At 38.1% G+C, this 48,426-nt stretch carries 44 protein-coding genes, 5 tRNA genes and 1 pseudogene; 43 read left to right on the forward strand and 7 right to left on the reverse strand.

Annotated features, from left to right (window positions below):
* Positions 1–82 precede the first annotated feature (82 nt).
* The 8 genes from FFM51_RS06760 to FFM51_RS06795 all read left to right on the forward strand — a co-directional run bounded on the left by FFM51_RS06760 (position 83) and on the right by FFM51_RS06795 (position 5,294).
* A tRNA-Asn gene (locus tag FFM51_RS06760) sits at positions 83–155 on the forward strand.
* 46 nt (positions 156–201) lie between these two features.
* Positions 202–274 (forward strand) — tRNA-Thr (locus FFM51_RS06765).
* Positions 275–627: 353 nt separating this feature from the next.
* On the forward strand, positions 628–2,127 hold the full coding sequence (locus tag FFM51_RS06770) for a peptide MFS transporter (protein ID WP_137597881.1): 1,500 nt from the start codon (positions 628–630) through the stop codon (positions 2,125–2,127).
* Positions 2,128–2,187: 60 nt separating this feature from the next.
* Positions 2,188–3,003 carry a metallophosphoesterase gene (locus FFM51_RS06775; RefSeq protein ID WP_137597882.1) on the forward strand — a complete coding sequence of 272 codons (816 nt, stop codon included), beginning with the start codon at positions 2,188–2,190 and terminating at the stop codon, positions 3,001–3,003.
* 69 nt (positions 3,004–3,072) lie between these two features.
* Positions 3,073–3,155, forward strand: a tRNA-Tyr gene (locus tag FFM51_RS06780).
* A gap of 9 nt (positions 3,156–3,164) precedes the next feature.
* A tRNA-Gln gene (locus FFM51_RS06785) sits at positions 3,165–3,236 on the forward strand.
* 146 nt (positions 3,237–3,382) lie between these two features.
* Positions 3,383–3,844 (forward strand): universal stress protein, encoded by a 462-nt coding sequence (locus FFM51_RS06790; RefSeq protein WP_137597883.1) that lies wholly within the window; start codon positions 3,383–3,385, stop codon positions 3,842–3,844.
* Between the two features lie 121 nt (positions 3,845–3,965).
* Entirely contained in the window at positions 3,966–5,294 is a 1,329-nt protein-coding gene (locus FFM51_RS06795; protein WP_414691957.1) for an Nramp family divalent metal transporter, read from the forward strand.
* A gap of 72 nt (positions 5,295–5,366) precedes the next feature.
* On the opposite strand, the gene FFM51_RS06800 is transcribed toward FFM51_RS06795, so the two are convergent.
* Positions 5,367–7,091 (reverse strand): lactate permease LctP family transporter, encoded by a 1,725-nt coding sequence (locus FFM51_RS06800; RefSeq protein WP_137597884.1) that lies wholly within the window; start codon positions 7,089–7,091, stop codon positions 5,367–5,369.
* Between the two features lie 289 nt (positions 7,092–7,380).
* On the opposite strand from FFM51_RS06800, the gene proC reads away from it, so the two are divergent.
* The 20 genes and pseudogenes from proC to FFM51_RS06900 all read left to right on the forward strand — a co-directional run bounded on the left by proC (position 7,381) and on the right by FFM51_RS06900 (position 29,311).
* Positions 7,381–8,175, forward strand: coding sequence for a pyrroline-5-carboxylate reductase (gene proC, locus FFM51_RS06805; RefSeq protein ID WP_137597885.1), 795 nt, complete (start codon positions 7,381–7,383; stop codon positions 8,173–8,175).
* A gap of 68 nt (positions 8,176–8,243) precedes the next feature.
* Positions 8,244–9,377, forward strand: a complete 1,134-nt coding sequence (gene nagA, locus FFM51_RS06810) for an N-acetylglucosamine-6-phosphate deacetylase (protein ID WP_137597886.1) — start codon at positions 8,244–8,246, stop codon at positions 9,375–9,377.
* Positions 9,378–9,430: 53 nt separating this feature from the next.
* The gene (locus tag FFM51_RS06815; RefSeq protein ID WP_137597887.1) at positions 9,431–10,132 is read left to right on the forward strand and encodes a GntR family transcriptional regulator; all 702 of its coding nucleotides are present in this window, start codon (positions 9,431–9,433) and stop codon (positions 10,130–10,132) included.
* A 364-nt stretch (positions 10,133–10,496) separates the two neighbouring features.
* Entirely contained in the window at positions 10,497–11,963 is a 1,467-nt protein-coding gene (locus FFM51_RS06820) for a nicotinate phosphoribosyltransferase (RefSeq protein WP_137597888.1), read from the forward strand.
* A 13-nt stretch (positions 11,964–11,976) separates the two neighbouring features.
* Positions 11,977–12,804 carry an ammonia-dependent NAD(+) synthetase gene (gene nadE / locus FFM51_RS06825; protein ID WP_137597889.1) on the forward strand — a complete coding sequence of 276 codons (828 nt, stop codon included), beginning with the start codon at positions 11,977–11,979 and terminating at the stop codon, positions 12,802–12,804.
* A 199-nt stretch (positions 12,805–13,003) separates the two neighbouring features.
* Positions 13,004–15,655, forward strand: a complete 2,652-nt coding sequence (locus tag FFM51_RS06830) for a calcium-translocating P-type ATPase, PMCA-type (RefSeq protein WP_137597890.1) — start codon at positions 13,004–13,006, stop codon at positions 15,653–15,655.
* A 121-nt stretch (positions 15,656–15,776) separates the two neighbouring features.
* Positions 15,777–17,961: pseudogene (locus FFM51_RS06835) on the forward strand (Tex family protein).
* 2 nt (positions 17,962–17,963) lie between these two features.
* Positions 17,964–18,425 carry a SprT family protein gene (locus FFM51_RS06840; protein ID WP_137597891.1) on the forward strand — a complete coding sequence of 154 codons (462 nt, stop codon included), beginning with the start codon at positions 17,964–17,966 and terminating at the stop codon, positions 18,423–18,425.
* Between the two features lie 88 nt (positions 18,426–18,513).
* A tRNA-Leu gene (locus FFM51_RS06845) sits at positions 18,514–18,599 on the forward strand.
* A 307-nt stretch (positions 18,600–18,906) separates the two neighbouring features.
* Positions 18,907–19,887, forward strand: a complete 981-nt coding sequence (locus tag FFM51_RS06850; protein WP_137597892.1) for a beta-ketoacyl-ACP synthase III — start codon at positions 18,907–18,909, stop codon at positions 19,885–19,887.
* Positions 19,888–19,895: 8 nt separating this feature from the next.
* Positions 19,896–20,273, forward strand: coding sequence for an acetyl-CoA carboxylase biotin carboxyl carrier protein (locus tag FFM51_RS06855; protein ID WP_137597893.1), 378 nt, complete (start codon positions 19,896–19,898; stop codon positions 20,271–20,273).
* Positions 20,273–21,619: an acetyl-CoA carboxylase biotin carboxylase subunit gene (locus FFM51_RS06860; RefSeq protein ID WP_137597894.1), complete on the forward strand. Its 1,347-nt coding sequence runs from the start codon at positions 20,273–20,275 to the stop codon at positions 21,617–21,619. The genes FFM51_RS06855 and FFM51_RS06860 overlap by 1 nt, the downstream gene beginning before the upstream one ends.
* Positions 21,585–22,376, forward strand: a complete 792-nt coding sequence (locus tag FFM51_RS06865; protein WP_137597895.1) for an acetyl-CoA carboxylase carboxyltransferase subunit beta — start codon at positions 21,585–21,587, stop codon at positions 22,374–22,376. Before FFM51_RS06860 ends, FFM51_RS06865 begins: the two co-directional genes overlap by 35 nt.
* The gene (accA, locus tag FFM51_RS06870) at positions 22,376–23,125 is read left to right on the forward strand and encodes a carboxyltransferase subunit alpha (RefSeq protein ID WP_223875908.1); all 750 of its coding nucleotides are present in this window, start codon (positions 22,376–22,378) and stop codon (positions 23,123–23,125) included. The genes FFM51_RS06865 and accA overlap by 1 nt, the downstream gene beginning before the upstream one ends.
* A 103-nt stretch (positions 23,126–23,228) precedes the next feature.
* Entirely contained in the window at positions 23,229–24,176 is a 948-nt protein-coding gene (locus FFM51_RS06875) for an AEC family transporter (protein WP_137597897.1), read from the forward strand.
* Between the two features lie 11 nt (positions 24,177–24,187).
* A complete protein-coding gene (locus tag FFM51_RS06880; protein WP_137597898.1) occupies positions 24,188–25,159 on the forward strand; it encodes a DMT family transporter in 972 nt (323 codons plus the stop codon).
* Positions 25,160–25,513: 354 nt separating this feature from the next.
* Entirely contained in the window at positions 25,514–26,344 is an 831-nt protein-coding gene (locus tag FFM51_RS06885) for a LysM peptidoglycan-binding domain-containing C40 family peptidase (RefSeq protein ID WP_137597899.1), read from the forward strand.
* A 141-nt stretch (positions 26,345–26,485) separates the two neighbouring features.
* Positions 26,486–27,427: a serine hydrolase gene (locus FFM51_RS06890; RefSeq protein ID WP_137597900.1), complete on the forward strand. Its 942-nt coding sequence runs from the start codon at positions 26,486–26,488 to the stop codon at positions 27,425–27,427.
* Positions 27,428–27,496: 69 nt separating this feature from the next.
* A complete protein-coding gene (locus FFM51_RS06895; RefSeq protein ID WP_137597901.1) occupies positions 27,497–28,168 on the forward strand; it encodes a 2,3-bisphosphoglycerate-dependent phosphoglycerate mutase in 672 nt (223 codons plus the stop codon).
* 165 nt (positions 28,169–28,333) lie between these two features.
* A complete protein-coding gene (locus FFM51_RS06900; protein ID WP_137597902.1) occupies positions 28,334–29,311 on the forward strand; it encodes a ketopantoate reductase family protein in 978 nt (325 codons plus the stop codon).
* A 94-nt stretch (positions 29,312–29,405) separates the two neighbouring features.
* Here the strand turns inward: FFM51_RS06900 and FFM51_RS06905 are convergent, their stop codons facing one another.
* From FFM51_RS06905 to FFM51_RS06915, 3 genes are all read right to left on the reverse strand, one after another.
* Complete coding sequence (locus FFM51_RS06905; RefSeq protein ID WP_137597903.1) at positions 29,406–30,737, reverse strand: C1 family peptidase; 1,332 nt, start codon at positions 30,735–30,737, stop codon at positions 29,406–29,408.
* A 141-nt stretch (positions 30,738–30,878) separates the two neighbouring features.
* Complete coding sequence (rpiA, locus tag FFM51_RS06910) at positions 30,879–31,562, reverse strand: ribose-5-phosphate isomerase RpiA (protein ID WP_137597904.1); 684 nt, start codon at positions 31,560–31,562, stop codon at positions 30,879–30,881.
* A gap of 93 nt (positions 31,563–31,655) precedes the next feature.
* The gene (locus FFM51_RS06915; RefSeq protein WP_137597905.1) at positions 31,656–31,949 is read right to left on the reverse strand and encodes a GNAT family N-acetyltransferase; all 294 of its coding nucleotides are present in this window, start codon (positions 31,947–31,949) and stop codon (positions 31,656–31,658) included.
* A 142-nt stretch (positions 31,950–32,091) separates the two neighbouring features.
* Here FFM51_RS06915 and FFM51_RS06920 point away from each other — a divergent pair, with 142 nt between their 5' ends.
* The 12 genes from FFM51_RS06920 (at position 32,092) to FFM51_RS06975 (ending at position 44,523) form a co-directional block, all read left to right on the forward strand.
* Complete coding sequence (locus FFM51_RS06920; RefSeq protein WP_137597906.1) at positions 32,092–32,628, forward strand: dCTP deaminase/dUTPase family protein; 537 nt, start codon at positions 32,092–32,094, stop codon at positions 32,626–32,628.
* A gap of 175 nt (positions 32,629–32,803) precedes the next feature.
* Complete coding sequence (radA, locus tag FFM51_RS06925) at positions 32,804–34,171, forward strand: DNA repair protein RadA (RefSeq protein ID WP_137597907.1); 1,368 nt, start codon at positions 32,804–32,806, stop codon at positions 34,169–34,171.
* Positions 34,172–34,192: 21 nt separating this feature from the next.
* Entirely contained in the window at positions 34,193–35,344 is a 1,152-nt protein-coding gene (locus FFM51_RS06930) for a PIN/TRAM domain-containing protein (protein WP_137597908.1), read from the forward strand.
* Positions 35,345–35,432: 88 nt separating this feature from the next.
* Positions 35,433–36,920 (forward strand): glutamate--tRNA ligase, encoded by a 1,488-nt coding sequence (gene gltX, locus FFM51_RS06935; RefSeq protein ID WP_137597909.1) that lies wholly within the window; start codon positions 35,433–35,435, stop codon positions 36,918–36,920.
* Between the two features lie 145 nt (positions 36,921–37,065).
* A complete protein-coding gene (gene cysS, locus FFM51_RS06940; protein WP_137597910.1) occupies positions 37,066–38,475 on the forward strand; it encodes a cysteine--tRNA ligase in 1,410 nt (469 codons plus the stop codon).
* 1 nt (position 38,476) lies between these two features.
* The gene (locus tag FFM51_RS06945; RefSeq protein ID WP_137597911.1) at positions 38,477–38,896 is read left to right on the forward strand and encodes a Mini-ribonuclease 3; all 420 of its coding nucleotides are present in this window, start codon (positions 38,477–38,479) and stop codon (positions 38,894–38,896) included.
* Positions 38,880–39,635: a 23S rRNA (guanosine(2251)-2'-O)-methyltransferase RlmB gene (gene rlmB, locus FFM51_RS06950; protein ID WP_137597912.1), complete on the forward strand. Its 756-nt coding sequence runs from the start codon at positions 38,880–38,882 to the stop codon at positions 39,633–39,635. The genes FFM51_RS06945 and rlmB overlap by 17 nt, the downstream gene beginning before the upstream one ends.
* 149 nt (positions 39,636–39,784) lie before the next feature.
* Positions 39,785–40,180, forward strand: a complete 396-nt coding sequence (gene rbsD, locus FFM51_RS06955; RefSeq protein ID WP_137597913.1) for a D-ribose pyranase — start codon at positions 39,785–39,787, stop codon at positions 40,178–40,180.
* Positions 40,181–40,204: 24 nt separating this feature from the next.
* A complete protein-coding gene (locus FFM51_RS06960) occupies positions 40,205–41,695 on the forward strand; it encodes a sugar ABC transporter ATP-binding protein (RefSeq protein ID WP_137597914.1) in 1,491 nt (496 codons plus the stop codon).
* Entirely contained in the window at positions 41,688–42,656 is a 969-nt protein-coding gene (locus tag FFM51_RS06965) for an ABC transporter permease subunit (RefSeq protein ID WP_137597915.1), read from the forward strand. The genes FFM51_RS06960 and FFM51_RS06965 overlap by 8 nt, the downstream gene beginning before the upstream one ends.
* 15 nt (positions 42,657–42,671) lie before the next feature.
* Positions 42,672–43,619 (forward strand): substrate-binding domain-containing protein, encoded by a 948-nt coding sequence (locus FFM51_RS06970; RefSeq protein WP_137597916.1) that lies wholly within the window; start codon positions 42,672–42,674, stop codon positions 43,617–43,619.
* A gap of 328 nt (positions 43,620–43,947) precedes the next feature.
* Positions 43,948–44,523, forward strand: coding sequence for an RNA polymerase sigma factor (locus FFM51_RS06975; protein ID WP_137597917.1), 576 nt, complete (start codon positions 43,948–43,950; stop codon positions 44,521–44,523).
* 82 nt (positions 44,524–44,605) lie between these two features.
* Here the strand turns inward: FFM51_RS06975 and FFM51_RS06980 are convergent, their stop codons facing one another.
* Both FFM51_RS06980 and FFM51_RS06985 read right to left on the reverse strand, forming a co-directional pair.
* Positions 44,606–44,968 (reverse strand): fluoride efflux transporter FluC, encoded by a 363-nt coding sequence (locus FFM51_RS06980; RefSeq protein ID WP_170999588.1) that lies wholly within the window; start codon positions 44,966–44,968, stop codon positions 44,606–44,608.
* Positions 44,968–45,357, reverse strand: coding sequence for a fluoride efflux transporter FluC (locus FFM51_RS06985; protein WP_137597919.1), 390 nt, complete (start codon positions 45,355–45,357; stop codon positions 44,968–44,970). The genes FFM51_RS06980 and FFM51_RS06985 overlap by 1 nt, the downstream gene beginning before the upstream one ends.
* A gap of 185 nt (positions 45,358–45,542) precedes the next feature.
* On the opposite strand from FFM51_RS06985, the gene FFM51_RS06990 reads away from it, so the two are divergent.
* Positions 45,543–46,064, forward strand: coding sequence for a dihydrofolate reductase family protein (locus tag FFM51_RS06990; protein WP_137597920.1), 522 nt, complete (start codon positions 45,543–45,545; stop codon positions 46,062–46,064).
* 15 nt (positions 46,065–46,079) lie between these two features.
* Positions 46,080–46,928, forward strand: coding sequence for a DUF3114 domain-containing protein (locus FFM51_RS06995; protein WP_137597921.1), 849 nt, complete (start codon positions 46,080–46,082; stop codon positions 46,926–46,928).
* Positions 46,929–46,981: 53 nt separating this feature from the next.
* Here the strand turns inward: FFM51_RS06995 and FFM51_RS07000 are convergent, their stop codons facing one another.
* Positions 46,982–47,332: an iron-sulfur cluster biosynthesis family protein gene (locus FFM51_RS07000; RefSeq protein WP_137597922.1), complete on the reverse strand. Its 351-nt coding sequence runs from the start codon at positions 47,330–47,332 to the stop codon at positions 46,982–46,984.
* Positions 47,333–47,473: 141 nt separating this feature from the next.
* Here FFM51_RS07000 and FFM51_RS07005 point away from each other — a divergent pair, with 141 nt between their 5' ends.
* Positions 47,474–48,322: an aldo/keto reductase gene (locus tag FFM51_RS07005; RefSeq protein ID WP_137597923.1), complete on the forward strand. Its 849-nt coding sequence runs from the start codon at positions 47,474–47,476 to the stop codon at positions 48,320–48,322.
* The last annotated feature ends 104 nt before the right edge of the window (positions 48,323–48,426 follow it).

Raw genomic sequence — 48,426 nt, forward strand, 5'->3', positions numbered from 1 at the left:
CGAACACAGAAGTTAAGCTTCTGAGCGCCGATAGTAGTTGGGGGATCGCTCCCTGCGAGGGTAGGACGTTGCCATGCAATATTCCGGCATAGCTCAGTTGGTAGAGCGTCTGACTGTTAATCAGAGTGTCGACGGTTCGAGCCCGCCTGCCGGAGTTGTGTTATTTGATGTTGACTGAATAGTTAACATCTTTTTATTTATGCCGACTTAGCTCAGTTGGTAGAGCATCGGTGTCGTAATCCGGGGGTCACAGGTTCGAATCCTGCAGTCGGCATTTCATGAATTTGGAATATAAAAAAGCTTGTAAAACTTTGTTTTTACAAGCTTTTTGTTTACTCAAAAATGACTAAAAACATATGTGTACTAAGCTAACTGTCACTTGATACTACTACCAACTTATTTTATGCCTGATTTCAGGCAGTATGTTACTAAATAATTCATTATAGTTTAATGAAAATTTGCGTTAATATAATTACAAAAAAATATTTGTTTTTAATCTATGATTGACGACTATAGAGCAGACGGGGTATAATAGTCGTCATACTTTCTTAATAAATGAAGATGCTTTAATTTAGCACAATGCAATTGTTGATAAATTAGTGGTTCATATGATTCGGAGGAAACATCTTGGAAAACAAAAGAAATGCTGACAAAGCCTTTTTAGGACAACCTAGAGGCTTATCCACATTGTTCTTTACTGAAATGTGGGAACGTTTTAGTTACTATGGTATGCGGGCAATCCTGCTTTTTTACATGTATTATGCTGTTTCAAAAGGTGGTTTAGGTTTCGACCAAGGAACCGCCGCATCGATTATGTCAATCTACGGTTCTCTTGTTTATATGTCTGGTGTCGTGGGAGGCTGGCTGAGTGACCGTGTTTGGGGAAGTCGTCGTACGGTATTTATTGGTGGAGTTTTGATCATGTTTGGTCATATTGCTCTTTCATTACCATTTGGTGCTCCAGCCCTATTTACTTCAATTGCATTAATCGTGGTTGGAACTGGGTTACTTAAGCCTAACGTTTCTGAAATGGTTGGTGGCTTATATTCTGAAACAGATAACCGGCGTGATGCTGGATTCAGTATGTTTGTTTTTGGAATTAACTTAGGAGCTGCAGTTTCTCCTTGGGCAGTGCCTTTTGCTGCTAACGGATTTGGCTTTCATGCATTTGGCAACGAAATGAATTTTCACGCTGGATTCTCACTTGCAGCAATTGGTATGTTTTTAGGCTTGTTGCAATATTACTTTGACGGTAAGAAATATTTATCAAAAGAAAGTCTATATCCACAAGACCCAATTGAAAAAGAAAACATGCGACCAATTATTATCTGGACAATTGTTGGAGTAGTCGCACTTGCAGTTATTATTGCATTGATGGGTGTAACTGGAAATCTTGATATCAACAATATTATTTGGATTATTACGATTGTTGCAATTGCACTACCGATTATCTACTTCATTATGATGTTAAGTAGTAAAAAGGTAAAAAAGGTTGAACGATCTCGTGTTTGGGCATATGTGCCGCTCTTTATTGCCGCTGCAATTTTTTGGGCAATTGAAGAATCAGGTTCAGTGGTGTTAGCGTTATTTGCTGCTAACCGAACTGTATTGCATATTGGTGGCTGGCAACTAGCTGCTGCTAACTTTCAGACTTTAAACCCAGTATTTATTATGATTTTAACGCCATTCTTCGTTTGGTTGTGGAGTTCATGGACTAAACAACCAAGTGCCCCTGGTAAATTCTCAGTTGGACTTGTCTTTGCAGGTGCATCATATTTATTTATGGCACTTCCCGGGATTATCAACGGAACGACATCAGGACGTGTTAGTCCTTGGTGGTTAATTGGTTCATGGTTTATTGTTGAAATTGCCGAAATGTTAATTTCACCAATTGGTTTGTCCGTTACTACTAAGTTAGCACCAAAAGCATTTCAATCTCAGATGATGAGTATGTGGTTCTTGGCTGATGCAGCAGGACAAGCAGTGAATGCTCAGATTGTTAAATTATATAGTGCTAATACAGAAGTGGCTTACTTCCTAATTGTCGGATTAGTCAGTGTAGCATTCGGAATATTATTACTATTTTTCGTTAAGCCTATTCATAAACTAATGGATGGCGTTGATTAAAAATAAAAGAGACTAAGCCATTAGGTTTAGTCTCTTTTATTTTATTAAGGAGGTAAGAACATGATTAAGGTTGCTATGTCTAGTGACAATCATTTTGATATTAATCACATCGATATTGCTGAAATGATGCAGCAGCAGGCTAAATTTTTAGAAGATAATAAAATTGACTATTATCTAATTGCTGGAGATTTATTTAATGATTTTCAACAAAGTCTAAATTATGTAGAACAATTAGATCAGTTAATTAATGGTAAAGTAAGGTTTATTGCTGGTAACCACGATATGCTGCGAAATGTGTCCTATGAGGCGCTAGAATCGACAAGGCAAACAAACTATCTTCATGATCAATCAGAGGACGTAAAGGGAACCAAGTGGCGTTTAATCGGCAATAACGGCTGGTATGATTATTCACTGTCCAAACAACAAGCAACTACACAACAGTTTGCAAGCTGGAAAAACGCGTATTGGGTTGACCAAACGATCAAACAGCCAGTAAGTGATATTGAACGTATGAAAATAGTCTTGCATCAAGTGGAAGCCCAATTGAAGCGGGCACAAGATGATCAGAAGAAAGTACTATTTATGACTCATTTTGTGCCAAAAAAAGACTTTATTATTGATTCACCAGACAATCGAATGTGGAATATGAGTAACGCAATGATGGGTAGTTATAAAATGGGAGAATTATTAGAAAAGTATCACGTCAACCATGTTTTATTTGGTCACTTGCATATTCATCCAAATCCTCTTCGAATTGGGCAGACAACCTATTATAATCAGGCGGTTGGATATCGTAATAACCATACTAATGAATGGTTAGAAGATAATTTTTATGATCAGTGGCGTAGGCGTCTAAAAATAATTTCATTAGAATAATGAATTTTTTTCAAAAATTGTCTTGCACTTTTTAATTGATTTAGGTATCATATAATAGTTGATTGTTACGGAGGGGTAGCGAAGTCTGGCTAAACGCGGTGGACTGTAAATCCACTCCTTCGGGTTCGGTGGTTCGAATCCACTCCCCTCCATTTATTTATTGGGCTATAGCCAAGCGGTAAGGCAACAGGTTTTGATCCTGTCATGCGCTGGTTCGATCCCAGCTAGCCCAATTATAGTTTTACCCCGCTGTTACCAATGGTGCATTGTGCATCCTGGTAGCAGTTTTTTTGTTAGTTTTTAATTATCCGGTGTTATAGTTATAAATTGATTATAATAGTAATTAGATGTGCAAACTATAATTTTAAGGAGGTTTATAATGGACAATGAAAAACTTAATCAACCCCTTATATTTAGGCGGGTTTTACTGACAGTCGATGAGGATGATCCCAATTCATCCATTCATGCGTTTCGTTATGCAGCTACGCTGGCCCATGATTACCAAGTAAAACTGTGTATTGTGTCAGTGCTAGAAAGTGATGACCTCAATATTTTTGATGTTATGACACCGGGAACAATTGATCAACGCGCTGACGACATCAGAAAAACTGTTGAGCATTACATAAAACTTGCTCAAGGTTTAGGCGTTAATGATGTGCAGGGATTAACTATTAGTGCCGGGGATGTTGATGATGTCATTTTAGATCGGGTTATCCCAGAGTTTAAACCAGATTTAATTGTGTGCGGATCAGATACTGATGACCCGAGTCATAGGGTTCCTGGAGCCGTTGGACTTAGAATTGCTAGGCGAGCCAATGTTTCTGTAATTGTAGTGCGCTGAACCTAATCGAATAAAAAAGTAGAAAAGGTGGTATGAATAATACATGGCAAAGAATATGAAACAAGGAGAAAAAGATAATTTAAAAAGACAGCAAGTAGATTCTAATCCTGAGCGTCATCATATGGTTTCTTCTACGAATGGCGCCAGTAAATCATTGGATGAAATTAATGGTAGTGTCCAAGTTCCACAAAACGCAGGCGTATTGAAAACGTTTCTAGCCTACTTAGGACCTGGGGTTCTAGTCTCAGTGGGATATATGGATCCTGGTAACTGGATTACGTCAATTGCCGGTGGTGCTCAATTCAAATATCGTTTAATCAGTGTTATTTTGTTATCTAGTTTGATTGCCATGTTGTTGCAATCAATGGCGGCACGGCTTGGAATTGTTACGGGACGTGATTTAGCCCAACTAACACGTGAAAAGACATCTAAAGCGGTTGGTATCTTTTTATTTATTATTACTGAATTGGCTATTATGGCGACTGATATTGCCGAAATTATCGGCTCTGGGATCGCGTTGGAGTTACTGTTTGGGTTTCCACTGGTCGTCGGAATTATTATAACTGCTTTCGATGTTTTACTTTTGTTATTTCTAATGAAATTAGGCTTCAGAAAAATTGAAGCGATTGTAGCAACTTTAGTTGCAGTGATTCTGTTTGTTTTCTTGTATGAAGTTATTTTAGCCCAACCCAATGTTCCCGATATTTTCAAAGGGTTTATTCCTGGTAAAGATTTGATCCAAAATCAATCAATGCTTTACCTTGGCCTAGGAATTGTCGGTGCGACCGTAATGCCGCATAATTTATATTTAGGATCTTCAATCTCACAAACTCGTAATTTTGATCGTGATGATCAAAAGAGTGTTCGTAGTGCTATTCGGTATACTGTTGCTGATTCCAATATGCAATTATCACTTGCTTTTGTAGTGAATTGCCTTCTATTAATTTTAGGTGCTGCTTTGTTTTTTGGCACACATTCGAGTTTAGGAAGGTTTGTGGATCTGTACAATGCACTTGATAATTCTAAAATTGTTGGAGCAATTGCGAGTCCTATTTTAAGTATGTTATTCGCGATTGCCTTACTATCATCCGGTCAAAGTTCGACGATTACCGGAACCCTTTCTGGTCAAATCATCATGGAGGGCTTTATCAGATTGAAAATGCCACTATGGGCGCAGCGACTGTTAACTCGGTTAATTGCAATTGCACCTGTATTAACGTTTGCGGTTTACTACCACGGTAATGAAGCAAAAATTGAAGAATTACTCACTTTTTCTCAAGTGTTTTTGAGTGTTGCGCTCCCATTTGCAATGGTGCCACTGATTATTTTTACAAGTAGTAAGAAAATTATGGGATCGTTTGCTAATAGAATGTGGGTTAATATGTGCGCATGGGTTTCAGCAATCGTGTTAATTATTTTAAATATTTGGCTGATTATTCAGACTCTTTAGTTTTTGCAAACAAATAAAATGCATGAAATCACTCGCTGATTTCATGCATTTTCTATTCTAATATTAGTTAACTTATGGAATCATCCAAGGAAAAACATATGCTTGCAACACCGTTATGATGCCGGCAAAAACTAGGAATAATAAACTACTCTTGACTGTAAACCGAAAAAGGTCAGACTCTTTACCAACTAGACCAACAGCTGCGGCTGCGATAGCAATTGATTGTGGTGAAATCATTTTTCCAGTTACACCACCAGTTGTGTTAGCTGCTACCATTAAAACATCAGGTACTCCAATTTGATGGGCTGTAATAGCCTGGAGGTTTGAGAATAAAGCATTGGCGGAGGTATCAGATCCGGTTAGAAATACTCCCATCCAGCCTAAAAATGGTGAGAAGAATGGGAAGGCGTTACCTGTTTTAGCAAGTGCTAATGCTAACGTTGAGGATAACCCCGAATAATTGGCAATAAAGGCGAAACTAAGTACGAAGCCAATTGATAAAATTGGGAGGGCTAGTTCTTTGACTGTCTCGTTAAATGTTTTTAAAGCAGCTTTCGGTTTCATTTTTAATAATATAATGGAAACTAGACCTGCTATGAAAATTGCCGTGCCAGTGGCCTGAATTAAATCAATTTTTAACACCGCCTCATATGGAGTTAAATGACTAACGATTGGAGTTGCTTTTAATACACGCTCATCAAGAAACGGGATATGAATTGAAATTGTGGTTTTTGCTAGTGCGCCACCTGGGAGAAATAATTTTTTAAATATATCTTGAGTCCAAACAACTACCATAATGGTTAAAATGATAAATGGTGACCACGCCTTCAATACTTTTTTGAAAGTTAAATGAGGTTGTTCTGGCAATGATGTTTTGTCTAATTGGGTATTAGTTTCGGGTTCAGTAATTGGAGCAACACCACTTTTTGCATTTAGTTCACTAGTTGTAATTGCGGGTCCAGTATTTGTTTGAAAGATTTCCTTAGGCTGCCAAACTTTTAAAAATCCAGCAACTAAAACCAAACTGACTAATGCTGAAGTAATATCAGGTAATTGTGGTCCTAGATATCTGGAAGTTAAAAACTGAGTCAAAGCGAACGAACCTCCAGCGATTGATAGAGCTGGCCAAGTTTGTCGAATACCTTTAAAACCGTCCATTAAGAAAACAATGAAAAAGGGAACAAAGACTGACATAAACGGTAATTGACGACCAGCCATTTCACCTATTAAATGTGCGGATATACCAGTTACTTGTCCAGATACGGTAATTGGAATTCCCATCGCACCAAAAGCCACTGGAGCCGTATTGGCGATTAAACACAAACCTGCTGCATAAAGTGGCTTTAAACCTAATCCTACCAGCAAGGACGCAGTGATGGCCACGGGAGCACCAAAACCTGCAGCACCTTCTAAAAAAGCTCCAAATGAAAATCCAACCAAAATTACTAAAAGTCGATGATCATTGGTGATTGACAGGATGGATGCACGAATCAAATCAAAATAACCAGTTTTAACGGTTACTTTGTAAAGAAAGACAGATGTAATGATAATCCACGATATTGGCCATAACCCATACAAAAAGCCATAAAACAAGGCCATGATTGCCATCATTAGTGGCATTTTGTATAAAAATAATGCCACTAATACGGCAAGAACAACTGTCCAAAAACCAGCAACATAGCCTTTCATTTTAAAGACAGTTAATGCTAAAAAGAAAAAAATTATTGGAATAAGAGCAATTGCAGCGGAAAGCCAAATATTGTTTAGTGGATTGTATGTCTGCGTCCAAGTTGTCATAAAAATCACTCCTTTTTAATATTAAATGGGGTAAACTATGCTTCTGCAACGCAACCATAACATATTTTCACACTGATTTGGAAGCGTTTACATTCAATGAGTAAAGGATTTTATGTGTATTAAGTAACAAATCTTTGCCTTTTGGCATGCTTAGTTAGAAGAATTAATTATTATAATCGTGGTAAAACACACAATCTCATTAAAATGTAATCATTTTTTGTACGATGATACTATCAAAGTAGTTAAATGTTAGAATAAAATAATACGTGATGTGAAAGGATGATTAAATATGAAAATTGGATTTATTGGCGTTGGTGCAATGGCCAAAGCCATCATTAAGGGATTGATTGCTAGTAAAAATGTAAGTGCAGCAGACATTAACATTCACAGTGCTCATCAAGCAAACTATGAGCCATTTGCTAAAGAAAATGGTGTTGTTTCTTTTGATTCAAATCAAGAGTTGGTTGCGCAAAGCGAGGTTGTGGTTTTGGCGGTTGCTCCGGAACAGGCGGAATCAGTATTACAAGAGGTTCGTCCGCAGTTAAAAGATAAAAAATTGGTATCGATTGTCGGCGGTATGAGTATTAACCGATTGGAAGAACTAAGTGATTATAATCTACCAATTTTACGGGCCTTGCCAAACATAAATGTTGAAATATTAGCGGGGATGACGGCGTTAGCGGCCAATGCACAGCTTAAAGAAACTGACAAAAAACAATTAGGAGAATTATTTCAGTCGCTGGGTGAAATTAGCTGGCAACCAGAGGAAGCATTTGGAATTTTTAGTGCATTGGCAGGCAGTTCGCCAGCCTATGTTGATTTTTTTATCGATTCTTTGAGTCGAGTGGGAGTTAAGTATGGGTTGAGCAAGAATGCAGCAACCAAAATTGCTGCGCAGGCAGTTCAAGGATCTGCTCAGATGGTATTAAAATCTAGTCAAACACCATTCGAACTGATTGATCAAGTTTCTTCTCCAGGCGGTAGTACAGTGGCTGGATTACTGGCAATGGAGGAAGCGGGATTTATGACTGCTGTGGTTAAAGGGATTGATGCTACAATCCAAAAAAACAATCAAGTTGATTAGGGTTTACTTTTTGGTATATACCAATTATAATAAAGTAAATATTAGTTTAAGTTAAGGGGAGTGTCATAGTGAGTATTGTGTTAAAGCATGCTGAAATTTTTACGGGTGACGGCAAAATCGATGATGGCTATATTAGGTTTGAAAAAACAATTGAAGCAATTGGTCCAATGAGTGAATATGTCGCCCAAGCTAATGATCAGGTGGAGTTCGTTAATGGAAAAAAGTTGGTTCCTGGTTTTATCGATGTGCATGCCCATGGTGGTTATGGTTTTGACACAATGGATGGAGACCCGGACCAGATTAATACAATGGTCAACAAGATGATTCATGAAGGCATTACAACTATTTTTCCGACAACCATGACCCAATCAAATGAAAATATTGCTCATGCTATGACTGGTATTGCCCAGGCTGCAAAAAAGAATCCAGTAATTCAGGGAACTCATCTGGAAGGACCATTTATTGCAGCCATCTATAAGGGTGCACAACCTGAAAAATATATTAAGGATCCAGATGCTGATTTGTTAGATCACTGGAATGAATTATCTGATAATCTGGTTAAACTGATTACGTATGCACCTGAAGATGCAGGCGCACGCGAATTTGAAGACTACTGTTTGGAACATGGTATCGTTCCATCTGTTGGGCATAGTAATGCCACTCGTGAACAGATGTTAGCTAGTCGTGCTACGCATGTTACACATTTATACAATGCACAGCGCGAATTTAAGCATCGTGAGCCCGGTGTAACTGGGCATGCAATGCTTGAAGATAATATGTATTGTGAATTAATTTGTGACGGTTTCCATATTGTGCCGGATATGATTAAACTAGCCTTTGAACAAAAAGGTCCTTATAAAATTGAATTAGTCACTGATTCAATGCGCGCTAAAGGAATGCCAGAAGGTGTTAGTGAATTGGGTGGGCAAAAGGTGATTGTTAAGGACAAACAGGCTCGCTTAGAGTCTGGTAACTTAGCAGGATCGGTTTTAACGTTTGAAGATGCTTTTAAAAATGCAATTTCGTTCACTGGCTGCAGTATTGAAGAAGCAGTGTTGATGTCTTCTGTAAATCAGGCGACGGAGTTTGGCTTAACACAAAAAGGATCACTTGAAGTGGGAAAAGATGCTGATATTAACGTTTTTGATGGTAACCTTACCTTGCAACGAGTTTATAGCTTTGGTCGCCGCTTTGACAATTAAACTAAATTGGTTTAGATTTGTTTAAACACGTAGTTCATGAAAGGGGCAGTGAAATGGCTTCACCGGTCTATATTCAAATTCATAATCAAATTAAACAGGAAATTGAAAATGGTAAGTGGCAAGTGGGGGCCAAAATACCTGCTGAACGTGAACTAGCATTGGACTTTAGTGTAAGTCGGATGACATTGCGTCAGGCCATTCAGACGTTGGTTGATGAAGGAATCTTGGAGCGCCATGTGGGTTCGGGGACGTTTGTTGCCAACCGAAAAGTGCAGGAAAAAATGTCAGGTGTAACTAGTTTTACTGACTTAATGACAGCAGCCGGAAAAGTTCCTTCCAGTAAGACGATTTCGTATCACATTACCACTCCGTCTGAAAGCGAAGTGGAGCAGCTAGAATTAAAGCCCGAGATGAAGGTATTACGCATGGAACGAATTCGATATGGTAGTGGTATCCCGATTTGTTTTGAAATTGCGACGGTACCGGCAGATTTAATTAGTGATTTTAGCAAAGAAGAAATTACTACTTCGCTATACCGTGTTCTTGAAAAAAAGGCCAACTTATTTCCTGGTCGGGCAATTCAAACAGTTTCAGCTATGTCTGCATCAGAAAGGATTGCTGAATATTTAGGAATTAAACGCGGAGCAGCCTTGTTACGCTTGCGTCAAATCTCATATCTCCAAGACGGCCGCCCATTTGAGTATGTTCATACTCAGTACGTTGGGGATCGGTTTGAGTTTATTTTAGAAAAATAAGAGTGCAACAGCCACGTTAAAAAGCTGTAGTTAAAAATAAACCAAACGGTATGATTCGATTTATGAATCATACCGTTTGGTTTATTTTTAGACGAAAGCTTTTGCGGCTGTTTGCACGTTTTATGAATAAAAAAACGGAGAAAGGGAGAATAATCGGTTTATGGATCATACCATTCGTTGTAGCTAATCTCAGATTTTGAATAGTAAAAATCGGCAAACTAAACAAAAGCAGTTAAGATTCATTACATTTGCCGTAGATTGCAACTGATATTGTATATGCCTAGGAATAGAGTAAAATTAATGCTAGAATGTTTGTGATTTAAACAAAATTTCAAAAAGATAGATGAGATGGAGGAGTAACCACATGAGTTACCGATTTCCAGATGATAGTCATACATTGCACACGGATGCTTATGAATTAAGCATGATGCAGACATATTGGCAAAAAGGAATGGCCGATCGCAGAGCAGTTTTTGAATTATATTTTAGAAATATGCCATTTGGCAATGGCTATGCAATTTTCGCAGGCCTTGAGCGAGTGGTCCAATACATCAAGCAGCTTAAATTTTCAGATAGTGATATTGATTACTTGAAAACCACTGGTCAATTTGATGATGGCTTTTTAGAATATCTACGAGATTTTAAGTTTACCGGATCAATTAATAGTGCTGTTGAGGGTGATTTGGTTTTTAATAATGAACCCATTTTGCAAGTTGATGGACCATTGATTGGTGGACAATTAATTGAAACGGCCTTACTTAACATTATTAATTATCAGACTTTAATTGCAACTAAGGCTGCGAGAATTAAATCAGTGGTTGGGACAGATCCGTTGCTAGAGTTTGGAACTCGTCGGGCGCAAGAAATGGATGCTGCAATTTGGGGAACTCGTGCAGCTTATATTGGTGGCTTTGATGCAACCAGTAATGTTCGTGCTGGTAAGTTGTTCGGTATTCCAATTAGTGGTACACATGCTCATGCCCTAGTTCAAACTTATATGAATGATTATGATGCTTTTAAAGCGTATGCTCAAACGCACCGGGATTGTGTTTTTTTAGTTGATACATTTGATACACTTAAAAGTGGGGTTCCTAATGCAATTCGAGTAGCTCAGGAAATGGGAGATCAAATTAATTTTCAAGGAGTTCGAATTGACAGTGGTGACATGGCGTATATTTCTAAACGTGTGCGCCAAATGCTAGATGAAGCTGGTTTTCCAGACGCTAAGATATACGCATCTAATGATCTCGATGAAAAGACAATTATGAATTTAAAGATGCAAAAGGCAAAAATCGATGTCTGGGGCATTGGCACTAAACTAATTACAGCTTTTGATCAACCAGCATTAGGAGCAGTATATAAATTAGTGTCATTTGAAGATGAACATGGTCAGATGATCGACACAATTAAGATATCTAGTAATGCGGCTAAGGTGTCAACCCCCGGTAAAAAGCAGATCTGGCGAATTACAGATCGTGCTGACGGAAAAACAGAGGGGGATTATATTGCTTTGTGGGATGAAGACCCCAGAACACAAGAATCTATCTATATGTTTAATCCCGATTACACATATATTAATAAAACGTTGAAAAATTTTGATGCGCGGCCGATTTTGCAGCCGATCTTTGCACAAGGTAAGTTAGTTTATCAGTTACCTGAATTAGATGAAATTAGACATTTTTCAAAGCTGCATCTAGATATGCTATGGGATGAGTATAAACGAGATTTAAATCCACAAGTCTATCCGGTTGATTTATCTAAAAAATGCTTCGATAATAAAATGGCCATTATTCAACAGGTCCGTGACTACGTAGATCAATTAAATTTTTAAAAAGGGTGATTAAATGAGACCATTGCAACGAGAAATTATTGATGCTTTAAAAGTTCAACCAACGATTGATGTCGATGAGGAAATCAACCGCAGTGTTGATTTCTTGCAATCATATCTACTGAAAACTGGATTGCAAACGCTTGTTTTAGGCATTTCAGGTGGGCAAGATTCCACCCTAGCTGGTAAGTTGGCTCAGATGGCAATTACAGCCTTACGGACAAAAAGTGAAGACCCACGGTATCAATTTGTGGCTGTTAGATTGCCATATGGTAATCAAGCTGATGAAGCTGACGCAATGGCAGCAATTGATTTTATGCAGGTCGATCAAGTAATGCGGGTAGATATTAAGCCAGCAACAGATGCTACCGTTAAGTCATTACAGGCCAATGAGGTTAGTGTAAGTGACTTTAACAAAGGAAATATTAAGGCGCGGCAACGAATGATTGCCCAATTTGGCATTGCCGGACAGTTGCACGGTGCGGTAGTGGGAACTGACCATGCTAGTGAAGCAGTCACTGGTTTTTACACTAAATTCGGTGATGGTGCAGCAGATATTACCCCGTTGTGGCGCTTAAACAAACGACAAGGTAAACAACTACTTCAAAAATTAGGCGCACCAGAACATCTTTACATCAAGGTACCAACTGCAGATTTAGAGGATGATCGGCCTGCCTTGCCTGATGAAGTGGCGTTAGGAGTCAGTTATGCACAAATTGACGACTATTTAGAGGGACGTAAGATTAACGATGATGCTGCGCAAAAAATTGAGAGTTGGTATTTAAAAACGCGGCATAAACGGCATCTACCAATTAATGTATATGATCAATGGTGGAAGGGTTAACGGTTTATTTTTAATTATTATTAAGGTATAATTAATCATATTCATAAGGGAGTAACTAGCAGAATAATCTGCGACAATTTCGTCAGCAAGAAGATCTTTCCGGGATTGTCATAATTAGTGAGACTTATGTATGCACACAATTATTTGCGACGCATGCGTAAGTCTTTTTCTATCGTATGATGCCGACAAGGAGGAAATTATGAAGCGATTATTTTATAATCAACCAATAGAACAGGTCTTTGAGGACGTCGAAACACGAGCCAGTGGACTAACCGATAAAGAAGTTCAAACTAAGCGAGAAAAGTTTGGTACTAACGAGTTAGAGCAAAAAAGACAGACTACATTACTTGAAAAATTTATTGATCAATTTAAAGATTTGATGATCATTGTGTTGATGGTAGCTGCATTAATTGCAGCGTTCTCTGGTGAATTAGTAGATGCCGTAATTATTATGTTAGTGGTTATTTTGAATGCCATTTTTGGGGTGTTTCAAGAAACTAAAGCTGAAAATGCGATCAATGCATTGAAAGAAATGTCAGCACCAGATGCACATGTTCGTCGTGGTGATCAAGTAGTGACGGTCAAAAGTGATGACTTAGTGCCAGGAGATATTGTACTACTTGAGGCAGGAGACATTGTACCAGCTGATTTGCGACTGATTGAAGGAGCTGCGTTAAAGATTGAAGAAGCGGCACTGACTGGAGAATCGGTGGCGACAGATAAACAATTTAATATTTTAGAAGATGAAACATTGGGCCTGGGAGATCGCTCCAATATGGCGTATATGAACACTAATGTGACTTATGGTCGTGCAACCGGGGTGGTGGTTGCCACTGGAATGCAAACCCAAATGGGACAAATTGCAGGAATGTTAAACAAGACCGCAGAAACACAAACGCCGTTGCAAGCTAATTTACAGCAGTTAGGTAAAGTATTAACCATCTTAATTTTGATCATTGCTGTGATTGTTTTTGTAATTGGTCTAGTTCGTGGTGAAGAAACACTACTCAATATGTTGTTAACAGCAATTTCCCTAGCGGTTGCGGCCATTCCAGAAGGATTACCTGCAATTGTGACAATTACGTTAGCACTGGGAACGCAACGGATGGTCAAACGCCACGCGCTAATTCGTAAATTACCAGCGGTAGAAACTTTAGGGAGTACAGATGTCATTGCATCGGATAAAACTGGTACTTTAACGCAGAATAAAATGACGGTTGAACGATTATATACTAATGGACAGCTTATTGATGCAGATGCTGAGGACAATGATAGTAACGATTTACTGGTTAAGGTCATGGTACTTGCTAACGATACAAAGCAAACCGCAGATGGGTTGCAAGGTGATCCAACGGAAACGGCACTGGTTCAATATGCGCTTAATCATGATGGACATGTCGATCAATTGATTGCAGATAACCCGCGAGTGGCTGAAATTCCCTTTGACTCTGAACGGAAGTTAATGACAACAATTCATCAAAATAGTGATGGTATTTTTGCTGCAAGTAAAGGTGCACCTGATGCATTGTTAAATCGAGTAACGCAGATTGAAATTAACGGTTCTGTGCAGCCGTTAGATGAGCAAGCTAGGGAACAAATTTTACAACAAAATCATGAGCTAGCAACACAAGCTTTAAGAGTACTGGCGTTTGCGTATAAACCGTTATCAGTTGTTCCTGAAGATCCAACCAGCGAAAGCGTTGAAAATGACCTAATTTTTGTTGGTTTAATTGGAATGATTGATCCTGAACGCCCTGAAGCGGCTGAATCAGTAACCAAGGCCCACCAAGCTGGCATTAAAACGATTATGATTACTGGTGATCATCGGGATACCGCTCAAGCTATTGCTATCCGATTAGGAATTGTGCAAGAAGGTGAAGATGATGCGGTCATCACAGGTGCACAATTGGATGGACAAGATGACGCTACTTTCGCCAAAAATGTTAAAAAATATCGTGTTTATGCACGGGTAGCTCCTGAGCATAAAGTTAGAATTGTGAAAGCATGGCAAAAACATGGTAAGGTGGTGGCAATGACTGGGGATGGTGTTAATGACGCCCCAGCACTGAAGACTGCTGACATCGGTGTTGGTATGGGAATCACTGGGACTGAAGTTTCCAAAGGTGCCAGCGAAATGGTATTGGCAGATGATAATTTTGCGACAATTGTGGTAGCGGTCGAAGAAGGACGAAAGGTCTTTGCTAATATTCAAAAGGCCATTCAGTATCTATTATCAGCCAACCTTGGTGAGGTGTTAACTCTATTTATGATGACTATTTTAGGATGGCAAATTCTAGCCCCGGTACAAATTCTATGGATTAATCTGGTGACGGATACTTTTCCGGCGATTGCTTTGGGAGTTGAGCCAACTGAAAAAAACATCATGAAACGACCACCTCGTGGCCGAACATCTAATTTCTTATCTGGCGGAGTGCTATCAAGTATTATCTACCAAGGAATATTGGAAGGACTCTTGACCCTTGGTGTTTATGCCTATGCATTGTGGATGCCGTTGCATACAAGTAGTGAGCAAATCCATGCGGACGCATTAACAATGGCGTTTGCGACGCTAGGGTTGATCCAGCTGTTCCATGCATTCAACTCCAAGTCAATTCACCAATCACTATTTACAATTGGTTTTTGGAAGAACAAATATTTTAACTTGGCGATTTTAGTTGCGTTTTTACTGTTAGCAATGACGATTTGGTTACCTGGATTTAACCAACTATTCCATGTTACTCATTTGGAATTGAGTCAATGGGCAGTGGTAGGATTTGCTGGTCTAATGATGATCGTAATTGTTGAATTAGTTAAACTCGTACAACGCAGATTTTGGTATCAAAAAAAATAAAAAGTTAATTTCACTTACAATCTAAGAGTTATTTAGTGGTAAAATTAGATTGTTAATGTAACGGATCAGGACGGCCAGTTATTAGCGTCCTGATCTATTTTTATGAGGAGTAAAACAATTTATGAGTGAACAAGCAACAAAGTTAGTTAAACAAAATATTCCAGATATTGCCGCTCACCAAATTGATGCGGTCTTAAGCTTATTAGAGCAGGGCAACACGATTCCGTTTATTGCCCGTTATCGAAAAGAAATGACAGGTAGTCTTGATGAAGTACAAATTTTATCAATTCAAGATGAGTTTAAGCGAGCAACAGCACTGCAAGATCGTAAGGAAGCGGTTGTTAAAAGCATTGCTGAACAAGGTAAACTATCGGATCAACTGGCTAAACAAATTAATCAGGCAGAAAAAATACAAGATGTTGAAGATTTGTATTTGCCATACAAACAAAAACGACAGACCAAAGCAATGATTGCAAAACAACGAGGCTTAGAACCATTGGCTAATTGGTTGTTATCATTTCCCACAGGTGATTTAACAAATGAGGCTCAAAAATATGTTAATGCTGACAAAGAATTACCCGACGCAGATACTGTTCTAGAAGGTGCTCAAGAAATTTTAGCCGAAGCATTCAGCGAAGTGGCAGCCATTAGAAATTGGATTAGAAATTTTACGACTCAACACGGCCAACTGGTAACAAAAGTAAAAACACACGGTCAAGAGCTAGATGAAATGGGTGTTTATCAGCAGTATTACGATTTTCAAGCACCAATTGCTAAGCTTAATTCATACCGTATTTTGGCGATTAATCGCGGTGAAAAAGAGAAGGTTATTAACGTCAAAGTTCTAGTGGAAAATGATCCAATTAATAATTATTTGCATTTTAGGTTAATAGGGCAGCATCGGGATGGTATGGCGGTAGAATTTATTCAAAATGCCTACGAAGATGCATACAAGCGGTTTATTGCCCCCGCCATTGAACGTGAAATGCGACATGAATTAACTCAATCGGCGCAAGAACAGGCCATCAAAGTATTTGGGCAAAATTTGTATAATCTACTAATGCAAGCACCTATGAAGGGAAAGGTTGTGTTGGGGTTTGATCCAGCCTATCGAACTGGTTGTAAGTTAGCTGTAATTGATGAGAATGGTAAATTTTTGACAAAAGCAGTGATTTATCCGCATAAGCCGGCAGCGGAAGCTAAGCGAGCCGCTGCTCAGCCAGAGTTGATAAAATTAATAGAACAATATCATGTCGAAATGATTGCAATCGGCAATGGAACCGCTAGCCGTGAGTCTGAACAGTTCGTAGCTGACACACTGACAAAAATCAAACGACCAGTATATTATGTAATTGTTAACGAGGCGGGAGCATCAGTTTATTCTGCGAGTCAAGAAGCTCGTGATGAATTTCCTGACCTGCATGTTGAACAACGCAGTGCTATTAGTATTGGTCGTCGGCTACAAGATCCACTGGCAGAACTGGTTAAAATTAATCCAGAATCTGTTGGTGTTGGCCAGTATCAACACGACTTACCAGACAAAGACCTAAGTGAAGAGCTTGATGCAGTCGTAGAACGAGCGGTAAACCGGGTTGGTGTTAACCTGAATACGGCTAGCTATCAGCTGCTAGCTCATATTTCTGGGTTATCAAAGACTATTGCGACAAATATCGTTAAATATCGTGATGAGAATGGCCGCTATGACAGTCGGACACAATTGAAGAAGGTTCCTCGTTTGGGACCGAAAGCGTTTGAACAAGCGGTGGGCTTTTTGCGGATTATTGACGGCAAAAATCCTCTGGATAACACGGATATTCATCCTGAAAGTTATCCCCTAGCAAAGCAAGTTTTACAGCAAGCTGGGATTAAACAAGATCAGTTAGGATCTGAGAATGCAAAAGCAAAAATTGCAACTGTTGATCCCAAACCTATTTTGGCTGATGAAAAAGTTGGTAGTGAAACACTTCAAGATGTGATTGCTAGTTTACAGGCCCCTGGACGAGATTTACGAGATGACATGCCAGCACCGTTATTGCGACAAGATGTTATTACAATTGAGGATCTTAAAACGGGGATGAAGCTACAAGGAACTGTCCGCAATGTAGTTGATTTTGGTGCATTTGTTGATATTGGGGTTAAACATGATGGACTTGTACATGTTTCAAAGTTAAGAAATAAATTTGTGAGCGACCCTAAAAAAAGTCGTTGCAGTTGGCGATATCGTGACAGTTTGGATTGACAGTGTTGATTTAGAGCGGCAACGAATTCAATTAACAATGATTGATCCACAGGAGAACAAAAATTAATCGTGACAAATGAACAGTTACAAAATCTAACCAAACAGTGGTCCGAAGAGTATTTTCACCAGCCATTTAAGCATGAAACTTACTTTAATGCTCGGTTAAAAACAACCGGTGGTCGTTATCATCTTAAAGATCATCACATTGATATTAATCCGAAAATGATTGATGACTTTGATTTAAAGAATTTGCGTCAAGTGGTACTTCATGAGCTGTGTCATTACCATCTCCATTTAAGCGGACAGGACTATCATCATCGTAGTCGTGAGTTTAAAGTGTTGTTGCAGCAAGTTGGTGGTGCTCGTTATGCTCCATTAGTACCTAATTCATTAGCTCCAAGACAAAATAAAAAAATAGTTTATCAATGTACAAATTGTTATTCTCGCATTATCAGAAAACGACATTTTAATACAACTCGTTTTGTGTGTGCTCGCTGTGGTGGCCATTTTGAATTAATTTCAGCAAGCTAAAAAGACGTAATATCACGGTGGACAGGTTACTAGTGAATATTTGATATTGTCATTAGTCCGATAATTTGCTATGATATTACTCGTTGATGCGGCCGTGGCGGAACTGGCAGACGCGCAAGATTAAGGATCTTGTGGTCAATTATGACCGTGGAGGTTCAAGTCCTCTCGGCCGCATAAAAAAAAGAGCGTGTTCAACCGCTCTTAGAAGCCAAAACACAATGGTAAAACAAAGCGTATGATTCGAACTGTGAATCATGCGCTTTGTTTTATTGTTGTATGTAGAACTCTGCGGTTGAAAACGTATCTCGGCAATAATAAAGCAATAACACGATTCAAACTGTGAATCATTTTTATTGTCTTAATTCAACAAACAAAATTCTTTGATGATTACACTTTAATTAATATCAAGTATAAGTACTAGTAATTTATGTGGGTCTGAATTAAAATGTAAAGGTTAAAAATATGAAGGCGGTCAATACTAATGACAACATTTGCAAAAATAACTGCTACTGCTGGCTATGTTCCTAAACGAGTAGTGACGAACAATGAGTTAGCAAAAATCATGCCTACTACTGATGAATGGATTGTGGCACATACTGGAATCGCAACTAGGCATTATGCCCTTGATGATGAAAATACTTCTGATTTAGCAACCACGGTGGGAAATAAATTGCTTCAGCGTGCTGGCTTGGCCGCTGATGAAATTGACTTAATCATTGTTACTACTATCACACCAGATTCACTAACACCGGCAACTGCTAGTATTGTTCAAGGAAAGCTGCACGCAAAAAATGCAGTTGCGTTTGATGTCAGTGCAGCCTGTGCCGGGTTTGTTTTTGGTTTAAGCGTGGCAGATAAAATGATGCGTAGTGGTATGTATCGCCATGCCATGGTTATCAGTGCCGAGGTTAATTCTAAAATGATGGATTTCACCGACCGGACATCGACAGTTTTTTTTGGTGATGGGGCAGGTGGAGCACTACTATCTCAGACCAGCTCTGAAGACGAAGAATTTTTAATAGCTGAGAAGTTACAAACTGATGGTACGGGTGCTCAAACTATTCACAGTGGTCGGATAGCACCAATCACCAAATTAGCTGCAAGTAATTACCCACAAACAGATGCTTTTTTTCAAGATGGACGTGCTGTTTTTGAATTTGCGACCAATACAGTTCCAGTTCAAATTAAACGGTTATTAATTGATGCTGGGATAACTACTAATGAGCTACAATTGGTAGTATGTCATCAAGCTAATTTGAGAATTATAGAAAAAATTGCTGCCAAACTAGAAATGCCGTTTGATAAATTTGCGCACACAGTAGAAAGTTACGGTAATATGTCGTCTGCGGGGATTCCAGTAACGCTCGATCAAAGTGTCTCAGTTGGCGAAAATTATCAGCCAATACTGTTAAGTGGCTTTGGAGCTGGACTTGATTATGGCAGCATGTTAATTAGAATGTAGGGATAACTATGAACGATAAACAAATTAGAGCTTTAATTGATCAATTAGCTAAATATGATTTTATCCATGCCCAGATTAAAATTGATGATTTTGAGTTGAGTTTAGATCGTGACCAACTGGCTAGTGGATCAAATCAAACCGTTGAACAAGCAGTAAAAACAATTAATAGCCCCATGATCGGAGTTTTTCATGCTAATGAACAACCAATGAAAGTTGGTACATTGGTGACTGATAATACGGTTGTTGGGCAAATAGAAAGCATGAAGTTATTCAATGATGTTACTGCTTCGATCACTGGGAAAGTGGTTGCAATTTTATGCGATGATGGTGAAGCAGTACAGTTTGACCAGCCATTGTTTAAAGTGGCTCAAGGAGTGGCTGATTAATGTTTAAAAAAGTACTGATTGCTAATCGTGGTGAAGTTGCTTGTCGCATTATTCGGGCTTGTAGACAGCTTAATATTGCAACTGTGGCAGTGTATTCCACTGCAGATCGTGATGCTCTGTTTGTCCATCAGGCGGATGAAGCGTACTGTATTGGTCCCGCGAATGCTAAAAAATCGTATCTAAACCGTGAAGCAGTGTTGATGGCTGGAATTATTGCTAATGTAGATGCAATCCACCCGGGATATGGGTTTTTATCCGAAGATGCTTTGTTTGCCAAAATGTGTGCACAATGTGACATTACATGGTTGGGACCAACTGCTGACTTGATTGAGCTAATGGGTAATAAAGCCGCCGCACGCAAATTTGCGGCCAGTCGAGGAATTGCAATTATTCCGGGGACTTTTGTTTTAAACGACCTTGATCATGCAAAACAAGCAGCCAAAAAAATTGGATATCCACTGTTAATTAAGGCTAGTCAAGGCGGCGGTGGTAAAGGAATCCGGTTGGTAAATAATGTAGCTCAGTTACAGGCTCAACTTGCAATTGCGAGACAAGAAGCGGGTTCTTCGTTTGCTAATAATGAAATCTACCTAGAGAAAGTTTTACAAAGTGCGCGCCATATTGAAGTGCAAGTAATTGGAGATCAGGCCGGCAATATTCAAGTTTTAGGCGATCGAGACTGTACCTTACAAACTAGGCGCCAAAAAGTAATTGAAGAAAGTCCAGCAACTTTTATTACTCAAGCACAACGGCGAGAGTTAGTCCAAATGGTGCATCAACTATTAGATAACTGTAATTATCAAGGATTAGGCACAATTGAGTTTTTGTTTAACCAAGACCGATTTTATTTTTTGGAAATGAACACGCGCCTGCAAGTGGAACATGGTGTAACTGAAACAACAACCGGGCTTGATATTGTGTTGTTACAGTTACAATTAGCGGCCAATGACGCGCGATTACCAGATTATATTCCTAGCAATGAAGGTGTTGCAATTGAGTGCCGCCTAACTCTAACAACACCAACACAAGTTAATCAGTTGAAGATGTTTAATTTTCCAGCCACTATGCGGGTCGATACTGGCTATCAAGCAGGTGATTTTATTCCGCCTTTTTATGATTCACTGCTAGCAAAAATGATTGTTAGTGCGCCTACTAGAAGTAAAGCAATTAATAAAATGAATTCTGCCTTGGCGCAAGTGCGTATTGATGGGGTTCAAAGTAACTTAAGCCAGCTACAAAGTATTATTGCTAGTGATTGGTATCAAAGTAATCAATTTCTTGTTACAACTTTAGATGCGAGGATAACTACTAATGAGTCAACAGCCAAAAAAGGGAACTTGGACTAAGTGTCCACAATGTGGCGCACATGTAAATCAACTAGAATGGGGCCAATATGAACAGTGCCCTCATTGTGGCTATTATTTACGGTTAAGTGCTGTCAAAAGAATTGAGATTGTGTGTGATGCAAATTCATTTGAACCTACAGTCAAAATTCCGACAAGTAAAAATGGATTGAATATTCCAGGTTACAGTGAAAAGTTAGTTGCTAGTCAGCAAAAAAGTGGCTTGAACGAAGCAATCTTGGCTGGACAGGCAGAAATTAATCAAATTCCAGTAATGATTGGTGTGATGGACAGCCATTTTATGATGGGAACTTTGAACACGATTGTTGGAAAAGTTATTCGAGAGATGTATCTGATAGCTGCTCGTAAACAGTTACCACTCGTTTTATTTATTGCTTCTGGTGGTGCCAGAATGCAAGAAGGAATCTTTTCATTGCTACAAATGAACACTGTTTTAGCTGCGAAACGAAAGTTTGATCAGACTGAACAAGTTGCAATTAGTGTCCTAACCGATCCAACGATGGGGGGAGTATCAGCTAGTTTTGCATTTAAAAATGATATTGTTGTGGCCGAGAAAAATGCTCAAATAGGATTTGCTGGACAGCGAGTAATCAAAGCCACTTCTACACAGCCATTACCAAAAGAGTTTCAAAAAGCAGAGGATTTACTTAGCCATGGATTGGTAGACGGTGTTTTAGATCGTCAAGACATGAAAACTTATTTAGGAACAATTTTGAAGTTACATCAGAGGAGTAAATGATGTTAAAACAGCAGTTACAACAAATTAGAAATCAGGATCGAATTAGTAGCCAAGCAGTACTTAGTTATTTATTTACTGATTTTATTGAATTACATGGTGATCGAGTACTCGGTGATGACGGTACTTTAACCGGTGGAATAGCCTTCTTGGAGGGCCTCCCTGTAACGGTTTTAGCAGTTAATAGAAGGACAATTACGCTTAGTAAAGAGATAGTTAATGGGGGCATGGTTACAGTCAGTGGGTACAAAAAAGCCCACCGTTTAATTCAGGCTGCGCAACGATTTGATCGCCCGGTTATCAGTTTGATTGATATGCCAGGTGCAGATGCGAGTGTTTATTCTGAGCAGCACGGCCAAAGTCAGGCTATTGCAGATGTGATCGCAGATATGGGCGAGTTGACTAGCCCTAATATAGCTATTTTCCTCGGAGAAGGTCATAGTGGTGGCGCATTAGCATTCGCAAATAGTAATCGAATTTTGATGTTGGAGCAGGCATTATTTTCAGTTGCGTCACCAGAAGCAGTAAGCGCCATTGTCACCGGTGATGATCTCAACCAATACTTGCCTATGACAGCGTCAGCACTGGCTGAAGTCGGGTTGGTTGATGATATAATCAAGGAAGATCAAAATGTGTTACAAAATATAAAGTCAGCATTATTACGTCAATTAACACCACTTCAAAAAGAAGCTGGTAGTGAACTTATTGAGTTACGACAACATAAATTTTTGAAAGTGCTTGATCTGTTTTAGTTTTTTTATTTAAAAAATGAAATCGCTATCATTAATTATTGCGTTATTGGCCGTGTATTGGTGTGCTATAATCGAATCATTACATATTTTGGAGGCCAGATTAATGGGTGTTTTTTTATCTAGTGTTTCCGGTGTTTTCATCATTTTGGTTATGGTTGCGATTGGATACATATTGACAGAGCGAGGGTGGTTTGATGAAAGTTCATCAAAGCTAATTTCGCGCTTAGTCACACAAATTGCTCTTCCTGCATACATGATTACTACAATTATGCATGATTTTACAGCAAATGAATTGAAAACATTATTACCGGATTTACGCTACCCCGTGATTTCAATGTTGATCTTATTTGCATTTTCGTTTGCAGTCATTCGAGTATTAAGAATTAAGCAGTCGCATGCAGGCTTATTTTCATCAATGTTTTTTAATTCTAATACTGTGTTTGTTGGATTACCGATTAACTTAGCACTTTTTGGTGATCGTTCGCTCCCGTATGTTTTGGTTTATTACATGGCAAATACTACTTTTTTTTGGACTTTAGGGGTCTGGTTGATTCAACGAGATGGAATGGGTAGTGCCAAAATTAACTTATGGGTAACGCTGAAAAAAGTCTTTTCACCACCATTACTCGGATTTATTGTCGGGGTTTTGTTAGTAATGTTTCATGTCACATTACCCAAGTTCTTAATGAGTGACTTAAGTTATATCGGAGGCTTAACAATACCGTTGTCGATGTTTTTTATCGGAATTGCGGTTTCCAATGCTGGACTGTCACGAATGCGGATAGATGTTGATGCACTGGGGATTTTACTAGGTCGGTTTCTCTTCTCGCCTTTTTTGATGGCGGTTTTGGTACTGCCAAGTGATATGCCAGTTTTGATGAAGCAAGTCTTTATTTTACAAGCGGCAATGCCGGTTATGACAAATGCGCCTGTTGTTTCGAAGTTGTACAATGCAGATGCTGATTACGCAGCTATTATGGTGACGGAAACGACATTAGTGAGTGTAGTCGTGATTCCAATTTTGATGGTAATTATTAAGGCATTAGTTTAAAGGAGTTTGGTTTGAAAAAAACAGGTTTATATATTTTATTTTCGACGGTTATGTTTAGTTTGATGGAAATTGTTTTGAAATCGACTGGAACTGCATTCAATCCAATTCAGATTAATTGGATTCGATTTTCGATTGGTGGTATCGTTTTATTGCCATTTGCGATTCAGTCATTAAGAATTCAAGGAATTATGTTGCGATGGTCTGATTTAAAATTGTTCGCCGTCACTGGTTTTATGTGTTTGTTGGTTAGCATGACATTGTTTCAGCTTGCGATTATGTATGACCAGGCGTCCACAGTTGCCGTTGTGTTTAGTGCCAACCCAGTTTTTGCACTCATCTTTTCATATATTATTTTACATGAGCGACTAGGACGTGCTAACTTAATTGCTGTAATTTTGTCGGTTATCGGGTTATTAGTAATTGTTAACCCGACGCACTTAAATAACGCCTTAGGACTAACGCTAGCAATTAGCTCAGCAATAACTTTTGGTCTATACAGTATTATTTCACGATATGGTTCAATTAAACGTGGATTTAATGGGATCGTGATGACATGTTTTACATTTATTATTGGGTCGATTGAATTGTACGTTATTATCCTGATTACTAAAATTAAAGTGGTAGCGAACGGGATGGACCAAGTTTCATGGTTACGCCAATTTAGTAATATTCCGCTGATGACTAATGTAAATGGTCATTTTTTCTGGACACTGTTTTTTATTGGTGTTTGCGTTACTGGTGGTGGCTTTGCATTTTACTTTTTAGCAATGGAGCGTTCTAACGTTTCAACTGCATCATTGGTGTTTTTCATCAAGCCAGGTTTAGCGCCAATATTGGCGGCTTTATTAATTGGTGATAAAATTGCGTTGACTACAGTCATTGGAATTATCATCATTATTGCGGGCTCAATTGTAACATTTATGGGTAATCAAAGACGTGAAACTGGTGGGCCGATGACCAAAAATATTGGTAAGAGCGTTTGAAAATAAGAGCATTCATCAGTAAATTAAAAAATTAATTTATTGGTGGATGCTTTTATAGTGTTATTGGTTGGATATTCAATTTTTGAATTTTTAAAAAAATAGGATAAAGAAATGAAAAATCATAGTTGTATCGAAAAAAAGCCAAAAAATTTATTAAATTTTAATTATTAAGAATACCTTAAGGACAAGGATTATACGAACTACTGAAATCTTTTTGTAACAATTGCAAAGATTTGTAATCTTAATGCTATTGGATTGCAACATCTAAGCGATACAATGACACTCGTAATTAAGACATACAAATTACATATTAAAGGCGAAATCAACTATACAAAACAAACTACAGGAGTGATTATGATTAAATCAGCAGCAAAGAAAACATTACTTGGTACATTAGGTGCAGCTAGTCTTTTAGTTGCCGGCACACAAGTTGCACATGCAGATACAGTTAAAGTTCAAAGTGGCGATACTGTTTGGGCTTATTCTCAAAAGTATCATGTCTCAATTGATTCAATTGTAAAGGCTAATAAGTTGGCTGATGCAAACTTAATCATTGCTGGACATGCTCTAAATATTCCTGGTGTTTCTACTAGCGATGCTAGTCAAACATCTACTGCAGCTTCTACAGCTACAACGTCAACAGCTACTTCAGCTGCTGCTCAAGCAACTACTCAAAGTAGTGCAGCAGCTAGTTCGGTTGCTTCATCAAGTGCTGTAAGTTCTAGCTCAGCTGCTACAAATGCGACAAGTACAGTTACAAGCACAACAGGTACTTCAAGTGCAAGCTCAAACCAACAAAATAATGACGCAGCGCAAGCACCATCAACTCAAACTTCAGCTGCTCGTGGTGCTGGTGTAGCAACTGCTTTAGCAATTGCTAACGGTAGCACACCATACGTATATGGTGGTAACGAATTATCTGGATTTGACTGTTCTGGTCTTGTTCAATATGCTTATGGTTTGAGTGCTCGTACTACAGTTCAACAAGCTAAATTAGGCGCTCATAACTATAACGTTCAAAATGCCCCTTATGGTGCATTGTTGTTCTGGGGTCCTGAAAGTGCGCCTTATCACGTTGCTATTTCACTTGGTAATGGTACTTACGTGGCTGCTCAAAACTCACAAAAGGGTATTGGTGTATTTAGCCAAACATACTGGAAGCCAAGCTTCTACATTAACTATTAATCTTAATTATTAAGTCCGCTTAGCGGGCTTTTTTTTTGCCTAAAATCAATTGAGCAATTCAATAAATTCATTTAAAAATCAGTTTTTAGTCAAATAAAGGTAGTTATAAATACATTTTTTTTGATTAAAGTAGATTTCATTATGAAAAATGAAAAGGTAAATTTTAATATTTTGAGATACGTTTTGATTGTCGTTTTGTCAATTGGATTACTTTTGTGCTGGGTGCAGCACTTCAAAAATAGTGCAACTGATGCTAAATCTGCTCAGGTTAATAACAGTGCAGTTGCCAAGAAACGTAAAATTATCAAAACAAACTTGACCAACTATTTAAATAGTGTCACGGATGATGGAACCGTGAGTGTGAGTTTTTATAGTTTGGGTGCAAAGACAGGCAGTACTGCTGCAAATAGTGAGTCAGCAGCACTTTATCAAAAAGGTAGTTTACAAGTCGAATCAAATGCCCATACTGCTCAAACAGCGGCTAGTACCTATAAACTGTTTATTACAGCATATTTAATGAAACAAAAAATGCAAGGTAATTTCACTTGGTCGTCCAGTAATGCAGATGGATTTTATCGAATGATTGTTAACAGTGAAAATGATTTTGCTGAAACGCAATTAGCGAGTTACGGTAAAACTGCTATTAATAGTTTCATTAGTGGTCAAGGGTGGTACTCACCTGTATTTCAAGATGGGATCGCTGCTCAAACAACAAGTTATAGTCTTCAATTATTGTTAGCGCAATTAGATGCAGGGACAGGTCCATTTAAAAATAGTAGTGATCGCGCAAAAATATTAAAATTGATGGGGAAACAGGTTTATCGAACTGGTATTCCTACTGGTGTTAACGAGGCTGATGCGGGAACCACCGTTACTGATAAGGTTGGTTTTTTGAATGATACTAATAATGATGCTGGAATAGTGACGCTCCCAAATGGTCAAAAATATATTTTGGTTATTATGACTCATGGTCACAATCAAAGTGGCTTTAGCGGTTTCCCCAAGATTGCTAAGATTGCTAAAACAGTTCAAACGATTGTGTACGGGCAAAACGCTGGTGAAAAAGTTCAGTCATATAATTGAGATGGAGGAGTTCCACCTGTCAAAGTGGTAAATTATGCGCTATGATAGTTACAGGCAGGGGGAAGATAAATGGTAACATTGGTAATTACGCGACATGGAGAGAGTCAGGCTAACCGAGATAATATTTTTACTGGATGGACTGATGTACCATTGACTGATAAGGGTATGTTGCAGGCTCAAACAGCGGCACTTAAGATTAGAAAACTGCAAATTTATTTTGCAGATGTGCATACATCGATGTTGCAACGAGCTATTTTAACTGCCAATATTATTTGCGATACAATTGGCCAATCATATATTCCGATTCATAAATCTTGGCGACTAAATGAACGACATTATGGTGCTTTGCGTGGCCACAATAAAGATACGATAAAGGCGCAATATGGCTCGGATCAAGTGGCAAAGTGGCGGCGTGGCTTTAATGCGTTACCACCTCAATTAAGTAATGCAGATCATGAGCGTAGATATGATCAAATCGGGGTAAAAATACCACTGAGTGAAAGTCTGAAAATGACACAAGCAAGATTGTTACCATATTGGAATGACCATATTGCACCACAACTGTTGAATGGTCAAAATCAACTAATAGTAGCTCATGGCAGTACACTGCGGGCACTAATCAAATATTTAGATCAAATCGCAGATGATCAAATTGATCAAGTTGAGGTAGCTAATGGAGAACCAATTGTGTATCAATTTGATCAAAAATTACAAGTGCTTAGTAAAACAAAGTTAGATTAAAATTCGATGATAATTAGATTTGACTTATCACATTTTTGAGATACAATTAACATATCTTGATAAGTAAGTGGTGAAGAGGTGAAACCAAGGTAACTCCTTCAAACCATTTGTTTGAAGGAGTTTTTGTCGAGAACACATAGAACAATAGAATAAGGAGAAATACATATGAAATTTACAGTAGTTGGTTCAGGTGCAATGGGTTTACGCTATGGTGTTTTATTGCAGGATGCAGGTAATGAGGTTGATTTTGTCGATCCGTGGGAACCACATGTGGAAAAAATGCGTGCACAGGGCGGAGTTTATGTTTCTCGTGATCACAAGGATCGCCATTTAGTACCAGTTAATGTCTTTTACCCAGAAGAATACACTGGTAATCCAGATTGTTATATTTTCTTTACCAAACAAATGCAGTTGGAGAATGTTTTAAAGCGTTGTGCACATTTTTTTAAACCACATCAGTATGCGTTAACTTGTATGAATGGTATGGGACATGTGGAAAAGTTATTAAATTATTTTGCTCCAGAAAAATTAGTCGCTGGTACAGCGTTAGTAGCCACAGTGTTAAATGGGCCTGGTGACGTTGACTTTATTGGTGCCCGTGGTGCGGGGTCCATGAATTTAGCCAATTATACTGAAAAGCCAGATGAATTCACCCATCAATTAGTGGCACAGTTAGAAAAAGCCCAGTTTAATCCTAATTTAACAACCAATTTTCGAGGTACTTTGTTAGCTAAAGTTGTGTTCAATTCGGTTGTTAACACCTTGTGTACTATGTTTGAGATGACAATGGGCGAGTATGCTGCTTATGAAGGTGCCGATGAAATGAGTCGCCAGCTAATTGATGAAGCCTACGATGCTTGCGAACGGGATGGTATTAAAATGATTAATACTCGTCAAGAAGAGTTAGATAGTGTTAATTATGTTAGCAAGGTAGCTAATCCATTACATTACCCTTCAATGTATCAAGATATGCATAATTATCGTCCAACCGAGGTCGATTATATCAATGGCTACCTGGTTAAATTAGGACGAAAGCATGGATATGAAGCTAAAACACACGCTTTTTTGACTCATGAGGTTCACTTGGCTGAGCTGCAAAAACAAAAGGAACTTAAGCAACAGCAAGTTAGCTCTGTAGCTTAAATTATGAAAAAAACAATTCAGCTCTTCATCTTATTACGAATGAAGGAACTGAATTGTTTTTTTGTTTTATTTAAAGATGATTATGCATTGATTTTTATGCCAGTGCGCCCATTGGGTCCCATGGCTTCAATAAGACAGGTTCTTGTGATTGAGCGGCCTGTAGTTCTGGTGACAAAAATTGTTTTTTAACCACGATTTGATAGCAAAATTCATTCATCCAGGCGTCACTCATAACAAAGTAGCCTTTGGTCCCAACCTTTGGTCCCCATGAATTTTCTACCTTCCATTTAGTGGGTTGACCATCAACTAAATCAACACCGGTTAAAACCATGGCATGAGTCATCATACTGTCACCATAATCTAGTCGTTGGGCCTTGTTCATCGAAAATGGAGTATCGAATAATGCTGCTTCATTATAGATATTCAGATCCATAATTCCTTTTTGCCGATCTGAACTTTGACCAACATCACAGCCAAACCAAACGCTTTCGCCAGCCTTTAACTGTTCAATAGCTAATTGTTTAAAATCAGCCATTGTTACATTCAAATGTTTGACTGCCCGACCGCCAACAACATTACCAAGCATGTCAATGGTATAAGTTTGATTATAAGGTTTATCAGTTGTTGGAGCATTAATAATAGAAACGTAGTCGTCTAAATTCCAGCCAATGTATTTTTTGAAAAATGATTGGGGAGTCAAATTGGCCTCACGATGATATGTTTTTTGTTCATCGCGATATTCAAAGTCAAATTTAACCGGTGGTTGACCAAAACTATATGTTAACATCCGGTAAATCGTGTTAAGCATATTCGTTCGGGTGTCATTAATTTCTTGCTCGCTAGCATTGTCTGCAACCAGCTGTCGTAAAACAACTGCGTCTTGCCGTAACTTACGATTTAGAGTGGTATTGATTTCATTTGATTTAGAACTATTGTACGTCTCAGGCATTGCTGATTGGGGAACTACACCGTACTTTTCAATTAAGGCACAGAGCATATCCCATTGGCCGCCATCTTGTTGTGGGGTTTCCATTAACCACGCGACCTCACGACTGCTAGTTGGCTGTTGCGCTGTTTTTAGCACATTTTCATAAAAATAATTAGCCTTTTCGAATTTATCCCAGAAGAAAGTATACGATTGCGATAATTCAAACTTTTTAAGACCAAATTTTTGAGCCATATCGTGGCGCATCGTATTTAACGCTGCAAACATCCAGCAGCGACCAGACTGTTTTTGGTTGGCGACATCGCCAGTGTCAAGATCGATTGAAAAGACTGGATCAGAATCACTAACGGCATGCCAGTCATAGCTACTAGCTAAAATTCCATTTTTGGTAACTGCACGTTCCAGCACAGATGAAGTTGGCTGTTCATGTAGATTTTGGTTAAATTGATCTAGTTGTTCACTTGTGATTTCATGACTCATTTACTCCACGCTCCCTTTTAATAATTAGTTTCTATTGTACTCGAAATTTTAATATCAGTAAATTAAAAGACAGCAACTAGCTATAATGAACAAAATACTCATTATATTTAGTTACTGCCATTGGCATTAGTTTATGGAATTTTAATCGCGAGCTTGCAAAATTTCTGGTCCGCTTTCCCGACCAACAATTACAGTGTTAACCATATCGAGGAAAAAGCCATGTTCAACCACACCGACCATTTTGATCAATTCATCGGCAAGTGCAAATGGATCGCCAATTCGCTCCAAATGTAAATCGATCACATAGTTCTTTTGATCGGTTAAAAATTTATTTCCATTCGTGAGTCGAAATTCAGGCTTGTATCCTCGTTTCTTAAGTTCGTCAAAAACATGTTGGCTACCAAACGGAATAACTTCAACAGGTAAGGGAAATGCACCTAACTGGTGTACCATTTTACTCTCGTCAACAATCCACATAATCTTATTGGAATTTGTAGCAACAATTTTTTCCCAAAGATGTGCGCCACCGCCACCTTTGATTCCTTGAAAGTTATCGTCAATTTCGTCAGCGCCATCAATAGTTAAATCAATGTGATCAACTTCGTCGATATCTTTAATTGTGATACCAAGGTCCTGCGCTTGTTTTGTTGTTCGCAGGGATGTAGTAACACCAACAATATTTAGCTTTTCATTTTGTACTCGTGCTCCCAGCGCATCGACCATGTAACGAACGGTCGATCCAGTTCCCAAACCAACGATCATTCCATCCTTGATATACTTAACAGCTTCTTGTCCCACTTGTTTTTTTAATTCATTTTGATCCATTTGTGATAACTCCATTTCTATTAATTGTAGAGTGCTAATTAAGCCGTTTAGCTCTGTGTATCTGGCTGCATTAGCACTTTTAAAATAAAAAGATTAAAATCGATCTTCTGGTGCTAATAACTGCTGATACTCTGGATGATTACCGAATTCTTTTTTTGCATATGGACATAATAATTTAGCGTGCAAGTGGTTGTCTGTGGCATACTTGACAAATTCAGCGACTAACTGGGCTGCCAACCCCTGCCCACGAGCAGCAGGACTAACGAATGTTCGTTCAACCACTACATCACTAGAACCTTGTTCAACTGCCGGAAAAACAATTTCACCCAGTAGTTCACCGTGTATATCTTCGGCATAAATGCGACCATCATCATATTGAAATTGCATGTCGTTTCCCCCGTTGCATTTTAATATCATCTAAATTTAACCGTTTTCAGCATTCTTTGTCAACTTACTTCGATAAACTAGTATTAAAACGCAGTGTCCTCCCTTATAATTAGAGAGTATGAAAGAAAAGGGGATGTTCAAAATGAATCGTGGGTTTGAAGTAGTTTCAAAAAAGGTAGATCAACAAATTAATTTACCATTGCGTCAAACAAAAAATGCGGCTGGTTATGATTTTGAGTGTGCTGAAGATTTTGTCTTACCGTCAATTTGGAAACTTAATTTTATCAAAATATTTAAGTTACTTCACCAAAAAAAGGCAATTTCTGAGGAAGAATTACTGCAAGCCGATGAGGTGTTGAAGCCTTTATTGGTACCAACCGGGATTAAGGCATATATGCAACCAAATGAATTTTTGCTACTAGCCAATCGGTCCAGCAATCCGTTGAAACGACGATTAGTGTTGCCTAACGGTGTTGGCGTTGTGGATGCAGATTATTATAACAATAGTGGCAACGAGGGTGAAATTTTTTTTCAATTACTTAATTTCGGTGTAACAGATGTGCATATTAAAAAAGGTGAACGAATTGGTCAAGGTATCTTTGTACCATTCCTAATCACTGATAATGAGACGTTACCACAAAATGAACGCAGTGGTGGTTTTGGCTCGACAAAAAAGTAAGCTTAAGATACGTTTACAATTATTGGTAAATCTAGAATTTACGGTGACTATGATACAATGATAAGGACTACTTTGAAATAGTCAAAAGTGTTTGAATTTGCATTAATTGGAATCTAAATATTATTCACTATAATTTGTCAATTATCACAATATTTCTATGTTTGGAGGTTAATAGATGGCAAAAGTAAAAACACAATTTGTTTGTCAGAATTGTGGCTATAGTTCACCGCGTTTTTTGGGTCGCTGTCCAAATTGTGGTGAGTGGAACACGCTAGTAGAAGAAAAAGTTCAATCTACTGCTGACCGAAAATCTCGTGTTAGTATGAGTGGCACGACCGTGAAACCAACTAAAATTAATGAAATTAAAATGGGTGAGACACCACGTGTTAAAACAAACCTAAAAGAGTTAAACCGCGTTTTGGGTGGGGGAATAGTGCCAGGATCACTAATTTTAATTGGTGGTGACCCCGGAATTGGTAAATCAACCCTTCTTTTACAAGTTTCAGGTCAGCTTAATCAAACTGGTGGCAAGGTCTTATATGTTTCTGGTGAAGAAAGTTCCACTCAAATTAAAATGCGTGCTGATAGATTGAATGTGACCGGCGATCAATTCTATGTTTATCCTGAAACTGATATGAGTAGTATTCGTCAGACCATTGAAGATTTAAAACCAGATTATGTGGTAATTGATTCGGTGCAAACGATGTCTGAGCCAGATATATCTTCTGCAATCGGTAGTGTGGCACAAATTAGAGAAGTCACTGCTGAATTAATGCAAATTGGGAAAACTAATAATATCACGATTTTTATTGTTGGTCATGTTACCAAGGGTGGCGCGATTGCAGGGCCTAAAATATTAGAACATATGGTTGATACAGTACTTTACTTTGAAGGTGACTTACATCATACGTATCGAATTTTACGGTCACAAAAAAATCGCTTCGGTTCAACTGATGAGTTGGGTATTTTTGAGATGCGCGAGGGCGGATTGACAGAGGTTGCTAATCCATCAGAGGTTTTTCTTGAAGAGCGATTGAAAGATGCAACTGGGTCTGCTGTGGTGGTTTCAATGGAAGGAACACGCCCAATCTTAGTCGAAATTCAGGCGTTAATTACACCAACTGTTTTTGGTAATGCACAGCGAACAGCTACTGGGCTTAATCGTAACCGTGTTTCCTTATTGATGGCAGTGCTAGAAAAGCGTGCTAATTTGATGTTGCAAAATCAAGATGCATATCTGAAAGCCGCCGGTGGGGTTAAATTAGATGAACCAGCAATTGATTTAGCTATTTCAGTTAGTATTGCTTCTAGCTATCGTGATAAGGGGACCCAGCCAACAGATGCTTTTGTCGGAGAGGTTGGTTTAACTGGTGAAATTCGTCGTGTTAATCGAATTGAACAAAGAGTGGGAGAAGCACAAAAACTTGGATTTAAGCGGATTTTTGTTCCTAAAAATAACCTACAGGGTTGGACGCCGCCTACTGGAATTACAGTGGTTGGGGTTGCAACTTTAGGGGAAGCACTCAAAAAGGCTTTGAATTAATTTTGAAAGGAGGATATTATAATGAGAAAACATATTATTAGAGGACTATTTGTACTACTTGGCGCTGCTTTAGGCTTTTATTATCTACCGCTGCTGTGGGAAGCAATTGGCTTTACGTTAACCGGGATTAGTTTATTATCTGTTGATTTATTAATTGGAGCACTTATATTTTTGCTATTATCCTATTTATTGGCTACTTCCGTTGAACGACTAGTGAATCGTACAGAGTCTTATTTAAGTAAACAGGGCCCGATTTATTTATTATTTGGAAGTTTATTAACAATTGTGGGGTTAGTACTGGCGGTGTTGCTATCGATCCCGCTGTGGAATTCACATATACCAGTACTTGATAATATTGTTCCTGTAATTTTAATGCTGATTTTTGGATACATGGGGTTTCGCTTAGGAACAACAAGACTTGATGATTGGCGGACATTATTTCAATTTCGGCGTCAAAATAAAGAGAGCCCAACTACTACTAACAGCGATGGTAGTTTACTAGCAAAACAGGATGAAAACTATCATCATTACAAGATATTGGATACCAATATCTTGATTGATGGACGAATTTACGACATTGTTAAAACTGGATTCATTGAGGGAACTTTATTAGTTCCTAATTTTGTGCTATATGAATTACAGTACATTGCTGATTCCAGCGATAGCATTAAACGAGTCCGTGGTCGTCGAGGACTTGATATTTTAAATAAGTTACAAAGTGAAAAAATCGTTCCAATTGAAATGTATGAAGGCGATTTTGATGATGTTCCTGAAGTCGATAGCAAGCTAATTCGGCTAGCTAAAGAGGTTGACGGAGTGATTGTTACTAATGACTACAACTTAAACAAGGTCATTCAGTTTCAAAATGTCCAAGTAATGAATATCAATGGGTTGGCTAAATCACTAAAACCACGAGTTATTCCAGGTGAAACTCTAAACGTGATGGTGGTTAAGAATGGTACTGAACGACAACAAGGGGTCGCTTATCTGGACGATGGCACAATGGTTGTCGTTGAAGACGGTCGTTACTATATGAACGAACATATTGACGTTGAGGTGACGAGTGCCTTACAAACAGATGCGGGGCGGATGATTTTTGCTCGGCCACTACATTCAACCAAGGGAATCAATGAGCACCATACATCAGGAAAAGAAAGTACTGATAATAAATAAGACAACCAACTTGGAATTGTCTTGCGATACTTGTACACTAGATGTATTGTGATTTATGATGGAATTTTGATGAAAGAGGCGTAAAGTTTTGGCAAAAAGTAATATTAGAGTGCGTTATGCACCTAGTCCAACGGGACATTTGCATATTGGAAATGCGCGAACCGCGTTATTTAACTATTTATTTGCTCGTCATAATAAGGGTAAGTTCATTATTCGGATTGAGGATACTGACACTAAACGAAATATCCAAGACGGTGAAAAAAGCCAGTTAGAAAATCTAAAGTGGTTAGGGTTAGACTGGGATGAGGGTCCTGATGTCGGCGGTGATTTTGGTCCTTATCGTCAATCTGAACGAAAAGATATTTATGTGAAATTGATTCAACAATTATTAGATGAAGGTTTGGCATATAAATCATATCGGACTGAAGAAGAACTAGAATCTGATCGTGAAGCACAAAAGGCTCGTAAAGAGATGCCTCATTATGTATATGAATATGCGGGTATGTCAGATGAGCAAATTGCACAAGCACAAAAAGAAGCTCAAGATAAGGGCATTGAACCGGTCGTTCGTTTTCGAGTGCCACAAGATCACACGTATACGTGGGATGATCTTGTTAAAGGTGAAATTTCGTTTGCGGCTGACACGATCGGTGGCGATTTTGTTATTCAAAAACGAGATGGAATGCCAACATATAACTTTGCTGTCGTAGTTGATGATCATCTGATGAAAATCAGTCATGTTTTTCGTGGAGATGACCATGTTGCTAACACACCAAAACAATTGATGATTTACGAGGCATTTGGCTGGGATGCACCTAAGTTTGGTCATATGAGTCTGATTATTAACACAGAAACTGGTAAAAAGTTAAGCAAGCGTGATGAGTCTGTATTGCAATTCATCGAACAGTATCGTGAATTGGGTTATTTACCGGATGCAATGTTAAACTTCATCGTTCTGTTGGGATGGTCACCGGTTGGAGAAGATGAGATTTTTACACGGCAAGAATTTATCAAAATGTATGATGAAACTCGGTTGAGTAAATCTCCAGCTTCATTTGATGGTAAAAAGTTGGAATGGATTAACAATCAGTATATGAAGAATGCTGATGAAGATGCTGTGTTTGACTTAGCATTGCCACAGCTAATTGAAGCTGGCCTGGTGGAAAAACAACCAGATGCTAAAACATTGGAGTGGACACGTAAATTAATTAGTATCTTCAAACGTGAGATTAGTTATGCACATGAAATTGTGCCGTTAACAAAGCCATTTTTCCATGGACCGGCTGAAATTAATGATGAAGCTAAGGAAGAATTACAGGCTGATACTGCATTAACAGTATTGCAAGAATTTCATGATCGAATTGAAAAACTTGATTATCTGAATACAGTTCAGATTTTAAAAACAATCAAGAGTATTCAAAAAGATACCAAAATTAAGGGTCGTAAGTTGTGGATGCCAATTCGAATTGCTGTGACACACGAAATGCATGGCCCAGAACTTCCTGAAAGTATTGAATTAATTGGGTACGAAAAGACGTTACAGAACTTGAGTGACATGATTAAAAAAATGAGCTAACTGATTGAAGGAAAAAAGAGGTTGAGAAAATTAGGTTTTCTCAACCTCTTTTGTTTGTAAATTAGCTAATAACATCTTAACGCCTGAGAGGGTGCTTTGTGGTAAACTTATATTATTCTATCCAACGTAAAGCGAGGTCGGACAAATGTTAAAAGTCTATAATACACTGACGCGTCAAAAAGAAATTTTTAAGTCGATTAAGCCTGGAGTTATCAACATGTATGTCTGTGGGCCAACGGTTTACAATTATATTCATATTGGTAATGCCCGCAGTGCCATTGCATTCGATACGATTCGCAGATACTTCGAATTTCGAGGCTATCAGGTTAATTACGTTTCTAATTTTACCGATGTTGACGATAAGATGATTAAAGCGGCGAATGAACAAGGGATTACGGTGCCTCAATTAGCCGATAAATTTATTGCTGCCTTTATGGAAGATACCCAGGCAATTAATATTGAACCGGCGACAAAACATCCTCGGGCTACCGAAAATATTTCAGAGATTATCTCATTTATTGAGGTTCTGATTGATAAGGGATACGCTTATGAATCTGACGGTGATGTATATTATCGTGCACGTAAATTTAAACATTATGGCGAGCTATCAGACCAAGCAATTGATGAATTAGAAGTTGGTGCTAGTCAACATGTTGATGATCAGGAATTCGATAAAAAAGAGGATCCAATTGACTTTGCATTGTGGAAAGCAGCTAAACCAAATGAAATTAAGTGGGAATCACCATGGGGTGCTGGACGACCAGGGTGGCATATTGAGTGTTCTGTTATGTCAACCAAGTATTTAGGTGATACGTTTGATATTCATGGTGGTGGGCAGGATCTCGAATTTCCCCATCATGAAAATGAAATCGCCCAAAGTGAGGCCAAGACTGGACAAAAGTTTGCCAATTACTGGTTGCATAATGGATTTGTCACGGTAGGTGATGATAACGAAAAAATGAGTAAGTCTTTAGGTAATTTTGTGACAGTCCACGACATTATTAAGCAACTTGACCCGCAAATTTTGCGTTTCTTAATGGCAACAACCCAGTATCGACGGCCAATCCAGTATAGTCAAAAAAATGTTACAGATGCAACTAATAATTTGCAGCATATCCAAACAGCGTTTACGAATTTAAATTATCGCCTACAAGATGCGGTTTCTGCTGATGAAAAAGAGGCTGAGCTGGTAGAAGTAGCTCAATTAAGAAATCGATTTGTGACTGCAATGGATGATGACTTCAATGCGCAAAATGCAATTACGGTTGTATATGAATTAGTTAAACTTATTAATGTCTATGCGCAAAAAAAACGTGTATTACGGGATACTTTGCAAACAATGTCGACGAGTTTGCAAGAGTTAGTTAGCATTTTCGGAATTCAGCTAACTACCGACAATTTAGACGATGCAAAGATTAAAGAATTAATTGATCAGCGTAATAATGCTCGTCGAAATAAAGATTTTCAATTAAGTGATCAAATCCGCGATGAATTAAAGGCACAGGGGATTATTTTAGAGGATACCCCACAAGGAACGCGTTATAGAAAGGATTAGCATGGCACAAATTGATTACCAACAAGTTAATGGAATTGCACTAGCCTATTTGGGGGATGCAGCCTACGAGGTTTACATTCGTGAACATTTGATTGATAAGGGGCTGACTAAACCAACCAAATTGCATCATTTGGCAACTCATTTTGTATCTGCCAAAGCACAGTCTGCACTAATTACATTAATGCAAGAAGATGACATCTTAACAGATGAAGAATGGGAATATTTTAAACGTGGACGTAATGCTAATAGTCATACCCATGCTAAGAATACTTCAGTATTAACCTATCGAATTTCAACTGGGTTTGAAGCGTTAATGGGGTACTTGAAACTAAGCCAGCAGAATCAGCGCCTTGAACAATTAGCAAATTGGTGTATTGAACAAGTGGAAGCAGGGAGAACAGAGTATGCAACCAGCAAATAATGAACTTGATTTTATCATTGGACGTCATCCAGCAGTTGAGGCTCTTAAATCAGAGCAAGAAATTAATAAAGTATTCTTGCAAGAAAGTTTAACATCAGATGCAATTAAGGAAATAGTCCAATTAGCTAAAAAACGTCGCCTAGTGATTTCTTCGGTACCTAAAAATAAGTTAGATCAAATGACAAATCGGCAAAATCACCAGGGAATTGTCTTAGCTGTCGCAGCCTTTCAATATGCTGAAATTGATGATTTATTTGATAATGCCAGTAAGCGGGGTGAAGAGCCGTTCTTTTTAATTTTGGATGAACTTGAAGATCCCCACAACTTGGGTTCAATTTTACGAACGGCAGATGCAGCCGGGGTGCACGGAATTATTATCCCTAAGAGAAGAGCAGTTGGATTGACTTCTGTGGTTGCTAAGACGTCTACTGGGGCAATTGAACATGTGCCTGTTGCAAGAGTAACTAATCTAGTGCAAACTGCTAAACAACTCCAGCAAAGGGGCGTTTGGTTGTTTGGAACGGACATGAATGGGACAGATTATCGTCGCTGGGATGCAAAAGGTGCGGTTGCTTTGGTGATTGGTAATGAAGGTAAGGGAATTTCTGCACTATTAAAAAAAACTGTTGATGAAATGTTAACAATTCCAATGGTGGGGCACGTACAAAGTCTGAATGCCAGTGTGGCGGCTAGCCTGTTAATTTATCAAGGATTCAATTCACGTAATCCGTTAAAGTAATTGTTCCAATAAAAATGGTCTAAGTGACCAGTTTTTTATCGAAATTATTGTAAGCCCTTTCAATTTGTGGTAAATTTATATTTACGGAGGGTGTTATACGTGTAGTAAAACGCTTTACTATCTTTTAAATAAGGAGGATTAAATTGTAAATGAAAAAAACAGCGGTAATTAATTCTGATCTATCAAGAGTAATTAGCCAAATGGGACATTTCGATACTTTAGCAATTGGCGATGCTGGCATGCCGGTTCCTGATGGAACTGAAAAAATAGATTTAGCGGTCAGTAAAAACTTGCCCAGTTTTATGGACGTACTAACCAATGTATTAAATGAGCTCGAAGTACAAGAAATTATTTTGGCGGAGGAAATCAAGACAGTTAATCCAACCCAGTTAACGGCGATTAAAAAATTAATGCCTGAGATTAAACTTTCATTTATTCCACATGAGCAGATGAAGCGTGATTTAGGTGATGCCAAAGCATTTGTTAGAACCGGTGAAATGTCGTCGTACTCGAACATCATTTTGGTAAGTGGTGTTACTTTTTAAACGTATCGGGGAGGTGTAAAGATAATGCAAATTGAAATGAAAAACATTTCTAAATCATTTGGTCCAAATAAAGTTTTGCGAGATGTTAACTTTTCAATTCACGCTGGTGAAGTTCACGCCTTAATGGGTGAAAATGGAGCTGGAAAATCAACGCTGATGAATATTCTCACTGGTTTGCTAGATTTCGATGGTGGTCATATTTTAGTTGATGGACAAGAAACGCGCTTTAAAAACGCGTTAGATGCTGAGCATCACGGCATTGCTTTTATTCATCAAGAAATGAATAATTTTGCTGAAATGTCAGTAGTTGAAAATATGTTTTTAAATCGCGAAATTAAAAAAGGTTTTGGCATGCTTGACATGAAAGAAATGAAAAAACAAGCCAAAGCAGCTCTAGCTAAGCTGGGAGCAGATATTCCCGTTGATATTCCAGTGGGCACATTAAGTGTTGGTCGGCAGCAAATGATTGAAATTGCGAAATCTTTGATGAATAAAACACAAGTATTGATCATGGATGAGCCAACGGCCGCGTTAACAGAAAATGAAATCGCTAAATTATTTGAAATTATTCGATCTTTAAAGAAACAAGGCGTTGCCATAATTTATATTTCACATCGAATGGAAGAAATTTTTCAAATTAGTGATCGTTTAACTGTTATGCGAGATGGGCTATCGGTTAACACTTATATGACAAAAGATACCGATGTTAAACAAATTGTGCATGACATGGTTGGCCGTGAAATGGGGGACTTTTACCCAGGTCGTAATCCTAAATTTGGCGAGGTCTATCTTAAAGCAGAAGGATTAACTAGTGCCGGAGTATTTAACAATGTTAATTTTGAAGTTCATTCTGGTGAAGTACTTGCGTTTTCTGGATTAATGGGAGCTGGCCGAACTGAAATTATGCGTGCTATTTTTGGAATTGATAAACTCGATAGCGGCAAAATTTGGGTAAAAGGTAAAGAAGTTCACATTACCAGCCCAGAACACGCTATTCAAAATAACATCGGATTTGTAACCGAAAACCGTAAAGATGAAGGTTTGATTTTAGATGCTTCGTTATCAGATAACATCGATTTACCAAGCATTGATGGGTTTGTCAAAAAAGGATTTATCGATAAAAAAGCTGATCAGGATTTTGTCAATATGCTTATGAAACGGTTGGGTGTTAAAGCACAAAGTTCGAAAGATGCTGCCAGCAGTTTGTCCGGTGGAAATCAGCAAAAAGTGGTGTTAGCTAAGTGGGTTGGTTCGGGTTCTCAAATTCTAATTTTAGATGAACCGACTCGTGGGGTTGACGTTGGTGCTAAGCGGGAAATCTACGATCTGATTAATGAGTTAACTGATCGGGGCACAGCCGTTATTATGGTTTCTAGTGACCTGGATGAAGTTTTAGGATTCAGTGACAATATTGCTGTTGTTTACGAAGGTAAAATTCAAGGTGAAATTGCAACAAAAGATGCGACACAAGATAAAATAATGACACTGGCGACAGGAGGAGAACTCGATGAATAATACCGAAACAAAAAGAAAGTTTAATGTGGGTGAGTTTTACGCCAAACTAGGACCACTAGCTGCATTACTCATACTAGTTATTTTGGTTAGTGTGCTAAATAGTTCGTTTTTGAATGTTAATAACATAATGAACTTGTTGCAGCAAATTTCTGTTAATGCATTAATTGCGTTTGGAATGCAGTTTGTTATTTTGACTGCAGGAATTGATTTGTCCGTTGGGTCCATTTTGGCGTTAAGTGGTGCGTTTGCTGCTCAGATGATTTTAATGGGGATGCCACCATTACTAGCGTTTCTAGTCGGAATGATCGCTGGAGCAATTTTTGGTGCATTTAATGGGCTGCTGATTGCTTACGGTAAAGCTGCACCATTTATTGTAACGTTGGCTACAATGGCAATTTTTAGAGGTGCAACTTACGTTCTGACTAATGGTAACCCAATTACTGGACCAAAAATGAATAGTAGTTTTTCATTCCAGTTTTTAGGTCAAGGATACTTATTTGGAGTTCCATTCCAGGTCTACATCATGATTGTTTTGTATGCGATTGCATATCTGTTGCTACACAAAACAACCTTTGGGCGTAAAACTTATGCCTTAGGTGGTAATGAAAAAGCGGCATTTGTGGCCGGCGTTAACACTAAGAAGTTGTTAATCTTGATCTACACTATTGCTGGATTCTTATCCGCTGTTGCTGGGATGATTTTAACTTCTCAATTAGCATCCGCACAACCTGATGCAGGTACTGGTTATGAAATGGATGCAATTGCTGCCGTTGTTTTAGGGGGAACTTCTCTTGCCGGAGGAAAAGGAAAGATGTTTGGTACTCTGGTTGGTGCTCTGATTATCGGAGTATTGAACAACGGAATGAACTTACTTGGGATTTCTAGTTTTTATCAACAAATTGTTAAAGGAATTGTAATTCTTATCGCTGTCTTACTAGATCGTAAGCAATCACAAAATTAACGGGGGCTTTTCAAAATGAAAAAAAGTACAAAACGCTTATTAAGTTTATTCACAGTTTTTGCAGCATTTTTAATGGTGTTATCTGGCTGCGGTGCAGCTTCAGTTGGCAATAACAATAATGATAAAAAAGTTACAAAAAAAGCGGCTAAGAACGTTAAAATTGGGGTGTCATTGTCAACACTTAGCAACCCATTCTTTGTGAACGTTAAAAAGGGAATTGATACTGAAGCTAAAAAGAACAATTCTAAGGTTGAAACATTTGATGCTCAAAATGATAGTTCAAAACAAAACAACCAAATTCAAGATTTAATTACTAAAAAAGTTGATGTTATTATTGTCAATCCGGTTGATTCTGATGCAATTGTGCCAGCTGTCAAAAAGGCCAATCAAGCTGGAATTCCTGTTATTGCCTGTGACCGTGGTTCAAACGGTGGTAAGTTAATGACAACTGTTGCTTCTGATAACGTTAAGGCTGGTAAGATGGCTGCTGAATTCTTACAAGATCAGCTTGGTGACAATGCTAAAGTAGCTGAACTAGAAGGAACACCAGGTGCTGATGCTGCAGTTCAGCGTGGAAAAGGGTTTGACAATGCCATTAAGGGTAACCTTGACTTAGTAACAAAGCAAAGTGCTAACTTTGATCGTGCTAAAGGGCTGAACACAATGCAAAATATCTTACAAGCACACTCTGATATTAAAGGTGTCTTTGCACAAAATGATGAAATGGCATTAGGTGCGGTCAAGGCAATCAAAGATCAAGACATAAAGATTGTTTCAATTGATGGAACTCCTGATGGTATGACAGCCGTGAAAAATGGACAAATTGATGCGATTGTAGCACAGCAACCTAAGACAGAAGGAAAATTAGCTGTTCAAGCTGCCTACAAGTATTATCAAGGTAAAAAAGTTGATAAGACAATTGCATCACCAATTCATTTAGTTAAGGCTGATGATGTAAAATAAAAAAATAAATGTTGAAGACTAGAAATAGAAGCTCAGAACGCAACTTGTTCTGAGCTTTTTTAGTCTAAAATGATATTTAATTACTTCTGTTTAAATAGAATATGACATACATCTTTAATAACCATAAAATACTAGATGGGATAATAATGAGCAAACAAAATAATTTGCCCATTAAATTTTTATAATGCTCACCATATATTCATAATTAGACGTATATTCAACTGATTTTGCATAATAAACATATGTTCCCTTGTATAGGAAATCTACTTGGGTATATTTAATAGTGATAATAATTAATATCAAATTTTTTAGATTTCGGGGAGAATTTATGTTTATTACTGCAGAGCACTCTGATTCTGACATGGAATTACTCACGCGATTTATCGCCGGAGATTCAGTCAGCTTTACAGCATTGTTTGAACGGTATTTACCGTTGGTACACAAAATGGGGCGCCACTATTATTTTCAAGATGTGGATCGGGAAGATTGGGAGCAAGAGGCACGGATTGTGATGTTAAAAACAATTCGGTGTTATAAGGCTAGTTTGCAAGTTGATTTTGGTTATTATTATAAGGTTAATCTGAAACACCGGGCCTATGATATTATTCGACAAGAAAATGCTGCCAAGCGAGTGCGGGAAGAAAACCGAGTTAACTTAGAAGCAGAAGGCTTTCATGAAAGCTTGATTGATTACCATCAATGCCCGCCGGATGATTGCATAATGTGTCATGAAAAAATGAAAGAGTTTTTGGCTCGCTGTTCACCGTTTGAAATTGAAGTTTTTCGACTAGTGCATTCTGGATGGTCACAAGATGCGGTTGCTCAAAAATTAAACTGTAATTGTCGCAAAATTACGAGTGCCCTCGATCGATGTCAAAAGAAATTAAACTTCCTACTACGTTAACAAGCGTAAATGCAATTATTTATTATTTAATTTAAAAAACCCACAAACTAGTGAAATAGTTTGTGGGTTTTTTAAGTGAGCTTTAAAGCCATATACCAATAATTGCAGCCCCTAATCCACCCATATAGGTGGCAATGCCATAAATTAAACAAGTAGAATAATGTTTGTTTTGCCACAACATAATTAGCTCGTTATTAAAAGTAGAAAAGGTCGTAAAACCACCTAAGAACCCAGTTGATAATATTTTGATTACCCACGTTTGACTAAAGTGCCAAAATAGCGCTGCTAAAATGATTGAACCGCTAATATTAATTAAAAAAGTAGACACAGGGAAAGTAAACTTTTTAAAATGATTACTGTGATTGAATAATTTCATGATGGCTAGTCTGGCGCAGGCACCAAGGCCAGCAGCTAATCCGATCATTGTAGTCAATCCAACTCCCATTACCATTGCTCCCATCGTTTAAATAATTGTTTGCTGATCATAATTCCTAGCAGTGCCAAAATTATTCCGCCAATTATACTGGTTAAATCGTACAGAATAAATAAAGAATATTGTTGATGAGCTATCAATTTTAGTGCGTCAACACTTAACCCTGAAAATGTAGTAAATGCGCCAACAAAACCGACGCTTAAGCCGGAGATAATTGTGGGACTTAGCGGAAACGCAAGAGCTAGGTAGTGAACAACCAGTGAAAATAAAAAACACCCACTGAGATTAACAAGCAGTGTGCCTAAAGGAAATTGATTTGGTAGGACTAGTATTTGACTTATTAATGAACGGCAGATACCGCCCAGTGCCCCAAAGATTAGGACAGCGAGATACTTCCTCATATTAATAGACCGATTCCTTTACATAATAGTGAAAAGTATACGAGTTTTACCTGGGAAAATAAAGATTGAATACTGTTTTTTAGTTGGGAACTTCAGTTGAATATTTTTTTGAATTTAATTAGAACAGATAATTTTAGTTATAATTATTTTATTGCTAAACTGTAAATATAAAGCGAGGTGCAGTTATGAGAAAAGTTCAATTTTATGGGGCCACTTCATTAGATGGATATTTAGCGACGACAAATCATGACCTTCAATGGCTATTAGATACAGAGGGTGGGGAAAGTGCTAATTCAGACCGTTTTTTTAACCAGATTGACTCAACTATCATGGGGCGAAAAACGTATGATATTACTAAAGAAATGATGAACGGAGAACTGTTCTTTCCTGATAAAACCAATTATGTGTTATCGAGAACTCGTCAGGGAACGAAAAAAGATGCTATTTATTATCAGAAATCTCCGGTTAAATTAGTCCATGATTTATTGCAACAACCAGGTGGTAATATTTGGATTGTTGGTGGTGGTCAAATTGTTGCTGATTTACTGGCAGAGAACTTAATCGATGAATGGTGGATTCAGATTGCACCTGTATTACTGGGAGCAGGAATTCGACTTTTTCCTAGTGGCGACTATTCGACTCGGTTGGAATTAGTGGATGTAACCAGATATGATCAATTAGGCGAATTACACCTGCGGAAAAAATAAAGGTTAAATGTAATAATGGATAATAGAGATTCATTAGTTGGTTCACAAGCGTATACTGTTTTGCTAAAGCAAAAAATTAAAATCGCGAAATCCGTTGGTAATTATCAGTCTTTGTTGGAACAGATGTTGGTTCGATTAGGGGCTTATTTTGATGATCACGGTGATTTGAAGCTGGAAAACAAGTTCGCGCCATCACTTCAGCCTAACTCAGAATTTTTTATTGTATTATCGCGATTAGTTCAATTATCTTTTCCTCAGGGACTTGCTACTGGATCTACTGACACAGAGCAACTAAGAAAGCAGATTCATCAACTACGATATTACTTGGATTTGATTAACGTTTATTATCTTCGTCATACCTACCCGAACGAAAAAAATGATTGGCAACGACTGATTTGTTATGATGTAGATTGCTATAAAAATAATCAACCAATGAGTCAACCGGAGCCGGCGAGATTGCATAATAAACTTGATAGAATACTAAATGTACCACTAACGTTGGGCTGGAACATTAAACGTGTTTATGGTTTCCATGTCGAATTTATTTTGGATTGGCAGGGAAATTTTATGTATTTTGATTTGAAAAATGCTAACCGAATTTACCCGGGGCAAATTATTAATTGTAGTTCGTTTAATTATGCTAATCAAAATGATCAGCTTCATCGTTTTTTGGATGTTCACTATAATTCAGCCCAATCAATTAAGGATCCATCATTACGAGTGTTATTTAATCAAAATACGTATTCGCCATCAAAAGCAAAAGTATTTAATACTATTCGTGAAGTTAAACGGCAGTGTAGATTTAATTTTGAGCGAAGAATGGCAATTTGGGTTGCTGATAAAAAAGGTCGAGAAAATAACTAAATTTCTCGACCTTTTTCATGAATTGAAATATTTTTACACTTCTTTGAGCTAACCTATTTTCGTAGGTCCTGAATTTCTAGATTATCTTCAATTACTTCACCGTCATCAACTAAACTGAACAGATGATAATGTGGGTTAAAGTCAATTTTTAGGTTAGAGCCAAAAAATTCACTCGAATATCCTTTGGCATAAATTGGGCCAAGATTGGAATCAATTTTGAGATCATAATCTTGCATCGGCATTTGATCGGTAATCAAGATTAGTTTGAAGGCAATTTGAAGGGCTACTAAGCCATGGTGTGAATAAGGCCCAACGCCATCATCATAACTGAGTAAAATGTTTGTGTGGTCACTTAGTTTAGGCTCTAAGATAGATAGTGCTGATTCTGAAATGGTTAATTTCATTATAATACGCCTCCTAAAGTAATATTTAATGCTAGTATAACTGCTTATAATCAAATAACAACTGTTTTGTATTACAGAGTGTTTTTGATTTTGTAGTGGATTAAATAGTGCTAAAATTGGATCCAGTTAGGAGATGTTAGGATGAGTATTTTAACAGAAACTTTTACACTAGCAAATAAGGTTGAAATTCCTAAAGTCGGGTTTGGTACTTGGCAAATTCCGGGTGGCAAGACAGCTTATGATGCCGTTGCTAATGCTTTGAAAGTTGGTTATCGTCATATTGATACTGCCCAGGCGTATGCTAATGAAAGTAGCGTCGGAAAGGCCATTAAGGATTCTGGCATTAAACGTGAGGATATTTTTGTCACTTCAAAATTACCTGCTGAAATTAAGACATACGATGGGGCTTTGGCAGCCTTTGATAAAACGATGGATAATTTAGGTTTAAAATATCTTGATTTATATTTAATTCATGCGCCATGGCCATGGTCTCAAATTGGGACTGACCATGATCGTGATAATGTTGAAACGTGGAAGGCCATGGAAAAAATCTATCAGAGTGGTCGTGTAAAATCAATTGGGGTGTCCAACTTTAACGTGCATGATTTAAAAAATATTTTGGAAAGTGCAACGGTAACACCGTTTGTTGATCAAATTCAATATTATGTGGGTTATACAGAACCTAAGATTACTAAGTTTGCTCAAGAACAAGGCATGTTAGTTGAAGCATATTCACCACTTGCAACCGGCGACTTAATTAATAATCCTAAGATTCAGGAAATGGCAGCTAAGTATGATGTCAGTGTTGCACAATTAGCATTACGATTCGTTATTGAAAATGGCGTACTGCCACTGCCAAAAGCTACTAGTGAAGAACATATTGAAGCCAATGCGCAATTGGACTTTTCGATCAGCGCTGAGGATATGAATATTTTAAATTCAATGCCAGATACGGCACCAAGTCACACGCACAACGGAACCCAGGGATAAACAAAGGCGACTAATAAAATCTCTGCTATGCACTAGGCCCTGTCAAGTTGACAGATGAAATAATAAAAAATTGAATCTGTTTCTAAGCGGCTTCATTCCAGTAT

The sequence above is a fragment of the Paucilactobacillus kaifaensis genome, from assembly GCF_005405145.1.
GTDB lineage: Bacteria > Bacillota > Bacilli > Lactobacillales > Lactobacillaceae > Paucilactobacillus > Paucilactobacillus kaifaensis.

Bases quoted from the DNA above. Each gene is read 5' to 3' on its own strand.
- FFM51_RS06965 (WP_137597915.1), top strand. From the start codon at position 41,688: ATGAATAATACCGAAACAAAAAGAAAGTTTAATGTGGGTGAGTTTTAC.
- rbsD (WP_137597913.1), top strand. From the start codon at position 39,785: ATGAAAAAAACAGCGGTAATTAATTCTGATCTATCAAGAGTAATTAGC.
- FFM51_RS06850 (WP_137597892.1), top strand. From the start codon at position 18,907: ATGACAACATTTGCAAAAATAACTGCTACTGCTGGCTATGTTCCTAAA.
- FFM51_RS06855 (WP_137597893.1), top strand. From the start codon at position 19,896: ATGAACGATAAACAAATTAGAGCTTTAATTGATCAATTAGCTAAATAT.
- proC (WP_137597885.1), top strand. From the start codon at position 7,381: ATGAAAATTGGATTTATTGGCGTTGGTGCAATGGCCAAAGCCATCATT.
- FFM51_RS06985 (WP_137597919.1), bottom strand. From the start codon at position 45,357: ATGAGGAAGTATCTCGCTGTCCTAATCTTTGGGGCACTGGGCGGTATC.
- FFM51_RS06900 (WP_137597902.1), top strand. From the start codon at position 28,334: ATGAAATTTACAGTAGTTGGTTCAGGTGCAATGGGTTTACGCTATGGT.
- FFM51_RS06970 (WP_137597916.1), top strand. From the start codon at position 42,672: ATGAAAAAAAGTACAAAACGCTTATTAAGTTTATTCACAGTTTTTGCA.
- FFM51_RS06915 (WP_137597905.1), bottom strand. From the start codon at position 31,949: ATGCAATTTCAATATGATGATGGTCGCATTTATGCCGAAGATATACAC.
- radA (WP_137597907.1), top strand. From the start codon at position 32,804: ATGGCAAAAGTAAAAACACAATTTGTTTGTCAGAATTGTGGCTATAGT.
- FFM51_RS06795 (WP_414691957.1), top strand. From the start codon at position 3,966: ATGGTTTCTTCTACGAATGGCGCCAGTAAATCATTGGATGAAATTAAT.
- FFM51_RS06875 (WP_137597897.1), top strand. From the start codon at position 23,229: ATGGGTGTTTTTTTATCTAGTGTTTCCGGTGTTTTCATCATTTTGGTT.
- rlmB (WP_137597912.1), top strand. From the start codon at position 38,880: ATGCAACCAGCAAATAATGAACTTGATTTTATCATTGGACGTCATCCA.
- FFM51_RS06790 (WP_137597883.1), top strand. From the start codon at position 3,383: ATGGACAATGAAAAACTTAATCAACCCCTTATATTTAGGCGGGTTTTA.
- FFM51_RS06975 (WP_137597917.1), top strand. From the start codon at position 43,948: ATGTTTATTACTGCAGAGCACTCTGATTCTGACATGGAATTACTCACG.
- accA (WP_223875908.1), top strand. From the start codon at position 22,376: ATGTTAAAACAGCAGTTACAACAAATTAGAAATCAGGATCGAATTAGT.
- FFM51_RS06920 (WP_137597906.1), top strand. From the start codon at position 32,092: ATGAATCGTGGGTTTGAAGTAGTTTCAAAAAAGGTAGATCAACAAATT.
- FFM51_RS06860 (WP_137597894.1), top strand. From the start codon at position 20,273: ATGTTTAAAAAAGTACTGATTGCTAATCGTGGTGAAGTTGCTTGTCGC.
- FFM51_RS06905 (WP_137597903.1), bottom strand. From the start codon at position 30,737: ATGAGTCATGAAATCACAAGTGAACAACTAGATCAATTTAACCAAAAT.
- nadE (WP_137597889.1), top strand. From the start codon at position 11,977: ATGAGACCATTGCAACGAGAAATTATTGATGCTTTAAAAGTTCAACCA.
- FFM51_RS06775 (WP_137597882.1), top strand. From the start codon at position 2,188: ATGATTAAGGTTGCTATGTCTAGTGACAATCATTTTGATATTAATCAC.
- FFM51_RS06820 (WP_137597888.1), top strand. From the start codon at position 10,497: ATGAGTTACCGATTTCCAGATGATAGTCATACATTGCACACGGATGCT.
- rpiA (WP_137597904.1), bottom strand. From the start codon at position 31,562: ATGGATCAAAATGAATTAAAAAAACAAGTGGGACAAGAAGCTGTTAAG.
- FFM51_RS06890 (WP_137597900.1), top strand. From the start codon at position 26,486: ATGAAAAATGAAAAGGTAAATTTTAATATTTTGAGATACGTTTTGATT.
- FFM51_RS06995 (WP_137597921.1), top strand. From the start codon at position 46,080: ATGGATAATAGAGATTCATTAGTTGGTTCACAAGCGTATACTGTTTTG.
- FFM51_RS06800 (WP_137597884.1), bottom strand. From the start codon at position 7,091: ATGACAACTTGGACGCAGACATACAATCCACTAAACAATATTTGGCTT.
- FFM51_RS06830 (WP_137597890.1), top strand. From the start codon at position 13,004: ATGAAGCGATTATTTTATAATCAACCAATAGAACAGGTCTTTGAGGAC.
- FFM51_RS06990 (WP_137597920.1), top strand. From the start codon at position 45,543: ATGAGAAAAGTTCAATTTTATGGGGCCACTTCATTAGATGGATATTTA.
- FFM51_RS06930 (WP_137597908.1), top strand. From the start codon at position 34,193: ATGAGAAAACATATTATTAGAGGACTATTTGTACTACTTGGCGCTGCT.
- FFM51_RS06945 (WP_137597911.1), top strand. From the start codon at position 38,477: ATGGCACAAATTGATTACCAACAAGTTAATGGAATTGCACTAGCCTAT.
- FFM51_RS06960 (WP_137597914.1), top strand. From the start codon at position 40,205: ATGCAAATTGAAATGAAAAACATTTCTAAATCATTTGGTCCAAATAAA.
- FFM51_RS07000 (WP_137597922.1), bottom strand. From the start codon at position 47,332: ATGAAATTAACCATTTCAGAATCAGCACTATCTATCTTAGAGCCTAAA.
- FFM51_RS06865 (WP_137597895.1), top strand. From the start codon at position 21,585: ATGAGTCAACAGCCAAAAAAGGGAACTTGGACTAAGTGTCCACAATGT.
- FFM51_RS06980 (WP_170999588.1), bottom strand. From the start codon at position 44,968: ATGGGAGTTGGATTGACTACAATGATCGGATTAGCTGCTGGCCTTGGT.
- cysS (WP_137597910.1), top strand. From the start codon at position 37,066: ATGTTAAAAGTCTATAATACACTGACGCGTCAAAAAGAAATTTTTAAG.
- FFM51_RS06815 (WP_137597887.1), top strand. From the start codon at position 9,431: ATGGCTTCACCGGTCTATATTCAAATTCATAATCAAATTAAACAGGAA.
- FFM51_RS07005 (WP_137597923.1), top strand. From the start codon at position 47,474: ATGAGTATTTTAACAGAAACTTTTACACTAGCAAATAAGGTTGAAATT.
- FFM51_RS06885 (WP_137597899.1), top strand. From the start codon at position 25,514: ATGATTAAATCAGCAGCAAAGAAAACATTACTTGGTACATTAGGTGCA.
- FFM51_RS06895 (WP_137597901.1), top strand. From the start codon at position 27,497: ATGGTAACATTGGTAATTACGCGACATGGAGAGAGTCAGGCTAACCGA.